This window comes from Massilia pinisoli (genome assembly GCF_024753285.1).
GTDB lineage: Bacteria > Pseudomonadota > Gammaproteobacteria > Burkholderiales > Burkholderiaceae_D > Telluria > Telluria pinisoli.
Map to the genome: position 1 here is coordinate 114,146 of NZ_JANUGW010000012.1, position 56,273 is coordinate 170,418.

Sequence of the window (56,273 nt, forward strand, 5' to 3'; positions counted from 1 at the left end):
GACGGCGGCGCTGTAGCGCTCGCGCGGCAGGTAGACGAGGACGTTCAGGTGGCGTTGATACACGTCGCGGCGGGCGAACACTTTCGCGCGCGGCTGCTTGTACAGCGAGACGACGGAGCTGCACACCTGGGCGAGCCATTCCGGATCGGCTTCCAGCGCTTCCGTGCGCGGCAGCGATTCCAGGATCTCGAGGAATTTCTCGGCGCGGAAGCCTTCCTGGCGCACGCCGGCGATGGACAGCACCTTCGCCACGCGGCCGCGCGCGAACGGCAGGCGCGCCAGCGGCGTCGACGTGGCGGCGCGGGTGAACAGGCCGACGAAGCAGTGCTCGCCGATCGTGTTGCCCTGCGTGTCGGTGTCGCGCACGCCGATGAAGTCCAGCGGCTGGTCGCGGTGCAGGGTGCCGGCCACGTCGGCCTTCACGATGGACAGGGTGTCGTCGCGCTTGGACAAGATTTCGAAATCGCCCGGGATGTTCTGCAGGCAGGTGCCGTACACGGGGTGCGCCGTGTCCTGCAGGACGCCGATGCGGCTCGGGATGTCGCGTTCGAGTTCGCGCACGCCCGGCTTCACGAAATAGTAGGCGTAGCCGAACGGCTCGAAGCCTTCGTTCTTGGCCCAGTCGAGGAACGCGGCGACTTCCTGGCCGGACGGCGTACCTTGTGCGGCTGCCGCGGCGGCAACAGCGGTCATGCGGTCGGCCATCGCGACGGCGTCGCGGTGCACGGTGGCGGCGTCGCGCGCGACCATCTGGATGCGGGCGATGAGTTCGGAGAGTTCATCCTGCGGCAGGTCTTCCGCCAGCAGGCACAGGACATACGATTCCAGCGGCGCGCCGGTCTCGCCGACGGCGACCACGCGGCCGGCTTCGTCGCGGCGCACGGGCAGCACGGCATTCATGACGCCCGACGCGACGACGCGCTGGCGGCGCAGCGCCATCACGAACGAGTCGACGAGGTAGGGCATGTCCTCGTTCAGGATCAGCAAGGCGGTCGACATGCCGCTGCGCCCGTCCGTGGAGCGCATCTGCGCGATCTGGCAGCCGTCCGTCGTGCGCTGCGCCACCTGGGCGAATGCGTCCCACAGGATGGCGGCGAGATTGCGCGGGTCGATGCCGGCCAGGTCGTCTTCGTCCAGGGCGCCGATCCAGGCGCCGATCAGCGCGCCCACTTGTTCGGGGGCGTTGGCCGGCTTGTTCTCGTTGACCAACGCAAGGGTCTGGGTGCGCAGATCGTGAGGCATGTCTTTGTTCATTTGCTTCTCCAAGCTGATAGTTGCGCCGGGTTCGTCACGGCTTGTGGCCACATGTTCCCGGCTTGTATGGACAGGGTTGTCCCGTCCAGATTCGTGCTTCCCTATTACCGGAAACTATCTTTTACCAATCACGCCAAATCATACAACCCCGGCAAGCCGAGGATGCGTTCGAGGTCCTCCAGTGCGGCCGCGCATTCGATCGCCAGTTGCGGGTCGGCCAGGTCCTTCGGCTCGACGCGGTCGCGGTAGTGGCGCTCGACCCATGGCACGAGGCGCGCATACAGGTCTTCCGTCATCAGCACGCCCTGGTGCATGGCGGCCGCTTCCTCGTCCGTGAGCACGACGCGCAGGCGCAGGCACGCGGGGCCGCCGCCGTTGCGCATGCTCTGGCGCAGGTCGAATTCGATCAACTCGTCGATGGCGCCGTCGCTCGCCACCAGTTGCTCCAGGTAGCGCGCGACGGTCGCCGTCTCGCGGCATTCGTGCGGCACGACGAGCGCCATGCGGCCGTCCGGCTTGGACAGCAGCTGGCTGTTGAACAGGTAGCTCGCCACCGCATCGGCGACGGGCACGACGCCCGTGTCCACGCGCACGGCGCGCAGGTCGGTGCCGGTGACGCCCAGTGCGCGGCGCAGCGCTTCCAAGGTGCCCGCTTCGTTGGCAAAGGCCTGCTCGTGGTAGAAGAGCACGTTGCCGTTGCCGACCGCGATCACGTCGTTGTGGAACACGCCCTGGTCGATCACGTCCGGATTCTGCGACGCGAACACGGTGCGCGCGGCATCCAGGCCGTGCAGGCGGGCGACGGCTTGCGACGCTTCCAAGGTCTGGCGTGCCGGGTACTTGGTCGGTGCGGGTGCGGACGGGTCGAACTCGACGCGGCCATAAACGAAAAACTCGACGCCGGCCGCGCCGTGGGCGCTGGCGAAGCGCGTGTGGTTGGCGGCACCCTCGTCGCCGAACGCGGGCGTCGATGGCAGCGGGTCGTGCACGACGAAGCGGTCCGGGTTCGCGAACAGCGCGCGCAGGGTGCGCGTCGCTTGCTCGTGCTCTTCCGCGCGGTGCAGCTTGTTGTTCAGGTTCGCCGCCGTGAAATGCACGCGGCCATCGCGGGTGTCTGCGGACGGGCTGACGGTGGCGGCGTTCGCCGTCCACATCGGCGACGCCGAGTACGCGCAGGCGAGGATCACCGGCGATTCGCGGTAGGCCTGTGCCAGGACGTCGGCGTCCGTGCCGGAAAAGCCGAGGCGGCGCAGCAGGCGGAAGTTCGGACGCGCCTGCGGCGGCAGCAAGCCTTGCGCGAAGCCGCGCGCGGCCAAATCCCGCATCTTGGCGAGGCCCTGCAGCGCGGCCTGGCGCGGGTTCGACGCGCTCCTCACATTGCTGAACGAGGCGACGTTGCCGAACGAGAGGCCGGCGTAGTTGTGCGACGGGCCCACGAGGCCGTCGAAGTTGAATTCGCGTGCGTTGCGCATGTTAGAAATTCAATCCCGGAGACAGTTTGGCCGGCATGTCCAGCTCGGACGTTTCGATCGAGGCGACGGGATACGCGCAGTAGTCGGCCGCATAGTAAGCGCTCGGACGGTGGTTGCCGGACTTGCCCACACCGCCGAACGGCGCCGAGCTGGCGGCGCCCGTCGTCGGACGGTTCCAGTTGACGACGCCGGCACGCGCCTTGATGGCGAAGCGCTTCCACAAGTCGTCCGACGGGGAGAGGAGCGCCGCGGCGAGGCCGAATGCCGTCGCGTTGGCAGCGGCGATGGCCTGGTCGAAATCGGCCACGCGGATCACCTGCAGCAAGGGGCCGAACCATTCCTCGTCCGGGATGCCTGTCGCATCCGTCACGTCGACGATGCCCGCCGTGACGAAGCCCGCGTTCGGATCGAGCTGGCGCATGCGCAGCAGCACCTTGCCGCCCTGCGCTTCCATCATGGCCTGCGCCTGCACGAGACGCTGCGCGACGGCGGCCGAGACGACGGGGCCCATGAACGGCTGCGGGTCCGCGTTCGACGGGCCCACCGCGAGCTTGCTTGCCACTTCCACGAGGCGGTCGATGAACGCCTTGCCTTGCGGCGTATCCTGCACGATCATGCGGCGCGCGCACGTGCAACGCTGGCCCGCCGAGATGAACGCGGACATCACCGCATGGTGCACGGCCGCGTCCCGCATTTTCTCATTCTCTTGCACGTCCCAGACGACGATTGGGTTATTGCCGCCCATTTCCAGCGCCAGCATCTTGCCCGGCTGGCCGCCGAACTGTTTATGCAGCGCGGCGCCCGTCTGGCTGCTACCGGTGAACAGGATGCCGTCGACGTCGGCCTGGCCCAGCGCGACACCGGTCGCGCGGCCGCCGTTCACGAGGTTCAGCACACCTTTCGGCAGGCCGGCCTGTTCCCACAGCTGCACCGTGCGCACGGCCGTGCGCGGCGCGTATTCGCTCGGCTTGAACACGAGCGTGTTCCCCGCGATCAGCGCCGGCACGATGTGGCCGTTCGGCAGGTGGCCGGGGAAGTTGTACGGGCCGAACACGCCGAACACGCCATGCGGACGGTGGCGCAGCACGGCGTTGCCGTCCGCGACCTTGTTACTGGTCTCGCCCGTGCGCGCGGCATGCGATTGCACGGAGATGTCGACCTTGTTCGCCATCGTCGTCACTTCGGTGCGGGCTTCCCACAGCGGCTTGCCCACTTCCTCGGCGATGATCGCGGCCAGTTCCTCATTGTGCTCCTTGAGCAGGTCGCGGAAACGCTGGCAGATGGCGATGCGCTGCTCGAGCGGCGTCAGGGCCCAGTCTTCGAACGCGGCGCGTGCGGCCTTCACGGCGCGGTCCACTTCTTCCGCCGTCGATTCGTTGCTGGTCCAGGTCTGGCGGCCCGTGGACGGGTCGATCGTCGCGAGCAGCGGACCGGAGCCGGCCAGCCATTCGCCGTCAATAAAATTGGAGACGTTAGCCATTGTTCTTCCTTACGTTGAGCGCCAGCGAGCGGATCGGATCGCCCGGCTGGCAATGCAGCAGTTGGAGTTCGCGCACGGATAGCGCGACCTTGCGGCCGCCGTCGCAGGCCTGGGTAAGGACCATGCGAAAATCGTCGAGCTTCGTGTTGGAGACGAGCGTGACTTCGCACTCGCCTTCCGGCTGGCCTTCCTCGGCCGTCGCCAGGATGCTGTCGCGCACGGCGCGCAGCTCGGCCACGCGGCCCTGCAGCACGGGGCCCGCGTCGAAGATGTCGACGTAGCCCTCGTAGTGCATGCCTTCCTGCTCCAGCAGTTTGCGGGCCGGGAGCGTGGAGCGGTGCACCTGGCCGATCACGGCCTGCGCGTCTTCCGGCAGGTACGCGACGTACAGCGGCTGGCGCGGCATCAGCTCCGCGATGAACGATTTTTTACCCAGCGCCGTGAGGCCGTCGACGTGGTTGAAATCCATCTTGAAGAAGTGGCGGCCCAGGCCTTCGTAGAACGGCGACGTGCCGTCTTCCGCCTGGTAGCCGCGCATCTCGGCGATGATCTTTTCCGTGAACAGGTGCTGGAACTGCGCCATGAACAGGAAGCGGCTCTTCGACAGCCACTTGCCGTTGTAGCCCGTGCGGTATTCCGGCATCAGGAACAGCGAACACAGTTCCGTCGATCCGGTCAGGTCGTTCGACAGGTACAGCGTGTCCATGCGGGTGAACACGTTCAGTTCGCGGCTGGAGTGCACCAGGGTGCCGATGCGGTAGTTATAAAACGGCTCCGTCAGGCCGACGGCGGCCTTGATGGCGCACACGCCGGCCAGGCGGCCATTCGACGTGTCTTCCATCACGAACATGTAGTCGCGTTCCTCGGGCGGGATCGTCTGCGCGAACGATGCCACCGCGGTCTCGACGCGCTCGCCCAGCATGGCGCGGTCCGGCTTCAGCGTGGTCATGCCGCTGCCGACCTGGCGCGCCATCTCGATCAGCGGATCGATGTCGTTCAGGGTGATTGCGCGGATTACGAGCATGGGTTCCTCATGATTGTCCTTCACGTCAGATGCGTACGCAGATGACGCTGTCGCCGGTCGCGACGCCCAGCGCCTCGCGTGCCGCGGGCGGCAGGCAGATGGCGTCCGAGCTCTCGGCCGGGTCGCACGGCAGCACGATCGCGCGGAACTTGCGCTCGCTGCTGGCCACCGCGTAATTCACCATCGCGGCCTTGCCGCCGCGCGTGGGCGGCTGCAGTTCCGCGTTCGCCACCTTCTTCACCATCGAGCCCGAGAACGAATGCAGCGCGTGCTTGTGCGCCTGCAGGATCGGGCCGCCGTCGAAGATGTCGATGTATTCGTCGGCCTCGAAGCCCTCTTCCGTCAGCAGGTCGAACGCGAGTTCGCCGCTCGGATGGATCTGGCCCATCACGGCCTGCGCGGGCCCTGGCAGCAGCGGCACGTACACGGGATAGTGCGGCATCAGCTCGACGATCAGCGTGCGGTTGCGGGCGCCGCCGATCGTGCGCTCCGCATCGAGGAAATCCATCTTGAAGAACTTGCGGCCCAGCGCATCCCAGAACGGCGACTGGCCGTGTTCGTCGGTGACGCCCGCCAGCGGCACGAAGAAGCGGTCGCCGAAGCGGTGCGGCGCCAGCACGGCATACAGCAGGCGGGCACGCGACAGCAGCGCCGCTTCGTGCCCCGCCGTGGCGCTGTGGCGGATATAAAAGCCGGACAGCTGCGAATACGCCGTCAGCTCCGAGCACAACGTCAGTGCGTGCACGCTGTGGCTGATGTTCAGGTCGCGCGAGACCTGCTGGATCACATCGTTACGGAACGCGAAATAGGTGCCGTTGGAGCCGGCCGACGCGTGGATCGCGGCGGTGCCGACCAGCTCGCGGGACTCGACGTCTTCGAGCACGAACAGGTAGGACTCTTCGCTGGGGATGTCGACGTGGGCGGCGAACGACGCCACCGAACGCTCCACGAACGCGGCGATCTTTTCGCGCGTGCGCGGCAGGGTGTGCACTCCCGGCGTGGACGCGGCAAGCAGCGTCTCGAGGGCGCCGACATCCGCTGGTTCTACCGGACGAACTACGTACATGGATTCTCCCGACAAAGGCATCGAACGGACGGAGCCGGCCGGGCTGGGGTTGCCCCCTTCCGGCCGGGAATGGCGGCTTAGCCGGCGAGGAACGCGTCGGCGGCCTGGCGCATCAGCCGGTCGGCTTCAGCGATCTGCTCGTCCGACACGATCAGCGCCGGTGCCAGGCGGACGACGTCCGGACCGGCGATCAGCAGCATCAGGCCCAGTTTTTCCGCGACCTTCGTGTAGTCCTTCGACTTGCCCTTGTAGCCGTCGGCCATCGGCAGGCCGATCAGCAGGCCTTTACCGCGCGGCTTGGCGAACAGTTGCGGGTAGTCGGCGACCAGCTTCTCCAGGTTCGCGAACACCTTCGCGCTCGCCTCGCGCACGCGCGCCAGGAACGCGGGCTGGTTGATCTGTTCGATCACGTTCAGCGCGACGGTCGTCGCCAGCGGATTGCCGCCGTACGTCGTGCCGTGCGTGCCCACGGTGAAGTGCTTGCCGACTTCGTTCGTCGTCAGCATCGCGCCGATCGGGTAGCCGTTACCGAGGGCCTTGGCCGACGTCAGGATGTCCGGCGTGACGCCCACGTTCATGTAGTCGTACAGCGCGCCCGTGCGGCCCACGCCCGACTGCACTTCGTCGAACACGAGCAGCGCGCCCGTCTTGTCGCACAGTTCGCGCAGCGTCTTCAGGAATTCGACGTCGCCCGGGATCACGCCGCCTTCGCCCTGGATCGGCTCGACGATCACGGCGGCCACGTCGTCGGTGATGGCGGCGCGTGCGGACTCGATGTCGTTGTAGTTGATGTGGTTGATTTCCGGCGGCAGCGGCTCGAAGCCTTCGGTGTATTTCGACTGGCCGCCGACCGACACGGTGAACAGCGTGCGGCCGTGGAACGAGGAATAGCACGACACGATGCGCGACTTGTGCGGGCCGAACTTGTCGTGCGCGTACTTGCGGGCCAGCTTCAGCGCGGCTTCGTTGGCTTCCGCGCCGGAGTTGCAGAAGAAGGCGCGGTCGGCGAACGTCGCTTCCGTCAGCGCGGCGCCCAGGCGCAGCACGGGCTCGTTCGTGTAGCCGTTACCGAGGTGCCACAGCGTGTTGATCTGGCGGGTCATCGCGTCGACCAGCACCGGGTTGCAGTGGCCCAGGCTCGAGACGGCGATGCCGGAGGTGAAGTCGAGGTAATGCTTGCCTTCCTGGTCCCACACGTCCAGGCCCGAAGCGCGCACCGGAACCATCGCGGCCGGCGCATAGGTCGGGACGAGCACCTCGTCGAAAGTCTGACGTGTGACAGGCCGCGTGGTGACACCCGATTCGAGCTTAGCATTCATGACGTTTTCCTCATCCAAATAAAAGATTGCGCGGACTCCAGCAGCCGCGCCGAGCGATCCATTATAGAGAAGCCAAACCTTGCCGTTCTTTCCAAACTGCGACAGGCATTTTCATTTTTGGACGAGCAACTTTTAAAGATGCTTGAAAAACAATGAAATTGTTATTGGCTGAGCTTGCGCTGACGCTCTTCGCGGGGCGTGTTGCCGAACAGGGCGCCGAAGGCCGTGGAGAAGTGGGAACCGGACGAGAAGCCGCACATCAGCCCCACCTGCACGATGGAGTGGTTGGTGTCGCGCAGCAGCTGGCGCGCCCGTTGCAGGCGCAGTTCGAGGTAGTAGCGCGACGGCAGGCTGCCCAGGTATTGCTTGAACAACCGCTCCAGCTGGCGGCGCGATACCCCGGCCAGTTGCGCGATGTCGTCGGTCGACAGCGGTTCCTCGATATTCGCTTCCATCAGCGTGACGGCTTCCGTCAGCTTCGGCTGCAGCACGCCGAAGCGGGCCTGCAACGCGACGCGCTGGCGCTCGTCCGGGCCGCGCACGCGGTCCACGCACAGGATTTCCTTCACCTGCGCCTGGACTGTCGCGCCGAACAGCAGGTCGACGAGCGTCAGCGCGAAGTCGATGCTCGCAGCGCCGCCGCAGCACGTGACGCGAGTGCCGTCGATCTCGTACAGGTGCGGGCTCAGCAGGGCCTGGTCGGCGCGCATGTCGACGTCGGGATACAGCGACCACGGCAGCGCCGCGCGCGCACCGTTCAGCGCGCCCGCCTCCGCCAGCCAGAGCACGCCGGCGCCGACGCCGCCCCAGCACGGCGCCGCGCGGCAGCGGGCGACGACGGTACGCAGGTTGGCGGGTCGCAATGCGACCTCGGCCTCGTCCGCGACGAGCAGCACGAGGTGCCACAGGCGCTGGTCGGCCGTGAACTTGTCGGGCGTGCGCACGTCCACGTGCAGGCGCTCCGGCCCCAGCAGCTTGGCCGCCAGCCGCAGCGGCTGCACGAGGCCGGACCACGTCAGCGCATCCGGTTCGCCCGCATGCACGAGCAACACGCGCAGCGGCGCCTCCTGCGCAAGGCGGGACAGTTCAAGCGGCTGCATCGATACGAACTGGGGTCATCACTCGGGGGCGAGCACGGCGGGCGGCCGGCTCTCGGCATTCCATTGGCTGACAATCATACCGGAGATCAACAATGCGGCGCCGACCCAGCCGCGGGCACCCATCGCCTCCCCGAGCCAGAAATACGCGAAGAACGCGGCGCCGCCGGGCTCGAACGCATAGATGACGGCCGCCTCGTTGGCGCTCGTGCGCGCCTGGCCCCAGGTCTGCATCGAGATGATGGCGGCCGTGCACAGCACGCCCAGGTAGGCGACGTTCAGGGCGTAATGTGCGAGCCCGTGGCCGATATGCGCCCAGTAATTCGCGGCCTCCTCGACGCCGTGAGGCACCTCGCGCGCGACCAGCCACAGCGCGGCGCACAGGGCGACTGTGCCGATCTGCGCGGCCGTCACGCTCATCAGCCGCACGGCGCGGCGCGTGTAGATTTCCATGACCTTGATGTACGCGCCGAACGTGAGCGCGGCCAGCAGCGCGAGGGTGTCGCCGCGGCCCCAGCCGCCACCGCCATCCCAGCATAGCGCGACGAGCCCCGCGATCGCGAGCAGCAGCGCGACGACGATGCGGCGCTCCGGCAGCCGGCCGCCCAGCAGACCCAGCAATGGCACGACGAGCACGTTCAGGCCGCAGATGAAGGCGTTGCGGTTCGACGTCGTCAGCGCGAGGCCTTCCACCTGGAACAGGTAGCAGAAGAACAACAGCAGGCCGAGCGTCGCACCCAGCATCAGGTCCGACCGGCGCGCGCGCCAGAGGAAGGGCGAGAGCAGGACGGTCGCGATGGCGAAGCGCGTCACGATGATCCAGACGGGCGAAAAATAAGCGGTCAATTCCTTCATCGCAGGAAACGTCGTCCCCCATACGAGGACGACGACGACGAGGGCGAGGATGCCGCGCAGATGCTGGGTCATGAAAGTGACACGAGTTCGGGAAGATTGCTATGGTAACGGACGCGGCGGCAACGATGAAGACTGGGGCCGGCGCGCGCTGGCGGCTATAATCGTTTCATGGGTGAACGATATCTGAAGAGTGTGCGCCTGCTGGCCGAATGCCTGCAAGGATTCGAGCGCTTCGTTGCCGAACCGGTGCGCAGGCACGGGCTGACGCATCCGCAATTCGACATCATCGCCACCCTCGGCAACACGCCGGGCATGACGTACAAGGAACTGGGCGAGCGCACCCTGATCACGAAGGGCACGCTGACCGGCGTCATCGACCGCCTCGAACAGAAGGGCCTGGTGGAACGCGTGCGCAAATGCGACGACAAGCGCTCGTTTCTCGTGCGTCTGACGGCGACCGGCGATACCCTGTTCCACACGGTCTTTCCGGCCGTGGTTGCGCACGGCAAGCTGCTGTTCGCCGATTATGGCGACGGCGATTTCGAACAACTGGACCACGCGCTGCACCGCCTGCGCACCCGGCTCGACGCGCCGGACCTGGCGACCGCGGTGCCTGGCGAACTCCGCGCGGGGCATGTCCCCGCCGACGAAAGATGACATGAAGACTGCCCTGATCGAAGGCAAAAAGCCTCCCCATTTCGACAAACACATCATCGGCAACCTGTTGCTCGACGTGGCCCCGCCCGCCGAAGTGCGCGACGAACCGATGGTGATCGGCGTGCGCAACGACGCCGGCGACATCTACCGCGTGATCGGTGCCGCCACGCTGAACAGCTTCATGAATGCCGTCGAGGAATTGTTCGACCTGGGCCTCAGCGACGAGCTGCAGGACAAGGAAGAGCAGAAGGACGGCTGCGACGCCATTTTCAGCGAACCCTGACGACCTGCCCGGGGGTATAATTTTTTCCCATGGACAGAATCGACGCCCTCAAGAGCATTGCCGCGCAAGCCGGGCGCGGCGACCTTCATTTTCCGACCCACGTCGACGCGACGCTGAAGCTGCAGCGCGCGCTCGCCGACCCCGACTGCCACATCGACGAAGCGGCGCGCCTCGTCCAGACGGAACCCCTGCTGGCCGCACGCACCGTCGCCATCGCCAACTCGGCCGCCTATAACCGCTTCGGCAACGACGTCACCAACGTCAAGGCGGCCGTCGCGCGCGTGGGCTTCCGCACCCTGGGTGCGCTCGCCGCCGCCGTCATCGTGCGCCAGCTCGCGGGCGAAATCCACGACCCCGAGCTGCGTGCGAAAGCCGACCAGTTGTGGCTGCACTCGACCCACGTGGCCGCGCTGTCCCAGGTGATCGCGCGGCGCGTGTCGTTCGTCGATCCGGAAACGGCGATGTTCGCCGGCATCGTGCACGAGGTCGGCGGCTTTTACCTGCTGTCGCGTGCGGTCGAATTCCCGGGCCTGCTGGACGGCGGTGCCGACGAGTGGATCGAACATGGCGAGACCGCGATCGGCCGCGGCGTCCTCCTCAAGCTGGGCGTGCCCGCCCCCGTCATGGGCGCCATCGAAGCGCTGTGGAACGGCATGCGCGCCCTGCCTCCGGAAACGCTGGGCGACACGCTGCTGCTGGCCAACGACTTGGCGCCCGTCGCCTCGCCGCTGCTCGAACGCGATCCGGGCGTGAGCGGCGTGCAAGTGGGCGCCACCATTGACTTCGCCGTCGGCGAAGGCACGCTCTCCTCGATCCTCGAAGAATCCGAGGACGAAGTCCACAGCCTCACGGCCGCCCTGGCCTGATCCCCTGCCCCTGCCTGGCATCGACCGCCCCATGCGGTCGGTGTGCTGCCGTACATATGTGACTTTTTAGTCATTTACTTTCATCTTGTTACATTCCTTACCGATTGAGAACTTCTCTTAGGGAAACATGGTGCTATCTTGGCCATATTGCGATTCACGACGAATCGCGAGCCCCGAGAACACTAAGGAGTGAACCATGAAAAAACTGCTGCTCGCACTGATCGCCACCTCCGCCGTCGCCGGCGCCGCCCAAGCCCAGACCAATGCACCGCGCGCCTACGTGGGCGTCGGCGCTGCCACGGCCAACAACCAGACCTCCGACAGCTACAAGACCGGCGGCAAGATCTACGGCGGTTACAACGTCGACCAGAATTGGGGCGTGGAAGCGGGTTACACGGACTTCGGCAAGGAAAACGTCGGCGCCGGTAACGTGAAGGGTTCCGGTACCTATGTCGCCGGCAAGTACAACGTCCCGCTGGGCGAGCGCTTCTCCGGTTACGGCAAGCTGGGCGTCGCTTACAACGAGCGCAAGTACGACAACGGCGCCGGTACGCACGTCAACAACTACGACACGGGCCTGTATGGCGGCGTGGGCGTCGAGTACAAGCTGAACGAGAACCTCGCCGTGAACGCCGAGTACGAGCGCTACGGCAAGGACAAGGCCTTCGGCGCCAAGGCCGACGTGTACACCGTGGGCCTGAAATACGGTTTCTAAGCTCCCTCCCCGGACCCGGCAACGGGTCTGCAGCACCGACGTCGTTCCTGCGCAGGCAGGGACGACGTTTTTTTTCGTCGTGCGTCCGGGTAGGCAAAAAAATGCCCGCTCCGAAGAGCGGGCCAAGTCCAAAACTAGGGATGTCCTGAAAGAGACGAGTTCATCTTAGTCCTCCGCTACCTTCGGCTCTGTGCGGTGATTCACATTTGTTAAATATTTTGACTAAAGGCGTGACAGGCCCGTTGCGCCACGAATCTCTGGTTCGTGCTTCGAGAAAACGCTGACGCAGGCGCCAGTCGTCACAACGATCCACTCCCGTTGCTGCTGGGTATAGCCCAAGCGTTTGTCTTCTTCCTTTGCCCAGCCACCATCGAGTACCTCAAGGACGGGATAGCCCGAAGGGAAGTCCTCGGCAATCCAATACTCGGCCAGCGAGACTTCGTCTAGAAGCCTGAAGCCGTCGACTTGGGAAAATATGATCTCGATCCCATCGTCATTGTTGCGGTTTCGAAGGACACGTATCGACAAGCGACCGTCGTAGACAACGGAGTGGATATCTGCGCCCCAGTCGAATTGCGCCTGGCAGCCAAAGGGTTTCGCTTTGATAGGCATGTAGGTCGTGTCTCGAAAGACTTGATGAGCGTGGCTAGACAGCGGTTACGGTAACGCGGGCGGTGCAGGCGTGTATGATCTCCTCGGGGTCGAGCCTTGTCTGCAAGTCCGGCATCTTGTCGAAACGGAAAAATCATGGACTGTCGCGACACGGGGTCACCAGCCGCCGTACACAAGTCTCAGACGCTATCAGTTGACTCTATAAATTACGTCATAAACATCGCGTATCGCTCCGGCAAGCACCACCATACTGAGGCCACTACGTTCCCAGAACATGAGAAAGAACGCCAGCCTATCGATTGGAGTTTGTTCGTCGATGCCGTGCAATTCACAGATTGTGGCTCTGATGCGTAGCACATCGGGCTCATCCGCTTGGTCTCGCCCTTCGATTTCACTCCAGAGTTTCACACGTGTGGTTGCAACGCTGCCTACCGTTGCTCTACCCGTAAGGCGGCTTTTGGCTACCGATACGGCAGCTTGAGCGCTGCTGGGTAGACATGCAGTAACTCGTTCCAGCGCGTCGAGCATGAAGCGTTGTGCATTCCCCCATTGTCCCGGATCGTCCAGGTTCACTGTGGCCGAAATTGCATCGAAAGGATCGCAACGGGACATTTTCAAATTCCTGAATAATCGAAGCATTCTACATTCTTGACCTTCCGCTTCTGGCCCAGGCTGTGTAAAAACGCGAAATCATGATGTTTTCAGGGGTCTCTTTACCATTCCCGACCTCGTGAAAACGCCGTAGCGAGCGTTTTGGAAGGCCGGGCGCCGCGGACGTCACGTCGGGCCTGCGTTTTTACACAGCCTGGGCCGTTAGCGGTCTCTGATGAATGCCCCCAACCGCCGCAAAACGGACGGCCGAAAACGTGCGTAGAGACCTACCCCACAATCAGTCAGAGTGCAGCGCTTGCCCAACCGTTTGAAGATCATGGATTAACCCAGTCGCATGCGGTCCCGCCAACGTCAGGCCACGCTCCACCAGGGCATGACTCATGGCGCTATGACCGAGGAAGGCGGCTGCCCTCGCTAGGTGTAACGCTGCTCTCGCAGGCAGCTTGCCAACGCTGTACTTTCGCAACAGCTCATCGACGGAGTCTTGAGCCATTGCCGTGCGGAGTTCGCGTACCGTTCCGAAGAATGCCTTCTGTTCCGCTTCAAGCTGACCTATCAATGCAAGACGCGCCTCGTCATTCAGATCCCAGTTCCATTCCTCGCCAACGCGTCTTCTCATAACGCATTCATATTCCTTCAGCGTGGACAACGCAGCGTCGCATTCGGCCGGGATGAACGTTGGCTGCGCGCCAAGGTTCACGTAAAAAACGTCACCTGAGCGACTTGCCTGAACGTTGATAACGAAGACGTAATCATCTTCAACCTTTCGGAAAGTCTGCCCTGACCCCTTGAAGCCAAGCGTCCGAATATGGGCGCCTAAGTATTGAAGAATTTCTTTCAATCCAGTTCCTAAAAGAGAAGGGAGGATTCCTTTACCAATGGCTCCTGGCCAACAGCGGGCGCCAACAAGATCCAGTGTACGAGGTTGTTGCTTGCAGAGCAACGGAAGGATGAGGACGCAATCCCATTCATGCGCCATCGCACCGCGCGCCGACCAACAAAAAAAGCGCCACCCGCAGGTGGCGCCAAGGGCTACCTCACCATGAAGTTCGCCCAACCAGACTGCTGTCGCGCTGCGCCGATCACTTCGGCATCAGTACCGTATCGATGGCGTGGATGACACCGTTATCTGCAGGAACGTCTGCCTGGATCACGGTGGCTTTATCCACGTGAACCTTGCCATTTTTTACGCTGAAGGTGAGCGGCGCGCCCTCGACCGATTTCACCATGCCCGGCTTGACGTCGGCCGCCATGACTTTTCCCGGTACCACGTGGTAGGTCAACACCTTGGCCAGCGCGGCCTTGTCCTTCAGCAGCGCATCGAGTTTCGCCTTCGGCACTTTCGCGAACGCCTCATCGGTGGGCGCGAACACCGTGAACGGTCCCGGCCCTTGCAACGTACCGGCGAGCCCGGCCGCTTCGACGGCCTTGACGAGCGTCGTGAAATTGCCTGCGGCCTGGGCGGTGCCGACGATATCGGCCGCGTGGGCGGCGGTGCAGGACAGGAAAAACGCGGAAACCAGCCAGAACTTTTTCATTGCTCACTCCTCCGTCGGATATGTGGGATGACAGTGCGGGAATGGATTTGACCCGCAACAGTTAACAATGTAGATGTGGCTTGGCGAGACGTCCACGATTTGAACCGATATAATCAACATATTCCAGTTCAATTCCGGTTCATCATGAGCGCCCAAGACGAAAAACAAGACGAGCACCCGGACGACATCACCTACCGCAGCGGCGTCGCGGCACGCCTGGCGGGCCTGTCCGTGGAAACGCTGCGGGTCTGGGAGCGCCGCTACGACCTGTCCGGGAGCCGGCGCTCCGCGCACGGCCAGCGCCTGTATTCGGCGGCCCAGGTGCAACGTCTCGGCGTGCTGAAGCAGTTGGTCGACCGGGGCCACCCGATCGGGCAACTGGCCCATTTGTCGATGGACGAGTTACGCACCTTGGGCGGCGGCGTGTCGCGCGACGGCATGCCGGCCAGGCCGATCGACGTCGTCGTCGTCGGCCTGGGCCTCGCGCGCCGGATCGCCGCCAGTCCGCGCGATACCGTGCCGTTGAACGTCCTGGCGAGCTGTTCGCGCTTCGAGCCGGCCGATTGCGCGCGGCCCGAACTGCGCGCCGACGTCCTGCTCGTCGAACTGGCCGAGCTGGACGAGCGGGCCATCCCGATGATCGAAGCGGCCAGCGCCGCCTTGCATGCAGTGGCCGTCGTCGTGCTGTACCGCTTCAGCTCGAGCGCCACGATCCGGGCGTTGCGGGAAGAAGGCTGGCTCGTCGCGCGCGTGCCGTCCGAGATGGGCGAACTGGTGCCGCTGTGCCGGCAAGCGCTGGAAGGACAACACTTGCCGCCGCGCACGGCAGACATGGTGCCGGCCGGCCCGCGCTTCGACGACGAGATGCTCGCCAACCTCACGGCAGCGAGCAGCAAGCTTGCGTGCGAGTGCCCGCGGCATATGGCGGAACTGCTGATGATGGTGGGAAGTTTCGAGCGCTACAGCGCGAAGTGCGCGTCGCGGAACAATGCGGACGCGCAAGTGCACGAGGACCTCAACCGCGCGGCCGGCCAAGCCCGCATGATCCTGGAAGCGGCGCTGGAGCGGCTCGCGCGCGCGGAAGGCATTCCGCTGCCGCCACCGCCGGAACCGCCTTCCCGACAGGCATAAAAAAACCCGCTCCTTGCGGGAGCGGGTGAAGTCCAAAACTAGGGATGTCCTGAAAGAGACGAGTCCATAGTACGGCAGCCTTGAGCGGGCACTCTGTGCGCTGCTTCACACAAAGAAAAATCTTCTATATCAAGGCGATCATCCTTTGACCGGCGCCACAAAAACAAAAGCCGCCGCGGCCAGGCCGGGCGGCTTTGTCGGGGCGGGCCGGCTTACACGACGGCGCCGTCCGTTTCATCCTTCGGCTTGACCGGCTTGATCAGATCTTCGCGCTTGACGCCCAGCCACATGGCGATGGCGGCCGCAACGAACACGGACGAGTAAATACCGAACAGGATACCGATGGTCAGCGCGACGGCGAAGTAGTGCAGCGTCTGGCCGCCGAAGAACAGCATCGACAGGACCATCATCTCGGTACAGCCGTGGGTGATGATCGTACGCGAGATCGTGCTCGTGATCGCGTGGTCGATGACCTGGGTCACGGACAGCTTGCGCTCCTTGCGGAACGTCTCGCGGATCCGGTCGAAGATCACGACCGATTCGTTGACGGAGTAGCCCAGCACCGCAAGCACGGCGGCCAGCACGGTCAGCGAGAATTCCCACTGGAAGAAGGCGAAGAAGCCCAGGATGATGACGACGTCGTGCAGGTTCGCGACGATCGCGGCGACGGCGAACTTCCATTCGAAGCGCACGGCCAGGTAGACCATCACGCCGATGACGACCATGATCAGCGCGTTCAAGCCGTTCTGCGCCAGCTCGTCGCCGACCTGCGGGCCGACGAATTCGACGCGCTGCAGGCTCACGACTTCCGCCCCGGCCGCGTTGACGCAGCTGGTGCGGGTGACGCTCTCGCCCTTGTCCGTGGTCTGCTGAACCTGTTTCGGCGAACCGGATTCCGCCGCGCACAGTGCGTTGAACACGGTGGCCGACGTCCCGGAACCGGCGACGTCCTTGCGGACCGGCAGGCGCAGCATGATGTCCTGCGCGGTGCCGAACGGGACCACTTCCGGCTGCTCATAGCCCAGCTTTTCCAGGCTGCGGCGGATCTTCTCCTGGTCGGCCGCGTGCGGGTAGCGCAGTTCCATCACCGTACCGCCCGTGAATTCGACCGAGAAATGCAGGCCTTTGGTCACCAGGAAGAACACCGCGGCGACGAAGGTCAGCGCCGAGATCACGTTGAAGATCAACGCGTGGCGCATGAACGGGATGTCCCGTTTAATCTTGAAAAATTCCATGTTCTACCCCGATTAACCTTTCTTGACGGCCGTCCCGGCCCCTGCGGCACCCGCATTCCACACGGTGCCGATGGCAATCTTGCCCAGTTTCTTCTTGCGGCCGTACCACAGGTTCACGACGCCGCGCGACAGGAACACGGCCGAGAACATCGAGGTCAGGATGCCGAGGCAGTGCACGACGGCGAAACCGCGCACGGCGCCCGAACCGAACACCAGCAGTGCCAGGCCGACGATGAGCGTGGTGACGTTCGAGTCGAGAATCGTGGCCCAGGCATGGCTGAAGCCGGCCGAGATCGCGGCCTGCGGCGTGTTACCCGCGCGCAGTTCCTCACGGATCCGTTCGTTGATCAGCACGTTGGCGTCGATCGCCATACCGAGCGCCAGCGCGATTGCCGCGATACCCGGCAGGGTCAAGGTCGCGCCCAGCATCGACAGCAGGGCCAGCAGGAACAGCAGGTTGCAGGCCAGCGCGATGACGCTGAAGAAGCCGAACAGCTGGTAGTAGATGATCATGAAGATCGCGATCGCCACGAAGCCCCACAACGTGGAATGCAGGCCCTTGGCGATGTTCTCGGCGCCCAGCTGCGGGCCGACGACGCGTTCCTCGACGAATTCCATCGGCGCGGACAGCGCGCCGGCGCGCAGCAGCAGCGCCAGCTCGGCGGCGGCCTGCGGGCTGGCCATGCCGGTCGTCTGGAAGTTCGAACCGAATTCGCTCTGGATGGTCGCAACCTGCAGCACGGAGTACTTGCCTTTTTCCTTCAGCAGCGTGGCCATGCGCTTGCCGACGCGCTCGCGGGTCATGGCGCGCATCTTGCGGCCACCCTCGCTGTTCAGCTCGATGCTCACGGCCGGACGCTGGTTCTGGTCGAAGCTGGCGACGGCGTTGATGACCGAGTCGCCGGTCGCGACGACGTCCTTCGACACGACGACCGCGCCGCCCGGGCCTTCGGTGAACAGTTCCGAATTCAGCGGGATCGCGGCGGACAGCTCGGTGCCCGGGGTGACGGTATCGTCGGTCACGCGGAATTCCAGCGTGGCGGTACGGCCGATGATGTCCTTCGCGTGGGCGACGTCCTGCACGCCCGGCAGCTGGACGACGATGCGGTCGCGGCCCTGTTGCTGGATCACGGGCTCGCTGACGCCCAGTTCATTGATACGTTTTCCCAGTGCCGCGATGTTCTGCTTGACGCCCTCTTCCACCACGCGCTGCAGCGCAGCCGGCTTCAGGGTGACGATCAGCTTCAGGTCGTTGCCGTCGGCGGCATCGGCGAATGCCAGGTCGGCATTCTGGCCGGCCAGCACGTTGTGCGCCTGCGTACGGGTGGCCTCATCGCGGAAATTGACCACGACGTTGTTGCCGACGCGGTCGATGCCGGCGTGGCGAATGTTCTTCTCGCGCAGCTCGCTGCGGACGCTGGACAGGACGCTCTTGATGCGGGTCTCCTGCACGGCCTTGGCATCCACCTGCAGCAGGAAGTGCACGCCGCCGCGCAGGTCGAGGCCCAGATTCAACGGCTTGGCGTGCAGCGCCTGCATCCACGCGGGCGTATTCTTGACCAGGTTGACGGTGACGATGTAGTCGGGGTCCGTCGGGTCGCGGTTCAGGTCGCGCTCGAGCGCCGCCTTCGCCTTGAACTGGGCGTCCGGCGTCGCGAAGCGCGCACGCACGGACGCGCTGTCGCCCGAACCGTCCAGACTCACGGCGTCGGCGGGGATGCCTTCGCGCTTGAGCGCATCTGCGACCTTGCCGGCCGTGTCGCTGGTGACCTTGACCGTCGCCTTGGACGTCGTCACCTGCAACGCCGGCGAATCGCCGAAATAGTTCGGCGCCGTGTACAGCAGGCCGACCAGTACTGCGACAAGGATCAGTATGTATTTCCAGAGGGGGTAACGATTCATGATGCTCCAGCGTTCAGGATCGGGCGGAGCGCGGCGCGGGCCGCGCGGCCGGCATTACAAGGACTTGAGCGTGCCCTTCGGCAGCAGCGCGGTCACGGCGTTCTTCTGCACGACCACTTCGGTACCGGCAGCCACTTCGATGTTGACATAGGTGTCGGTGACCTTGGTCACGCGGCCCAGCATGCCGCCGACCGTGATCACTTCGTCGCCCTTGGCCAGCGTATCCATCATCGATTTCAGCTCTTTCTGGCGCTTTTGCTGCGGACGGATCATGAGGAAATACATGACCACGAACATCAGGACCAGCGGGGCGAACGTGGTGAGGTTGCCCATCAGACCCGGATCGGCGGCACCGGCGGTTTGCGCGTACGCGTTGGAAATGAACACAAGGACTCCGATTGTATAAGTGAAAAAACAAGCGCTGTATTCTAGCACCGGCAAAGTGTCAACAGCCAGTTTCCCGCCATGTGGGAACGGCAATGCACGAATGCAAGAGTTATCGGAAAATTAATTTGGTGTGCATACGGCGGTTGGACGCGTGGACGGGAGACCCGGCTGCGCGCCCCGGTCCACCCTACCGTAGGGTGGACGGCTTTGCCGTCCACGCGTCCAACCAGCGGTCGATCAGACGCCGCGGGCGCGGTCCGCATTGAACTGGACGCGGAACTCATTGAACCGGTCCGCATCGATCGCGTCGCGGATCTCCTGCATGAGGTTCAGGTAGTAATGCAGGTTATGGATGGTATTCAGCCGCGCCCCGAGGATTTCCTTCGACCGGTGCAGGTGGTGCAGATAAGCGCGCGAGAAATTCTTGCAGCAGTAGCACGAGCACGACTCGTCCAGCGGCGCCTGGTCGTCCTTGTAGCGGGCGTTCTTGATCTTGAGGTCGCCGAAGCGGGTGAACAGCCAGCCGTTGCGCGCGTTCCGGGTCGGCATCACGCAATCGAACATGTCGACACCGTTCGCCACGCCCTCCACGAGGTCTTCCGGCGTGCCCACGCCCATCAGGTAGTGCGGCTTGTTCTCCGGCAGGCGCGGGCCAACGTGCTGCAGCACGCGCATCATGTCTTCCTTCGGCTCGCCCACCGACAGGCCGCCGATGGCCAGGCCCGGGAAGTCGATCTCTTCCAGGCCGGCCAGCGACTCGTCGCGCAGGCGCTCGTACATGCCGCCCTGGACGATGCCGAACAGCGCGTTCGGGTTCTCGCCCTTGTTAAATTCGTTCATCGAGCGCTGGGCCCAGCGCAGCGACATGCGCATCGACTTCGCCGCTTCCTCGGCCGTCGCGGGACGGCCGTCGATCTCGTACGGCGTGCACTCGTCGAACTGCATGACGATGTCGGAGTTCAGCGAGCGCTGGATCTGCATCGAGATCTCCGGCGACAGGAACAGCCGGGAGCCGTCGATCGGCGACGCGAACTTCACGCCCTCTTCCGTGATCTTGCGCATCGCGCCCAGCGAGAACACCTGGAAGCCGCCGGAGTCCGTGAGGATCGGCTTGTCCCAGCCCATGAAGCCGTGCAGGCCGCCGAACTTGTCCATGACGTTCGTGCCCGGGCGCAGCCATAGGTGGAACGTGTTGCCGAGGATGATCTGCGAACCGACTTCCTTCAGCTCGTTCGGCGCCATCGCCTTGACGGAGCCATAGGTCCCGACGGGCATGAAGATGGGCGTCTCGATGGTGCCGTGGTTCAGTTTCAGACGGCCGCGCCGCGCGTGCGACAGGCCGCTCGTGTCTTTCTTGAGGAGGGTGAATTCGAGCATGGGTTCAATTCTTGGTTGCGCGTGAGTGCGTCGTCAGCAGCATCGCGTCGCCGTAGCTGAAGAAGCGGTATTCGCTGGCGATCGCGTGCGCGTAGGCCTTGCGGATCTCGTCGTAGCCGGCGAAGGCCGAGACGAGCATCATCAGCGTCGACTTGGGCAGGTGGAAGTTCGTGATCAGGCGCGTGACCGTCTTGAAGGCGTAGCCCGGCGTGATGAACAGATTCGTGTCGCCGCTGCCGGCCACGAGTTCGCCCGACTGCGATGCCGATTCCAGCGCGCGCAGCGACGTCGTGCCGACGGCGACCACGTCGCGGCCGGCCTGCTGCGCGGCGCGCACGGCGTCGACGGTCTCTTGCGGGATCGTGTACCACTCGCTGTGCATCTTGTGCTCGGCGAGGTTTTCCACGCGCACGGGCTGGAACGTGCCGGCGCCCACGTGCAGGGTGACGTACGCGATGCGCACGCCTTTCGCCGCGACCTTCGCGAGCAGCGCCTCGTCGAAGTGCAGGCCCGCGGTCGGCGCGGCGACGGCGCCCGGTTCTTTCGAATAGACGGTCTGGTAACGCTGCTCGTCGAAGTCGTCGGCATCGTGCTCGATGTACGGCGGCAGCGGCAGGCGGCCGTGCGCTTCGATCAGCTCGAACACGTCGCCGTCGAAATGCAAGGTGAAGAATTCGCCGGCGCGTTCGCCGACGCCCACGTCGAATGCGTCCGCCAGGCGGATGCGCGAGCCGGCCTTCGGCGACTTCGACGCGCGCACCTGCGCGAGCACCGTGCGCGGGTCGAGCACGCGCTCGACGAGCACCTCGACCTGGCCCCCCGTATCCTTCTGGCCGAAGAAGCGCGCCTTCAGCACCCTCGTGTTGTTCATCACGAGCGTGTCGCCGGCGGCAAGCCGGTCGACGATGTCGGAGAAATGACGGTCGGTGATGCGGTCGCCGTCCAGTTGCAGCAGGCGCGACGCGCTGCGGTCGGGCAGCGGCACCTGGGCGATGCGCTCGGGCGGCAGGTCGAAGTCGAAGTCGGAGAGGGAGTACGTTTTGCTCATCTTGGCTGGGAAAAACTGGTGCCGGCGCCTTACAATACGGGCTACAGCGTGCGGCGAACCCATTATTTTACACCCGGATTTCAGCCGGCGGGCGCAGGCCATACCCGTTATGCGCAAATACTGATAAGCCGACAACACGCCCCAACGAACCGTCATGCCAGCCACGAATGCCAAACCGGCGGCCAACGCCGCCGCCAAGCCAGCACCGAAAAGCATCGAGAGCAAGCTCGCCAAGCTGGGCCTGCGCACGGACATGGATCTCGTGCTGCACCTGCCGATGCGCTACGAGGACGAGACGCAGATCGTGCCCATCCGCGAAGCCTGCCTGCGCGGCGGCCACGTGTCGCAGGTCGAAGGCGTCGTCACGAAGAACGAGATCGCCTACAAGCCGCGACGCCAGCTGCTGGTGACCATCGCCGACGAGACGTCCGATATCCAGCTGCGCTTCATGAATTTCTACGGCAGCCAGGTCAAGCAACTGGCCGAGGGCACGCGCGTGCGTGCGCGCAGCGAGGTACGGCACGGCTTCTTCGGCGCCGAGATGGTCCACCCGGTCTACAAGATCGTCAACGAGGGGGCGCCGCTGCCCAACTCGCTCACGCCCGTGTATCCATCCGGCGAAGGCTTGTCGCAGACCGTGCTGCGGCGCGCGATCGCGGACGCGATGAAGCGCGTGGACTGGACCGACACCGTGCCGCGCGCCGTGCGCGAGAAGCTGAACCTGGCCGAGTTCCAGCCGGCCGTCCGGCTGCTGCACTACCCGCCGCCGGACGTCGACGAGCATGCGCTGACGGAACGCAGCCACCCCGCGTGGACGCGTGTGAAGTTCGACGAACTGCTCGCGCAGCAGTTGTCGCTGAAGCGCGCGCAGCAGGCGCGCCGCGAAAAAGGGGCGCCGGTGCTGGGTGCGGTCGGCACATTGTCGTCGTCGTTTTTGGAAGCCTTGCCGTTCAAGCTGACCAACGCGCAGCAGCGCGTCGTCGAAGAAATCCGCCGCGACCTGCGCGAGGACTATCCGATGCAGCGCCTGCTGCAGGGCGACGTCGGCAGCGGCAAGACGGTCGTCGCCGCGCTCGCGGCCGCCCAGGCCATCGACAGCGGCTACCAGGCCGCGCTGATGGCGCCGACGGAGATCCTGGCCGAGCAGCACTTCCGCAAGATCGCCGCGTGGATGGAACCGCTGGGCGTGAAGGTCGCGTGGCTGACGGGCAGCCTGAAAAAGAAGGAAAAAACGGCGGCCAGCGAGATGGCGGAATCGGGCGAAGCGCAGCTCGTGATCGGCACGCACGCCCTCATCCAGGACTCCGTGCAGTTCGCGAAGCTGGGCCTCGTGCTCGTCGACGAACAGCACCGCTTCGGCGTCGGCCAGCGCCTCACCTTGCGCAACAAGGGCAGCGATGGGTTGGTGCCGCACCAGCTGATGATGTCGGCGACGCCGATCCCGCGCACGCTGGCGATGACGTATTACGCCGACCTGGAAGTGTCCGTCATCGACGAGCTGCCGCCGGGCCGCACGCCCATCGTCACGCGCGCCATCGACCAGAACCGGCGCGACGAAGTGATCGAGCGCGTGCACGCGGCCGCGCAGGAAGGCCGGCAGGCGTACTGGGTCTGCCCGCTGATCGAGGAATCGGAAGCGCTGCAGCTGCAGACGGCCACCGAGACGTACGAGACCTTGGCCGCCGCCCTGCCCGACCTCGTCGTGGGCCTCGTGCACGGCCGCATGAAGCCGGCGGAGAAGCAGGTGATCATGGACGCGTTTTCCGCGGGCGACGTGCACGTGCTCGTGGCGACGACCGTGATCGAGGTGGGCGTGGACGTGCCGAATGCATCGCTGATGGTGATCGAGCACGCGGAGCGCTTCGGCCTGTCGCAGCTGCACCAGCTGCGCGGCCGCGTGGGCCGGGGCTCCGCCGCCAGCGTGTGCCTGCTGCTGTATCAGAGCCCGCTGGGCCCCGTCGCCAAGCAACGCCTGATGACGATGCGCGAAACGACGGACGGCTTCGAGATCGCGCGGCGCGACCTGGAGATCCGCGGTCCCGGCGAATTCCTCGGCGCGCGCCAATCGGGCCAGGCCATGCTGCGCTTCGCGAACCTGGAGACAGACCAGTGGATCGTCGAGCAGGCGCGCGACGTGGCGGCGTGGCTGCTGGACTCCGACCGGCCCGAAGCCGAGGCGATTGTCGATGCGCACCTGCAGCGGTGGCTGGGTGGACGTGAGGAATTCCTCAAGGTTTGACGCGTACAAACGCACAGCGCATTGGAGCTCGTAGGGTCTGAAAAAAAATGGCCCGAGAACAGGCCATTTTTCATGGTGCCGGTACGCGGCTTACTTGGTCGGTGCCGGCGCCGTCGTGTCGGCCGCCGCATCCTTCTTCGCATCCTTCTGCTCCGTCGTGGCAACGGCCTTCTTGTGGCGCTTGACGACGCCCACGTGCTTCTTGCCTGCTTTCGGATCCTGCTTGTCGTGCGCGGCTTCGGCCTTCGCGACGGCCGGCGGCGTGGCCGAATCGGGCGCGGTCGGCGCCGCCGGGGCCGGAGTCTGGGCGAATGCGGCGGTGGCGAACAGGCCGGCGATCAGGGTGACGATGATGCGTTTCATGATGTTGGCTCCTGCGTGATATGGGTCGGAATTACTTGGCCGGCGCCGGGGTCACGGCGGCGACAGTGGTGTCCTTGGCGGCTTCGGTCTTGGCGGCCGCGGATTTCGCGGCGTGCTTCGTCTTGGCCTTCGCATGCTTGGCGGCGACCTTGGCGTCCTTGGCGTCCTTCGCATCGACCTTCGCTTCGGCCTTCGCTTCCTTGGCATCCGCTTTCGCTTCGACTTTCGCAGCCGTCTTGTCCTGCTTTGCCTCGGCCTTCACCGCGGCCGGGGCGGCAGCCTTCGGTGCCGGTGCCGGGGCGGGGGTCTGGGCAAAAGCGGCGGTGGCGAACAGACCGGCGATCAGGGCGGCGATGGTGTTTTTCATGATGAAGGGTCCTCGTAGTTTTGGGTTTGCGTGACCACGTTCGCGTGTCACTTGTACCTGAAAACGGCCCGCCCTGCCGGACTGTTGACGCGATTTACAAATGCTTACCAGCCTGACAAACGCTTACAGCTCGACCGTATTCGCCAGCACCGCCTCCACGCGCGCCAGCCGCGGCGCCACCATCGCGCGGTAGCGTGCCACCAGCTCGGGTCCCGCACCCTCGGGCGATCCGGCCGCGAACGGCGGTTGCGGGTTGTATTCGAGCGCCAGCTGGATCGTGCGCGCGACATCCTCGCCGGCCAGCTCGGCCGCCAGCGCAAGGCCGAAGTCGATGCCTGCCGTCACGCCGCCGCCGGAGATGCGATTGCGGTCGCGCACGATGCGCTCGGCCACCGGCACGGCGCCGAAGCGCGCGAGGAACGGGAGCCACATCCAGTGGCACGCGGACCGGTAGCCGTCGAGCAGCCCGGCGGCGCCCAGCACGAGCGACCCGTTGCACACGGACGTGACGTAGCGTGCCTGCCCGCCCTGGCGGCGCAGGAACGCCTGCGTCTCGGCGTCGCCGAACAGCTGCTCGATGCCGAAGCCGCCCGGCACGCACAGCACATCCAGCGGCGGGCAGTCGGCGAACGTCGTCGTCGGATTGATCGTGAAGCCGACGTCCGTCGGCACCGGGTCGCGGGTCTTCCACACGAGGTGCATCTGCGCGCCGGGGACGCGGCTCAGGATCTGGGCGGGACCGGTGAGGTCGAGCTGGGTCACGTGCGGGAACAGCAGGAATCCGATGTGCAAGGCAGTGGGCATGGCAGGCTCCGTCGATGAAAGATGACGCCATTCTAGGAAGCGGCTAGCATTGGCAGCAATGTCAATCTTTTGTCGAATCCTGCCAATGCCATCCAGACTCCGCCTGGTCGCCCTGCTCGCCTTCGAGGGCGTGCAGGTGCTCGACGTCACGGGACCGGCCGCCGTCTTCGGCGCCGCCAACGATGCTGCCGTCCACCTCACCGGCCGCCCGTTCTACCGCCTCCACATCCTGTCGCCGCAGGGCGGTCACGTGACGAGCAACTGCGGCCTCGCGCTCGTGACGGCGCCGGTGGCCAACGTGCGGCCGGGCGCGCTGGACACGGTGCTCGTCGCGGGCGGCAGCAAGCGCGGCCTGCAGGCGTTGGCGCAGGACGCGGCTACGCAGGAATGGCTGCGGCGCGCGTGCGCGCGTGCGCGGCGCTACGGGTCCGTGTGCACGGGCGCGTTCGCGCTGGCGGCATGCGGCCTGCTGGACGGCAAGCGCGTCGCCACGCATTGGGAAGCGACCGATATCCTCGGCCGCACCTATCCCGACGTCGAGGTCGACGCCAACGCGCTGTACGTCGAAGATGGCCGCGCGTGGACGTCGGCCGGCGTCACCACCGGCATCGACATGTGCCTGGCGCTCGTCGCGCGCGACCTGGGCGACGCGGTGGCCAACGCGATCGCGCGGCGCCTCGTGCTGTACGCGCGGCGGCCCGGCTATCAATCACAGTTCAGCACCGTGCTGGCGGCGCAGGAAAAGGCGGACGCGCCGTTCGCCGGCCTCGTCGACTGGATCCGCACGCACCTGGACGACGCGCTGGACGTGGCCAGCCTGGCGGCCCGCGCGGGGATGTCGCCGCGCACGTTCCACCGCCGCTTCACGGACGCGCTGGGCGAGACGCCGGCGCGCTTCGTCGACACGCTGCGCCTCGACCACGCGCGCCGCCTGTTGCAGACGACGGTGGCGCTGAAGACGGTCGCCGCGCAGTCGGGTTACGCGACGCCGGCCCAGTTGTCGAAAGCCTTCGCGCGCCGTTTCGGTATGAGCCCAGGCCTGTTCCGCGCGATGCACCGCGAGGGGCCGCAGGCGCAATAAAAAAGCCCGCATGGCGCGGGCTTTTCGGAGGGGCTGCGGGATTACTTGGCAACCGGTGCCGTCGTGTCGGCGGCGACGGTCGTGTCCTTCGCGGCTTCCTTCTTCACGGCGTGGTGCTTGGCCTTGTGCTTGTGGTGCATCGCGTGCTTGGCGCTGGCCTTGGCTTCCTTCGCATCGGCCTTGGCGGCCTGCGCGTCGGCTTTCGCTGCCTTCACGTCGGCGTTGGCTTCGGTCTTCGCGGCGGAGGGCGTCGCGACAGTCGTCGTCGTGGCGGCAGGTGCCGGCGTCTGGGCGAAAGCTGCGGTGGCGAACAGGCCGGCGATCAGGGTGGCGATGGTCTTTTTCATGATGATGAGTCCTCAGAGTTTGTTGGGGCTGGTGCACGTCGTTTGCGTGTCACTTGATCCTGAAAACGCGGACGGCTGCAGGCTTGTTGACGGGCTTTACAAACGCTTACAACCGGCCGCGCGGGCTTAGTTACTGGGTGACCGGAGCGGCAGGTGCCGGCGCCGGAGCTGCTTCCGGTGCAGGGGTCGTTGCCGGTGCGGGCGCCGGCGTGGCGTCAGCAGCAGGCGCCGGGGTCGGCGTCGCTTCAGGTGCCGGTGCCGGCTTCTCGGTCGGTGCCGGCGTGGCCGCGGAGGTGTCGCTGGTGTCCTTCATGGTGTCGGTCTTGGCCGCATGCTTGACCTTGTGCGTCGCGTGCTTCGCGTGCTTGGCGCTGGCCTTCGCTGCCTTGGCATCGGTCTTGGCTGCCGTCGCATCGGCTTGCGCGGCCTTCATGTCGGCGGATACCGCTTTCGTGTCGGCAGGCATTGCCTTGGTCGTGGTCGTGGTCTTCGATGCCTTCACGTCGGCATTGTTGACCAGCACGGCTTGCTTCGAGGCAGGCGCTGCGGGCTTCGTGGCCGGGGCGGGCGTCTGGGCGAAAGCTGCGGTGGCGAACAGGCCGGCGATCAGGGTAGCGATGGTTTTTTTCATGATGAAGGGTCCTCGAAGTTGATCGGTCATTGTGCACATCATTTGTGTGTCACTTATGCCTTCAACGGCTGCGCCTGTCCGTTTGTTGACGCACTTTACAAACGGTTACGCCGCTGACGGTTGCTTACAGGAACTGCAACAGTCTTGGTGATCGGGAACGATAGCTACCAAAGAAAAAAGCCCGCATCGCGCGGGCTTTCGGTGACACTTGAGCAGATCACTTGGTCGGTGCCGGGGTCGCTGCGGCAACGGTCGTTGCCTTGTGCTCGGCCTTCTTCTCGGCCTTGGCATGCTTGGCATCCGCCTTCGCTTCCTTCACCTCTGCCTTGGCTTCCTTCTTGGTTTCTTTCGCGTCGGCCTTGGCTTCCTTGACGTCCGCCTTGGCGTCAACCTTGGCTTCCTTCACGTCGGCTTTCGCGGTCTGCTTGGCTTCCTTGACGTCGGCCTTGGCGGCGGCTTTCGTTTCCTTCACTTCCGCCTTGGCAGCCTGTTTTTCCTGCTTGGCTTCGACCTTGGCCGCGGCCGCGGTGTTAGCCGGCTTAGCGGCAGGTGCGGGCGCCTGGGCGAAGGCAGCGGTTGCGAACAGGCCGGCGATCAGGGTAGCGATGGTCTTTTTCATGATGAAGGGTCCTCAGAGTGTTTGGGGTTGGTGCACGTCGTTTTGCGTTGCACTTGATCCTGAAACGCGGCCGCAAACCCGGCTGTTGACGGGCTTTACAATCGCTTACTCTGCTGACAGATGCTTACAACTCAGCCGTTTTAGCGCAGGTCAGAACGAGTAGCCGTGCCACGCGTCCTTGAAGTCCAGCGCGCGCGCATCGACCACTTCCGGCCGCGCGCGCAGCCACGCGATCACGGCCTCGCGGTCTGCCTCGCTGGGCGAGCCGCGCTCGATGCGGGCGACCACGCCCTCCGTCTCGCTGAACGGCTCGAGGCCGCCGAAGCCGCCGCCGAGCAGGCCCCGCTCTTCCAGCGCGCCGAAGAAATCGTGGATGAAGTCGTGATACGGCTCGCCACGCATCGGGCTGTGGAACACGAGTTCGACGTCGAAGCAGTGCTCCTGGAATTCGCCGACGCGCAGCTTCTTGCGCTGGCGGGCATTCAGGCGCCGCATGCGGCTGGTCGAACGGGGATCACGTTTCATGGGTTCTCCTTGGTTGTCATCGATTGGTCGGCCGCGTACGTCAGCCCGATCTGGCGCCGGATCTCGTCCATCAGGCCCATCAGCGCCAGCGTGTCGGCATGGGTCATGCGCGGGCTTTCCACGAGGCCCGCGCGCCAGCAGCGCTGCGCCTCGACCGCCTCGTGCACATAGCCGTTGCCGAGGTAAGGCGTGGGCACGGTGCGGGAGATGCCGTCGGCGCGGACGACCGTCACCGTCTGGGTGCGGTAGAACATCGTGTTCATGCGTACGTGGCCCCGCTCGCCTGCGATCGTCAACTCGCTCGACAGGCGCGCGCGCAACGAGCAGCTGCAGACGGACATGCCGCCGCCGCGGTGGCGCAGCAGGATGCCCGTCTGTTCGTCGACGCCCGTCGGGCCGAAGTCGGCCTGGGCCAGCACGGAATCGACGGGGCCCAGCAGCGCCATGGCGATCGACAGCACATAGACGCCCATGTCGAGCAGCGCGCCGCCGCCCAGCTCGGGATTCAGAAGGCGGTGCTCCGGCCCCACGTCGGCCTTGAAGCCGAGGTCCGCGTGCAACTGACGCACGGTGCCGATCTCGCCCGAGTCGACGATGCGGCGCACCTCGGCCAGCGCGGGCAGGAAGCGCGTCCACATCGCCTCCATCAGGAACAGGTTGTTTGCGCGCGCGAGCGTCACCAGTTCTTCTGCCTGGCGGCGGTTGACGGTAAACGCTTTTTCGCACAGCACGCCCTTGCCCGCCTCGAGCGCCAGGCGCACGTTCTCGTAATGCACGGGAAGCGGCGTGGCGACGTAGACGAGGTCCACGTCGGCGGCCTGCACGAGGTCCGCGTACGAGCCGTACGCCGTCCCGCCGAATTCGCGCGTGAAGTGTTCGGCACTCGCGAGGTTGCGCGAGCCGACGCCGGCCAGTTGGCCGTCCGGCGTGTCCTTGAGTGCGGTGGCGAATGCCTTGGCAATCTTGCCCGTGCCAAGGATGCCCCAACGTACCTTATCGGTCATGGTGTCCTCCTTCGGTATGACTGGCCGGCCGCCTGGGCCGGAACACGGTGTGGTCGAGATAAAACGCTTCATTCTGGTCCGGCCACCAGCCGGGCACGCCCAATACGGGCAGCGGCGTGAAGCCGGCCGTGGACAAGCCCTCGGCCGCTATCGCGTTGGACACCGCGGCATCGATCCAGTCGCGGCGCCCGGCGCGGTCGAGCGCAAAAAAATCGTCGCCGGCGACCACGACGCGCACATGGGCCGTGATCGCCTTGCGCGGCGCGACGAGCTTTTCCATCAGCGCGTGCCCGAACAGCCACAGCTCGGCGTCACGCCCGAACAGCGCGCGCCGGTCGTACAGCGCTTCGCGCCAGCGGTGCGCGCGCAGGTCGTCGACGAGCGCGCGCCCGGCAGCGCCATCGCGCACGATGAGCAGGGCCGCGTTCTCGTCGAAGATGGTGGCCGCGTCGCGCGCCGGCCCGCGCGATTTGCCGACGCCGGCCTGCGCGATCTGGGCGGCCTGGAGCGCGTTCAATTCACGCTTGATGCGGGGGAAGGTCTGCCACACGAGGCCGTTGAAGAAATCGTGCAGGTTCTCGCGCGTGGGCACGCAGCCCGTCGCCCCGATGAACGCTTCGTACGCCGTGCCCTCCGGCAGCGCGGCCTGGGGCACGAAGCGGATGGGCTGGCCCTGCTCGTTGACGAGCCCGAGCCGCGCCGCATTCGCATTGAAGGCCTCGATGAACGGACCGTCGGTGAGGCCTTCGACAGCGGGACGGACCGCGTCGTACCACGGCCGCATCCAGTCGATCTCCGGGAACATCCGTTCCGGGAACATCCGTTCCGGGAACATCCGTTACAGCATCTTCCAGCCGATCTGTTCGCCCGCGTTCAGCGGCACGAGGTCGTGCTCGCCCATCGGCACCGTCGGCGGCAGGCTCCATGTCTCGCGCGCCAGCGTGATCGTGCCTTCGTTGACGGGCAGGCCGTAGAACGCCGGGCCGTTCAGGCTCGCGAACGCTTCCAGCTTATCCAGTGCGCCGGCCTGTTCGAAGGCGGTGGTGTACAGCTCCATCGCGTGCAGTGCCGTGTAGCAGCCGGCGCAGCCGCAGCTCGATTCCTTCGTGTGCACGGCGTGCGGCGCGGAGTCGGTGCCGAGGAAGAAGCGCTCGTCGCCGCTCGTCGCCGCCGTCACCAGCGCCAGGCGGTGTTCCTCGCGCTTCAGCACCGGCAGGCAGTAGTAGTGCGGGCGGATGCCGCCGCGGAAGATCTCGTTGCGGTTGTACAGCAGGTGGTGCGCCGTGATCGTCGCGGCGATCGGGCCCTCGGCCTCCGCCACGTATTCGGCCGCGTCCTTCGTCGTGATGTGCTCGAAGACGATCGGCAGTTCCGGGAAGTCGCGGCGCAGCGGACGCATCACGCGCTCGATGAACACGGCTTCGCGGTCGAACAGGTCGATGTGCTGGTCCGTCACTTCGCCGTGCGTCAGCAGCGGCATGTCCAGTTCCTGCATCACTTCCAGCGTCTTGTAGCACTTCTTCAGGTCGGTGACGCCCGCGGCGGAATTCGTCGTCGCGCCGGCCGGGTACAGTTTCACGCCGTGGATGAAACCCGTGTCGCGGGCGCGGCGGATTTCGTCGGGTTCCGTGTTGTCAGTCAGATACAACGTCATCAGCGGCTCGAACGACATACTAGCAGGCAGCGCGGCCAGGATGCGGGCGCGGTATTCGGCGGCCAGCGCGGCCGTCGTGACGGGCGGCTTCAGGTTCGGCATGACGATGGCGCGGGCGAACTGGCGCGCGGTGTGCGGCAGCACGCTGGCCATCGCGGCGCCGTCGCGCAGGTGCAGGTGCCAGTCGTCGGGACGGGTGATGGTGATGGAGGCGGGGGATTCGATGGTGGACATGGCAGCTCTCGGATTGCGAACCCCGACATTTTACCTGCACGCCCCGCGTCCGGCATGCTTTCCAGGTGCGCACGATACATTGCAATACAGAACGAAAATATCCAATAAGGCTAGAATCGTCGTATCGTCAACCCGCCCGCGCAAACATGACGTTCGACATGCTCACGCTCGCCCAGCTGGCACTCATCATCGTGTTCGGCTACACGGTGCTCGGCCTCACGGGCTTCGGCTCGTCCGTAACGGCGATGCCGCTGCTCGTGCTGTTCATTCCGCTGCGCACGGCGGTGCCGCTGATGCTCGTGTTCGACCTCGTCTCGAACGTGCTGCTGGGCCTGAAGAACCGGCGCTTCATCGAAAAGCGCGAGGCGCTGCGCCTGATTCCGTTCATGGTGGCCGGCATGGCCGTCGGCGTGCTCGCGCTCGTGCACGCGCCGGAGCGCACGTTGCTCGTCGTGCTGGGCCTCTTCATCCTGACCTATTCGGCGTGGAGCCTGCTCGTGCACCGCAAGCCGCGGACGCTCGCGCCCGCGTGGGCCGGGCCGTTCGGCGTCGTCGGCGGCCTGTTCACGGCGCTGTTCGGCACGGGCGGGCCGTTCTACACGATCTTCCTCACGGGCCGCCTGGACGACAAGACCGTCCTGCGCGCCACGCTCAGCGGCGTGCTGTTCTTCAGCGCCGTCTCCCGCCTCGTGCTGTTCACGGGCGCGGGCCTGTACAGCCAGCCGGCGCTGCCGTTGCTGGTCGGCGTGCTGCTGCCGTTCGCGCTGGGCGGACTGTACGTCGGCAACCGGCTGCACCAGTGGCTGCCGGCGGAGCGCATCAAGCAGGTCGTGTGGCTCGTGCTGATCGCGGGCGGGACGAGCCTGGTGTTGCGCAATATGTGATCAATGGAGGATCCGGGCCAGGAATTCGCGCGCACGGTCGGATGCCGGCGCCGCGAAGAACGCATCCGCGGCGCCCTCCTCGACGATGCTGCCCTCGTCCATGAACACGACGCGGTCCGCCACGCGGCGCGCGAAACCCATCTCGTGCGTCACGACCATCATCGTCATGCCGTCCTGCGCGAGGCCCGTCATCACGTCGAGCACCTCGCCCACCATCTCGGGGTCGAGCGCGGACGTGGGCTCGTCGAACAGCATCGCGACGGGGTCCATCGCCAGCGCCCGCGCGATCGCCACGCGCTGCTGCTGGCCGCCCGACAGCTGGGCAGGGAACTTGTCCTGGTGCGCAAGCAGGCCCACGCGGTCGAGGTATTTCAGGCCGTTCGCCGTCGCCTCGTCGCGCGAGCGTTTCAAGACCTTGACCTGCGCGAGCGTCAGGTTGTCGCGCACGGACAGGTGCGGGAACAGCTCGAAATTCTGGAACACCATGCCGATGCGCGCGCGCAGCGCCGGCAGGTGCGTGGCCGGATCGCCGACGGACGTGCCGTCCACGTGGATCGTCCCCTGCTGGAACGGCTCGAGCCCGTTGACGGCCTTGATGAGCGTCGACTTGCCGGAGCCGGACGGTCCGCACACGACCACCACCTCGCCGCGCGCCACGCGTGTGGTGCAATCGCGCAACACTTGAAAGGGCCCGTACCACTTACTGACATTGTCGATGACGATCATTGAACGTGCTTTCCAAAAATTCAGATTATTTATCGAGCATTTTTCCAAGAATCCGTGTTGCTTATTTGCCCGCCTGCGGGCGTGCTTGACAGCACCATGATCGGCAACGATACTGCCGGGACTTGTCAATATCATCAGCACAAGATACCCGGCAACTCCCTGATCTTGCACGAGATTGTGCCATGGCATCGGAACAGGACGGATGATCTCCCCTGCGCCGCCACCCCAGAGGAAATTTATGAACAAAAGAAACCGCCTCACCACCTGGATCCTCGTGGGCCTGGTCCTCGGCATCGCCACCGGCTACGTGGCGAACACGAGTCTCGCCGACCCGAAGGGCTTCGCCGACATCATGTCGCTGGTCACGACTCTGTTCCTCCGCCTGATCAAGATGATCATCGCGCCGCTCGTGTTCTCCACGCTCGTCGTCGGCATCGCCAAGATGGGCAATGCGGCTGAAGTCGGCCGCATCGGCGTCAAGGCGCTGGGCTGGTTCATCGTCGCTTCCGTCCTCTCGCTCACGCTGGGCCTGATCCTCGTGAACCTGTTCCGCCCGGGTGACGCGATGGCGCTGTCCGGCACGCTGCCTGCAACGAGCGCATCGTCGGGCATCACCGCGTCCGGCCTGACGCTGAAAGACTTCATCACCCACCTCGTGCCGACGTCGATCGCCGACGGCATGGCCAAGAACGAGATCCTGCAGATCGTGATCTTCTCGATCTTCTTCGGCACCGGCGCCGCCGCCGTGGGCGCGCGCGCCACGCCGCTGATCGACGCCATCGACGGCGCCGCCCACATCATGCTGAAAGTGACGGGCTACGTGATGAACTTCGCGCCGTTCGCCGTGTTCGCGGCCGTCGCGGGTGTCGTCGCCACGAGTGGTCTGGGCGTGCTCGCCACCTACGGCAAATTCATGGGCGAGTTCTACCTCGGCATCGTGCTGCTGTGGGCCCTCCTGATCACGATCGGCGTCCTGTTCGTCGGCCCGCGCTTGTTCAAGCTCCTGGGCCTGCTGCGCGAACCCACGATCCTCGCGTTCACCTGCGCATCGTCGGAAGCCGCGTATCCGAAGACGCTGGAAGGCCTGGAGCGCTTCGGCGTCAAGAACCGCCTGGCCGCGTTCGTGCTGCCGATCGGTTATTCGTTCAACCTGGACGGCTCGATGATGTACTGCACGTTCGCATCCGTCTTCATCGCCCAGGCATATGGCATGGAACTGGCGCTGTCCACGCAGATCACAATGATGCTCGTGCTGATGCTGACGTCGAAGGGCATGGCCGGCGTGCCGCGCGCCTCACTCGTCGTCATTGCCGCCACGCTGAACCAGTTCCACATCCCCGAAGCCGGCCTGCTCCTGCTGCTCGGCATCGACCACTTCCTCGACATGGGCCGCTCGGCCACGAACGTGATCGGCAACGGCATCGCCACCGCCGTCGTTGCGAAGTGGGAGGGCGATCTCACCGATCCCGCCCTTGTGGACAAGGACGTCGCCACAGCGCCCTTGCGCTGACAAGCACCCCGAACCCAGGCTCCTCCCAAGGAGCCTTTTTTTTGCCTTCCAAAAATTGTTAAAAAAGGAGATAAAATGTTTTTGAAATCCATACGCACCTGGTTCGCACTGGTTCTCTTCATGCTGTGCGCAGCGACCGCGCATGCCGCTGGACGCATGCCGAACGTGGTGATCCTCGCCACCGGCGGCACCATCGCCGGCACCGGCGCCACGAGCACGACGACGGTCGGCTACACGGCCGCCAAGGTCGGCGTCGATGACTTGATCAAGGCCGTGCCGGAACTGAAGCAGGTCGCGCACGTGACGGGCGAGCAGGTCTTCCAGATCGCCAGCGAGAACATGAGCAACGAGCACTGGCTCACCTTGGCCAAGCGCGTCAACACGCTGCTGGCCAAGCCGGACGTGGACGGCATCGTGATCACGCACGGCACCGACACGATCGAGGAAACGGCGTACTTCCTCGACCTCGTCGTCAAGAGCAAGAAGCCGGTGGTGGTGGTGGGCGCGATGCGTCCGTCGACCGCGATCTCGGCCGACGGCCCGATCAACCTGTACAACGCCGTCCTCGTCGCCGGCAGCCAGGACGCCATCGGCAAGGGCGTGCTCGTCGTGATGAACGACCAGATCAACGCCGCGCGCGACGTCAGCAAGACCAACACGACGACGACGGACACGTTCAAGTCCACGGAACTGGGCCTGCTGGGCTACGTGGTGGGCAACCAGCCGCACTTCTACCGCGTCTCGACCCGCAAGCACACGGTCGACACGGAATTCGACGTGAGCAACCTGAACGCGCTGCCGCAGGTCGACATCGCCTACACGTACGCGAACGTGGGCCCGACCGCGGTCAACGCGCTGGTCGCCGCCGGCGCCAAGGGCCTGATCCACGCTGGCGTGGGTGACGGCAGCCTGCCGAACAAGGTGCGCCCGGCCCTGTCGGCCGCGCGTGAAAAAGGCGTGGTCATCGTGCGCGCGAGCCGCGTGGGCCAGGGCATCGTGGCGCGCAACGGCGAAGCCAACGACGACCAGCTGGACTTCGTCGTGGCCGACACGCTGAATCCGCAGAAGGCACGCATCCTGTTGATGCTGGCGCTGACCAGGACGAACGACACCAAAGAGATTCAGCGGATGTTCTACACGTACTGATCGTCGTTCCAACGACAAAACGGCCGCATCGCGCGGCCGTTTTTTTTGTCAGAACAGGTGCATCACGCCCACCGACGTGCCGCGCTGGAACGTCTGCTTCGTCGAGGGAATCAGCGCGCCGTCGTAGCGGTTGACGTCGAACTCCGCATACAGGTTGGTGCGCTTGGAGAAGGCATACGTCGCGCCCGCCAGGAACAGGTCGCGCCGGCCCGTGCCGGCCCTGCTGTCGTAATCCGACCGGTAGACGGCCGCCGTGACTTCGATCGGACGGTTGATCCGATAACTGATGCCGCCAAAGCGCGTCCCGTTCTGGTAGGTGCCCGCGGTGGCGGTGTCCTGGCGCTCGCGCGACAAGCCACCCTTGACCGTCATGGCGCCCAGCTTGAACCCGCCACCGGCCACGAACATGTTATTGGTGAAGCCGGTCGGCGTCTGCTTGCGAATGTAGGCACCGGCGGCCAGCAATGTGTGGCCCGTGTAGCTGAACGCGGCGCCCCGGGCGGTGCGCTTGCCCGCATCGCCCGCGACTTCGCCCGGTGCGTACTCGGCGCGCACCGTCAGGCCGCCGAACGTGCCTGTGTACTGGACGTCGTTGTTGAAGCGCGTTCCCGAGTTCGACGATGCGGAGAGGCCTGCCGTCTTCGCCGCGGCCGGCAGGCTCGTGCCCGCGCCCGACGACAGCGGCGTGATCGAGGTGTAGTTGTGGTTGAAGGGATCGAGGAATTTCTCGGCCCGGAACGCGACCGTGTACTGCCGGCCGAGATCGATCGAGCCCCAGGCGCCGCCCAGGCCGACCGCCGCGGTACGGTTGAACAGCACGTTGTTCGTGTTGTCCAGCGCGCCGGTCTTGTCGTTGAAGCCGCTCTCGAGCTGAAAGTGCGCGTTCAAGCCGTTGCCGAGGTCCTCCTTGCCGCGGAAGCCCAACCGGTTCGGGTAATAGTTGCCGGACGTCGTCGACAACAGGCCATTGCCCGCCGCGTCGACGTTGGTCTGGTAGCGTAACCCGCCATCGATCGATCCGTAGACCTGGACCGCCGATTGCGCATGGGCGGCGGCCGGAATCACGGCCGCCAGGGCCAGCATCAGAATGGATTTCGTCATCACTGTCTCGTTTATGGTTATGAATGCGATTTGGCGGCGCGGGGACGCAAGCCGTCCTCCGCGGACCGCCGGTGAAAACAAAGGGTGTGGAACGGAAGGCTAGACGGCGGCCTTGGCGGCGGCGTTGCGTGCAGCTTGCCGGGAGCTACTGCTCAGCACGAGCAAGGTGGCGATGCTGGCCACCGACAGCACGGCGATCGGCAGCAGCGCCAGCGCATAGCTGCCGGTGCCCTCCTTGATCCAGCCGTAGGCATTGACCATCAGCCCGCCGCCGATCAGGTTCGCGATCGCGTTGATCAAGGCCAGGCCACCGGCCGTCCACGTGGGCGGCAGCCAGGTGGAGCTCAGTGCCCAGAACGGGCCCTTGAATGCATAGGCGCCGATCAGGATGCACGACAGCAGCACGATCGTCGGTGCCAGCGCGGTGATGAACAAGGTGCTCAGCATGCCGCCGGCGATCAGGGCGAGCGGAATGGCCGTATGCCAGCGGCGTTCACCCTTGCGGTCCGAGCGGCGGCCCCACCACACCATCAGCACCGCGGCGACGATGTAGGGCACGGAATTCAGCAGGCCGGTTTGCATGATGGTCAGGCCGAACGATTTGATCAGCTGCGGCTGCCATACGCCCAGCACCGTGCCCGCCGACGACGCGGTGGCGCAGACGAGCGCCATGCCCAGCACTTCCTTGCTGAGGAACATCTTCGACAGTGGCGCATGGGCGACCGCCGCCTTCTTTTCCTTCTCGAGCCGCTCCTTCTCCAGGCGCGCGGTCAGCCACTGGCGCTGCGCTGGGCTCAGCCAGGTCGCCTGTTCCGGCCGGTCGGTCAGGAAGAACAGGCAGACGACGCCCAGCACGATCGTGGGAAGGCCTTCCAGGATGAACAGCCAGTGCCAGCCACGCAGGCCGAGCAGGCCGTCGGCCTGCAGCAGCAGCGCGGAGATCGGCGAACCGATGAAGCTCGCCATCGGGATCGCGACCATGAAGATCGCGATGATGCGGGCGCGGTAGGCCGCGGGCAGCCAGTACGTCAGGTACAGCACGACGCCGGGGAAGAAACCCGCTTCGGCCGCGCCTAGGAGGAAGCGCATGACGAACAGCGAGTTCTGTCCCTGCACCAGCGCCATGCATGCCGACACCGTGCCCCACGTGATCATGATCCGGGCGATCCACTTGCGGGCGCCGAACTTCTGCAGCGCCAGGTTGCTGGGCACTTCGAACAGGAAATACGAAAAGAAGAACAGGCTGCCGGCAAAACCGAAGACCTTCGGCGTGAGGCCGAGGTCGTGGTTCATCTGCAGCGATGCCATGCCGATGTTGCCGCGGTCGATGAAGGCCAGCAGGTAGCAGACCATCAAAAAGGGGATGAGACGCCAGATCACCTTGTGCATGGTGGCCGCTTCGAGGCCGGCGTCGTGGTTGAGATCGCTCATATGTCTCCTGCACTGTAATGGTTATACGCGTCTTCGTGCGCGCTTGGGGTCGATTTGGTACGGTCAGGCGTCTTGTTGCAGCACCGCCAGCACGTTGCGCGCCGCGGCCGTGCCCATGCCGACGTAGGCATCGCTCGTCACGCCGCCGATGTGCGGCGACAGGATCACGTTGGGAATACCGGTGAAGGGATGGCCGGCCGCGAACGGCTCGACCTGGAAACTGTCCAGGCCCGCCGCACGCAGGGCGCCGCTCGTCAGCGCAGCGGCCAGCGCCGCCTCGTCGATCAGGCCGCCGCGCGCCGTGTTCACGACGATGGCGCCGGGACGCATCGTCGCGAGACTGGCCGCGTTCAGCATGTTGGCGTTGTCCTGCGTGAGCGGGCAGTGCAGCGACAGCACGTCGGCCTGCGCGATGACGTCGGCCAGCGGCAGCAGCTCGACGCCGTCGGGCGCGGCTGTTGCGAACGGATCGTTGGCGATCACGCGCATGTCCATCGCACGGCCGACCGCGGCCACGCGCGCACCGATCGCGCCCAGGCCAACGAGGCCCAAGGTGCGGCCGCGCAGTTCCAGGCTTTTGTGCGTCGCCTTGTCCCAGTGGCCGTCGTGCATGCGGCGGTCGAGCGTCGGCACGTCCTTGGCGCACGCGAGGATCAGCGCCCACGTGTGCTCGGCCACCGCGGGCGCGTTGGCGCCGACGGCCGCCTTGACGGCGATGCCGCGCGCGGCGGCGGCGTCCTTGTCGATGGTGTCGATGCCGGTGCCGTGCTTCGAGATCACGCGCAGGCGCGGGCTCGCATCGATCACGCGCGCCGTGATGCGGCCGTAGCGCACGATGATCGCGACCGGTTCGTGCTGGCGGCACAGGTCGACGAGGCAGTCCTCGTCGGGCGTCTTGCCGGCATAGACGATGTCGAAGCCGGACAGCAGCGCGACGGCCTGCTCGGCCAGGTCGGAACCCGTGACGAGCACGACGTCGCGCCGGGTTTGCGGGGCGAGGATGGCGCTCACAGCGTCTCCCCTTCGGCCAGCACCCCGGCCTTGCGCAGCGCAGTGTCGAGCCACGTCGGGCGCAGCTGCTTGCCGCTGCGGATGCCGTCGATGCGCGCCGTCTCGTCGGCGAGCTTCTTCTCGGCCAGTTGCAGCACGGCCGGCACCTTGGCCGGTTCGACGACGACGACGCCGTCGGCATCGGCCACCACCAGGTCGCCCGGGTTCACCGTGACGCCGCCCACCGACACCGGCCAGTTGACGCGGCCCGGCACCAGCTTGGTGGGGCCGTTCGGGTTGGCGCCGATCGCGTACATCGGAAAACCCAGTGCGCGGATGGCTTCCGTGTCGCGCACGGCGCCGTACACGACGATGCCGGCGATGCCGATCGCCATGCATTGCGACACCATGATCTCGCCCATCAGCGCGCAGGATTCGTCACCCTTGCCGTCGATGACGAGGACGTCGCCGGGCTTGGCCAGCGCCATCGCGGCGTGGATCATCAGGTTGTCGCCGGGGCGGACGTCGATCGTCAGCGCCGGTCCCGCGAGGCGCATCGTGGGCGACAACGGCGCGATGCGGCTGGACAGCGCGCCGCGGCGGCCTGCGACGTCAGCCAGGATGGACGAGGGATAGTGGGCGGCACGTGCGACCAGGTCGGGGGCGATCCGCTCGATGTCGCGGATCACGTCGGGGGGAGTGGAATGGCTCATGAAATCCTCGCGGTGATGAATGAGCCGAGTATAGGAAGCGTGATTCATAATGTATATTCACTTAATTTTCTAATTCTTAAACTTTCGGGAATATGTCATGGACTTCCGCGACTTGAAGTATTTCGAAGTCATCGCCACCGAAGGCAACCTGGCGCGCGCCGCCGAGCGCGTACACCGCACGCAGCCCGCGCTGACGAAATGCATCGACCGCCTGGAGGAATCGCTGGGTGCGCGGCTGTTCGAAAAGGATGGACGCGGCATGCGCCTGACGGCCGCCGGCCAGGTCCTGCTGAAGCGCACGCGCCAGATGACGCTGATGGTGGAAGAGACGACGCGTGAAATGCAGGATCACGCGGACGGGCTGCGGGGCGAGGTCCGCATCGGTTGCCTGCCCACGCTGGCCGAACACCTGATGCCGCGCGTATTCGGGCAGTTGCTGTCCGAAGCGCCGGCGATCTCGGTCACCTTGACCGTGGCCATGAACGACAACCTGTTGGCGGCGCTGGCGGACGGCGAGGTCGACCTCGCGGTGGGACCGATGGTGGATGGCGACGCGGAGATCGCCTGCGAACAGATCGCGGAAGACACGGTGGTCGTGATGGCGAGCGAACACCATCCCGTGTTCGACGGGCCCTGCACGCTCGCCGGCCTGCTGGATTATCAATGGATGCTGCCGGCACGGACGGTCGCGTCGCGCCAATGGCTGGACCAGACCTTCGAGCGGCACGGCCTGGCGCGGCCGCAAGTGCAGATCGAACCGAACGTGCTCAACGCGATCCTGCCCGTGCTGGAGAAGACGTCGCTGCTGGGTTTCGTCACGCGCTACAACCTCGTGGCCGGCCGCGCGCGCGTGCGCGAGGTGGTGCTCCCCGAAACGCAGATGAAGCGGCGCCTTGGGCTCGCGTATCGCAAGAATGGCTATCTGTCGCCGGTGGCGGCGCGGGTGGCGGAGATTTTAAGGGTGCGGGGGAAGGAGTTGCTGCTCATCTAATGCTATCTCATCGGATGTTACTGAACGCCCTTGACATCATTTTCGGGATCGGTGACCATATCTGAACCACTCCTCCCTTGCGGTGTCATTCAGTTGGCTCTCGTTTGGGACGAAACAGCCGCTCCTCGGGGCGGCTTTTTCACATCTGAAGGTTTGCGACGTGACGTCGAACTCAACCTCTTCTAGAAATACCGCAGTCTATGTCGACGGCTACAACCTCTACTACGGCAGGTTGCGCGGTATGGCTTTCAAATGGCTGGACCTGGTCAAACTGTTCGATGACCTGCTCATCCAGCGCGATCAAAACGAGAAACTGGCCAAGGTCTATCTGTTCATGGCGCCGGCCTTGGCCACCTTCGCCAGCCACGGCAACGCATCGGTCGAAGCACAGGCTGCCTATCACCGCGCATTGAAATCACGATACGATGACCGGTTCGAAACGATCTATGGCACGCACTCGTTCGACAGAAGCGGCACACTGCTGCCGGTCTACGTACCCGGCCAGCCTTGCGACCGGACATTGCGTACGCGGGTCTGGAAACTCGAAGAAAAGAAGACGGACGTGAACCTCGCCCTGCACATGTATCGCGATGCATGCCGAGGGTTATACGACCGGGTGGTCCTGGTATCGAACGACAGCGATGCCGAGCCGGCGCTCGAAGCGCTGCGATCCGATTTCCCGCATATCATGCGTGGCGTCGTGATGCCGATTCGTCCCGTCATTTCGGGTATCACGACACATCGCCGGCCCAGTGGATCGCTGGCCAAGCAGGCCGACTGGACGCTCGCTCATCTCGGCGACGATGTTCTCGCTGCGGCGCAGCTACCAGACATCATCCCGACCAGGAAGAAACCGATCCGCAAGCCTGCTCACTGGTAGCCCCCGACTTCACACCAGCGCATGCCCCTGCATCCTGGTCAGAATCGCCAGCGGACTCGCATCCTTGTCGTACTGGTGCATGGGCGACAGCTGCAACGTGTGCTCCATCATGTACTGCCCCGCCATCACGGCGTGCGACGTCTGGTCGGAGAAGCACACCCACGCGCAGCCCGGCGGGAAGTTGAACGTCACCTGCGGCGCGTTCTTCTGGTAGTCGAGGTCCGACTTCATCGCGTCGTGCAGCTGCAGCATGATGTGGTCGTATTCGCTGCGCAGCGACTTCGTCACGTGCAGCGCATTCAGCACCTTCGCCTGCCACGCGGAGTAGGGCTTCACCTTCGGCAGGAAACGGCGTGCCACGTCCTCGAACGGTTCGCCCACGCGCCACACGCGCGGCTCGCCTTCGAGGTTCACGTTCGTGAAGACGCGCAGCAGGCGCTCGCCGTAGTTCGGGCGCGACGGGAACGCGTCCACGTGCATGCGGCGGTCGTCCGCGCGCCACGACTGCGCGCGGTTCTGCACGACGGCCGGCCGGAAGCTCGTCGCGCCGCGACGCAGATGCTCGCCGTAGCGCGGCACGAGGTTCGCGAGCAGGCCTTCCGCCTCGGCGCGAAAGCGCCCGATCATCCCCGCCATCAGCGCCTTCGTCGCGTCGTCGCCGACGACGCCTTTCAGGTCGCCGCTGGCGGAGAGGCTGATGTTGCGGGTCTTGGGGTCGCGGATGTCTTCGCGGAACAGCGCCAGTTCTTCCTTCTGCGGCGCGAAGCCGTGCTGCCCGAAATTCGGGAAGTACAGCACCTTGCCCGCTTCCAGCGCGCCGATCCAGGCCTGGTTGCCGTGGCCTACGTCCGCCATGTCGATCTCGACGATCTGTTTTTCCATTCTCTTCAATCCTAGTCTTGTACCACTTCGACGGGCGGTGACGCCAGGTCTTCGTCCTGCCTTGCCTGCTGGCGGTCCCACATCTGCCGGTACAGGCCATCCGCCGCGATCAATGACGCGTGCGTGCCCCGCTCGACGATGCGGCCGTGGTCGAGCACGAGGATCTGGTGGGCGTCGGCGATCGTCGACAGGCGGTGCGCGATGACGAGCGTCGTTCTCTGCTTCGCGATTTCCTTCAGCTGCGCCTGGATCGCCTGCTCCGACTTCGAATCGAGCGCCGACGTGGCTTCGTCGAAGATCAGGATCGCGGGGTTCTTCAGCAAGGTGCGCGCGATGGCGACCCGCTGCTTCTCGCCGCCGGACAATTTCAGGCCGCGTTCACCCACCATTGTCGCATAGCCGTCGGGCAGGGTTTCGATGAAGTCGTGGATCGACGCGGCGCGCGCGGCCGCCACGATGTCGGCGCGGCTCGCGCCCGGGCGGCCGTACGCGATGTTGTATTCGATGGTGTCGTTGAACAGCACCGTGTCCTGCGGGACGATGCCGATCGCGTGGCGCAGCGAATCCTGCGTGACGTTCCGCACGTCCTGGCCGTCGATGCGGATCGCGCCGCCCTGCACGTCGTAGAAGCGGTACAGCAGGCGCGACAAGGTCGACTTGCCCGAGCCGCTGTGGCCCACGACGGCCGTCGTCGTGCCGGCCGGGATCGTGAAGTCGACGTCGAACAGGATCTGGCGTTTGGGGTCGTAGTTGAAGTCGACGTGCGAGAACTCGACCTTCGCGCCGTGCGTCACCAGGGGCTTCGCATCGGGCGAATCGGCCACTTCGCGGTTCTGTTCGAGAAGGCCGAACAGGCGCTCCATGTCGGCGAGGCTCTGCTTGATCTCGCGGTAGATCACGCCGAGGAAGTTCAGGGGGATGTACAGCTGGATCATGAAGGAGTTCACGAGCACGAGGTCGCCCAGGGTCATCGTCTTGTCGATCACGCCCTGCGTCGCGCGCCACAGGATCGCGGTGACCGCGGCCGCGATGATCAGCGACTGGCCACTGTTCAGGAACGACAGCGACGTCTGCGAGCGCACGGCAGCCTGCTCGTACTTCTGCAAGCCCTCGTCGTAGCGCTGCGCCTCGTAGTCCTCGTTGCCGAAGTACTTCACCGTCTCGTAGTTGATCAGCGAGTCGATCGCCTTCGTGTTCGCCTTCGAATCGAGGTCGTTCATCGTGCGGCGGAAGTGCGTGCGCCATTCCGTGACGGTGACGGTGAACGTGATGTAGGTGACGAGCGCGATGGCGGTGATCCCGGCGAACCAGGCATCGTAATGCGTGCCGAGGTAGCCCAGCACCAGCGTGATCTCGACGAGCGTCGGCAGGATCGAGAACAGCGAATACGACACGAGCGAGCTGACGCCGCGCGTGCCGCGCTCGATGTCGCGCGTCATGCCGCCCGTCTGGCGGTTCAGGTGGAAGCGCAGCGACAGCGCGTGCAGGTGGCGGAACACTTTCAGCGCGATCGTGCGCACGGCGCGCTGCGTCACGCGCGCGAACAGGAATTCGCGCAGCTCCGTGAACAGCGTCGTCGAAAAGCGCAGCGCGCCGTACGCGACGAGCGCGCCGAGGGGCAGCACGAGCAGCGCGTGCGGATTGGAAGGGCTGATCGTCAGGGCGTCGATGAGCTTTTTCAGCACGAGCGGCACGCCCACGTTGGCCATCTTGGCGCCGACGAGGCAGATCAGCGCGGCCAGTACGCGCCACTTGTACACCCACAGATAGGGCATCAGGGTGGCGATGGTGGCCCAGTCGTTCCGTTTCGCGTTCGGGTCGACGGCGGGCGGTGGGGTGTTCGAAGAAGAGCGTCGCATGGCAGGGCTCGGAAATTTATGGTTCAATCGGAGACGATTGTAGCCTTTACCGAGATTCTAAGATGACCGAGCCAGTAAACCCGACCCCGTCCATCACCCGCCTGCCTGAAGGAAAGATGCCCGTGTTGCGGATGATGCCCGCCCCGTCCGATGCGAATGTCTACGGGGACGTGTTCGGCGGCTGGATCATGGCGCAGGTCGACGTCGCCGGCTCGCTGCCGGCCGTGCGCCGCGCCAACGGCCGCGTCGCCACCATCGCGGTGAATTCCTTCCTGTTCAAGAATCCCGTGTTCGTCGGCGACCTGCTGTCGTTCTACGCCGACGTCGTCAAGGTCGGCAATACGTCGATCACCGTCTACGTCGAGGTGTACGCGGAGCGCAACCGCCTGCAGACGGACGTCGTCAAGGTGACGGAAGCCACGCTGACCTATGTCGCCACCGGCCCGGACCGCAAGCCGCGCCAGCTGCCGCCTCTCGAATCGCTGATCTCGCACTAAACGCATTGTCCCGATGACCTGGCCGCGCCGCCTGTTCCTGTTGAACGCCGCGCGGCTGGCGGCTGCTTCCACGGCGGCGTCGCCGTCGCTGCTGCTCGCCAGGCCGTCGAACGGGGCCGGCTATCCGTTCAGCCTCGGCGTCGCGTCCGGGTCGCCGCTGCCGGATGCCGTCGTCCTGTGGACGCGCGTCGCATACGATCCGCTCGATGCGACAAAGACGCCTCCGCTCGCCCTCACCTTGCGCTGGGAAGCGGCGCACGACGGGGCGTTCCGCAACATCGTCGCGCAGGGCAGCGCCGTCGCGACACCGGCACTGGCGCACAGCGTGCGCGTCGACGTGCGGGGCCTGCAGCCGGCCCGGTGGTACTGGTACCGCTTCATGCTGGGCGATGCCGTCAGCCCCGTCGGCCGCACGCGGACGGCGCCCGCGCCGGACAGCATGCCAGAGTCGCTCAAGCTGGCCGTCGCGTCGTGCCAGCACTGGGAATTCGGCAGCTATGCGGCGCACCGCTACATCGAACAGGCGAATCCGGACCTCGTCGCCTTCCTCGGCGACTACATCTACGAATGGGGCGCATACCGGCTGCACCATCCGGCACCGGGGGTGCGCATCGTGCGCCAGGACGAGTCCTTCCTGCTTGCCGACTACCGCCGCCGCTACGCGCAATACAAGACGGACCCCGACCTGCAGTCCGCCCACCTGGCCGCGCCGTGGATCGTCACGTGGGACGACCATGAAGTCGCGAACGATTACGCGGCCGACCGCGACGAGCGCCTCGCGCCCGATTTCTGGCAGCGGCGCGCGGCCGCCTACCAGGCCTTCTATGAGCACATGCCGCTGCGCCTGCCGCCACCGGCAAGCTTCGCGAACGTCCGGATGTTCCAGCGCTACGACTGGGGGCGTCTCGCGCGCTTCCACGTGCTGGACGACCGCCAGTACCGCGCGTACGAGGCGTGCCCGCATCCGGGGCACGGCGGCTCGAATTCCGTGACGCCGCGCGCCTGCCCCGACCTGCTCGACCCGCGCCGCACGATGCTGGGGCTTGAACAGGAAGCGTGGCTGAAGGCCGGGCTGGGGTCGTCGCGGGCGCGCTGGAACATCCTCGCGCAGCAGACCTTGATGGCGCAGTCGTCGCAGATTCCGGTCACGCCAACGGAGGCCGGCCGCTTCTGGACGGACGGCTGGGACGGTTATCCGGCCGCGCGCCGGCGCCTGCTCGACACGCTCGTGGACACGCGTGCCGCGAACCCGCTCGTGCTGGGCGGGGACGTGCACACGTTCTACGCGACGGAGCTGCGGCGCGATTTCGACCGGCCCGTGTCGACCTCGAACCCCGTCGTCGCGACGGAATTCGTCGGCACGTCCATCACGTCGAATTCGCGTCCACAGCAGCGCACGTCGCAATACGTGGCGATGAACCCGCACATCAAGTACGGACGCAGCGACAAGCGGGGTTACATGCTGATGGAGATCACGCCACGCGAGACGCGCACGCGCTTCCTGGGACTGGATGAGGTGCGCGACCCGAAGACCGCACAGCGCGAGCTTGCGGCCTTCCGGGTCGCGGATGGGAAGCCTGGGGTGGAAATTACCGCGGTCTAATCAGGCCGGCTGCTTCTCGTCGCGCAACTCGCGCCGCAGGATCTTGCCGACGTTCGTCTTCGGCAGGCTGTCGCGGAACTCGATGTACCGCGGGCGCTTGTAGCCGGTCAGCTGTTCCTTGCAATAATCCATGACCTCGTCCTTGGTCAGGCCCTTGTCCTTCTTGACGATGTACAGCTTGACGGCCTCGCCCGAATGCTGGTCCGGCACACCCACGCACGCCACCTCGAGCACGCCGGGATGCGAGGCGACGACGTCCTCCACTTCGTTCGGATACACGTTGAAGCCGGAGACGAGGATCATGTCCTTCTTGCGGTCGACGATTTTGACGGCGCCGGACTCGTTCATCACGCCGATGTCGCCCGTCTTGAAGAAGCCGTCGCGCGTCATGACTTTCGCCGTCTCGTCGGGACGCTGCCAGTAGCCGGCCATCACCTGCGGGCCGCGCACGGCGATCTCGCCGGCCGTGCCGAACGGGACTTCGTTGTCCGCCTCGTCGATGATGCGCAGCTCCGTCGACGGCAGCGCATAGCCGATCGTGCCAGTGAATTCCTTGATGTCGCAGCGGTTCGCGGCAACCACCGGCGACGTCTCCGACAGGCCGTAGCCTTCGACGATCGGCGCGCCCGTCACCGCGAGCCATTTGTCGGCCACGACCTTCTGCACGGCCATGCCGCCGCCCGGGCACACGAGCAGCCCGGAGAAATCGACGCTCGCAAAATCGGGATGGTTCAGCAGGCCGTTGTACAGCGTGTTCACGGCCGGGAAGACGTTGACGCGGTAGCCCTTCAGCTCCTTGATGAAGCCGCCGATGTCGCGCGGGTTCGGGATCAGGATGTTGGTGCCGCCCGCGCGCAGGCCCATCAGCGCGCACACGGTGAGCGCATAGATGTGGTACAGCGGCAGCGCGCACACGAATTGCGGCGTATCGCCGGCCGGGATCTTCGCGAGCGTGGGCGCGAACCACGCTTCGTTCTGCAGCACGTTGGCGATCACGTTCTTGTGCTTCAGCACCGCGCCCTTCGACACGCCCGTCGTACCGCCCGTGTACTGCAGGAAGGCGATGTCGTCGTGGCCGCACTCGACGGGTTTGCGCGACAGGCGCGCCCCCTCGGCCAGCATGCGCTTGAACGGCACGGCGGACGGCAGCGACCACGCCGGCACCATCTTTTTCACGGTGCGCACGACGAAGTTGACGAGCATGCCTTTCGCGCCCAGCAGGTCGCCCATGCTGCCCACGATGACGTGCTTGAGCTTCGTGTGCGGTGCCACTTCGGCGACGGTGTGCGCGAAGTTTTCCAGCACGACGATGGCTTCCGCGCCGGAGTCGTTCAGCTGGTGCTGCAGCTCGCGGGCCGTGTACAGCGGGTTGACGTTGACGATCGTGTAGCCGGCACGCAGGATGGCGGCCATCGCCACCGGATACTGCAGCACGTTCGGCAGCATGATCGCCACGCGCGCACCGCGCTCGAGGCCGCGCTGCTGCAGCCAGGCGGCCATCGCGCCGGACAGCTTGTCCAGCTCCGCGAACGTCATGGACTTGCCCATGCACGCAAAAGCCTTGCGGTTGGCGTACTTGCGGAAGGAGTCCTCCAGCAGGTGCGTGAGGGAGCGGTACTGCGTCCAGTCGATCTCCGCCGGGACGCCCGCCTCGTACGACTTCAGCCAGAATTTGTCCATGTCATTGCCTCGCTAGTTCTCAATCATTCAATTCGTATGCGCAAAAAAACCGCCCGGCAAACGGGCGGTTCGCGCGCACTGCCACTGCCGTTACGCCGCCTGCTTTTCCTCGCGCAGTGCGCGGCGCAGGATCTTGCCGACGTTCGTCTTCGGCAGCTCGTCGCGGAATTCGATGTACTTGGGCTTCTTGTAGCCGGTGAACTCGCGCTTGCAGTAGTCCATCAGCTGGTCGGCCGTCAGGTTCGGGTCGCGGCGCACGACGAACACTTTCACCGCTTCGCCGGAATGCTCGTCCGGCACGCCGACCACCGCGCATTCCAGCACGCCCGGATGCGCCGCGATCACGGCTTCCAGTTCGTTCGGATACACGTTGAAACCCGACACGAGGATCATGTCCTTCTTGCGGTCGACGATCTTCACGTACCCGTTCTCGTCCATGATGCCGACGTCGCCCGACTTGAAGAAACCGTCCGCCGTCATGACCTTCGCCGTCTCGTCCGGACGGTTCCAGTAGCCCGCCATCACCTGCGGGCCGCGGATCGCGATCTCGCCCACGCTGCCCACCGGCAGCGGCTTGCCGTCGTCGTCGACGATGGCGATGTCCGTCGACGGCACCGGCAGGCCGATCGTGCCCGTGAAGGCGGCGATGTCGCAGCGGTTGCACGTGGCGACGGGCGACGTCTCCGACAGGCCGTAGCCTTCGATGATGTTGGTACCGGTGATCGCTTTCCACTTGTCGTTGACGGCCTGCTGCACGGCCATGCCGCCGCCGTTCGACACCTTCAGCGCGCTGAAGTCGACACTCTTGAAATCGGGGTGGTTGACGAGTGCGTTGTACAGCGTGTTCACCGCGGGCAGCATGTTGATGCGGTACTTCCTGAGCTCCTTGATGAACCCCGGGATGTCGCGCGGGTTCGGGATCAGGATGTTCAGCGCGCCCACGCGCATGCCCCACAGCGCGCACGCCGTCAGCGCAAAGATGTGGTACAGCGGCAGCGCACACACGATGGTCTGGAATTCGACGACGGGCGGCTGGTTCAACGCCGGCTGCGACCACGCTTCCATCTGCAGGACATTGGCGATGACGTTCCGGTGCGTGAGCGTCGCACCCTTCGACACGCCCGTCGTGCCGCCCGTGTACTGCAGGAACGCGACGTCGCTGCCCGTGCTCTGCGCCGGCTGGAACGGCATCTTCGCGCCCTGCGCCAGCGCGTCCTTGAACGGCACCATGTGCGGGATCGAGAAGTCCGGCACCATCTTCTTGATGTTGCGGACGACGAAATTGACAAGCATGCCCTTGGCGCCGCCCAGCAATTCGCCCATGCTGGCCACGACGACGTGACGCACGGCCGTCTTGCCCAGCACCTGCTCGACCGTATGCGCGAAGTTCTCGAGCACGATGATCGCTTCGGCGCCCGAGTCCTTCAGCTGGTGTTCCAGTTCGCGCGGCGTGTACAGCGGGTTCACGTTGACGACGGCATAGCCGGCGCGCAGGATCGCTGCCAGCGCCACCGGGTATTGCAGCACGTTCGGCATCATGACGGCCACGCGCGCGCCTGGCTTCATCCCGCGGCTCTGCAGCCACGCCGCGAGGCGCTTCGACATGCCGTCCAGTTCACCGTACGTGAGGAATTTGTCCATGCAGACGAACGCGTTGTTCGTCGCATACTTGCGGAACGATTCCTCCAGCAGCTGCACCAACGAGCCATACTGGTCGGGATCGATTTCCGCCGGCACGCCGGGCGGATAAGCCTTGAGCCAAATCTTGTCCATCGGTGCCTCTGTCTCCAGTGTCGTTATCGTTCTGAGCCCCGCCAAATCGCTTGCTTATCGCACGACCGAAAAAATCGCACGGTCGTGCTGATATTACTAAACAAGATGCTATCGGGCAGCGCGCCCAGACGCAAGCACTTTTGCGGTTTTCGAACAACGACTCTACCGATGTTTGATCTAAATAGCTACGGACGCATTTCGCTACGCTGCACCATCAAGGGTGCGGCCACGAGCGGCGGCACCATCGCGTTCAAGATCCGGTGGCGGTCCGAGCGGTCCATCTCGGCCAGGCGTTTGACGGCGCCATAAAACTTCGGGAAGCTGCCTTCGCGTTGTAATAACGCACGGAATGCGGGCACGAAGTCTTCGTAGGTCGCGATCGACGCGAGGTGGGCATTCGAGAGCGGCTGGTCGAAGAAGCGATCATAACCCGCATAACCGCCCCAGTTGCCCTTCAGGATCTGGTACTCGTCCTTCAGTTCCTGGAACAAACGCGCCTTGACGACCCGCTTTTCGGAATCGCTGCGGTCGACGACCGCGTAGTTCTGCTCGAGCGCCTTGCGGTACTTCATCAACAGGCCGAGGAAATCCTTCTTGCGGCTGCGGTAGCGCGCATAGGCGTCGCGCATCTGCTGGTTGCCGAAACGGTCCATCCAGCGCTCGACACCCACCTCTTCCACCGTCGACGCGAACGATTCGTTGAACTGCGAATCGCCCTGCGCGTACGCGATCTGGTGCGCCAGTTCGTGGAAGATCATGCGGGCCAGTTCGCCGTCCGGGTAATTGATGAACGTGGAGATCAAGGGGTCGCTGAACCAGCCCAACGTGGAATACGCGGCCACGCCGCCGACCTCGACGTCGTCACCCGCGGCGCGCAACTCCTTCGCATACGAGTCCGCCGCCTCCTTGCTGTAGTAGCCGCGGTAGTTCACGCAGCCGGCCACGGGGAAGCACCATTGCAGCGGATGCAGCGACAGCTCGGGCGTGGCGACGACGTTCCACAGCACATATTGCCGCTTCAGCGCAGCGTAGTTTTTATAGCTGTTGTTGTCGGGTAAAGCCATTTCGGCAACTGCGAAGCGGCGGATCTGGCGCGCCGTCTCGAGGCGATGGCGCAGTTTGGTACTGGTGCCGGGGTCGGCGATCCAGTCGTCGATCGGACGGGCGTCCGACAGGAGTTCAAGCTGGCCCTGGGCCGCCTGGGTGTAGTAGTTCAGCGTCGAGCAGCTGGCCAGCAGCCCCGCTGCCGTGCCTGCGATCAGCACGGAGCGGAACCACGGGGTGATTCGATTGAGTTTCATAGGTCCAGATCATGGTGCGGCGCTTTCCGATACTTTAGCAACCTGCACCAGCGTGTCGTAAAAGGTGGGCGCCCTGCCCATATCGGTCAGGCGCTGGCTGGTGACTTCGTTGGCGTTCTTGCCGTCGCTGGCGAGCTTCTTCCACCAGATCGACAGGCCGACCACGAGGCCGGCCCGCGCGCGGGCGGTGACCCGGGCGCGCGCGACGAACGCGCCCCGGTCGTTGAAGATGCGCACCATCTCGCCGTCTGCGATGCCCCGGGAGGCCGCATCGACGGGATGGATGTCCAGGTGAGGTTCACCTTCCGTTGCGCGGAGGCTCTGGACATTGACAAAGGTTGAGTTGAGGAAGTTCCTGGCCGGCGGAGAAATCATCGCCAACGGATATTTCTCAGCCAGTTCGGGGTTGGATGCGACCGACTCATAGTTCGGAATATGAGTCGGCAGCGGATCGAGGCCGTCGGCCTGCATGGCCGCGGAATAAAACTCGCACTTGCCGGACGGCGTGGAAAAGCCGCCTTCGGCGAACGGCGCGGCGGGCATGTTCAGCTTTTGCCAGCCCGTGCGCTTCAGCGACGACCAGTCGAAGTGCACGGCGCGCTCGTGTTTTTTGTCGAATGCCTTCGCGGCCAGTTCGTCGTCCGTCTCGTCGAAGACCGGGTCGTTCATGCCCATGCGCTTCGCGATCAGGCGAAAGATTTCCGTATTCGGTTTCGCTTCGCCCAGCGGCGCAATCGCCGCGTTATTGGCCATCATGTACAGGTGGCCATACGCGAGGTGCGCGTCGACGTGTTCCAGCTGCGTGGTGGCCGGGAGCAGGATGTCCGCGTAGTCGGCGGTGTCGGTCTGGAAGTGTTCCAGCACCACGGTAAATAAATCTTCACGTTCGAAGCCGCGCTGCACCTGCGCCGAATCGGGCGCGATCGCGAGCGGGTTCGAGTTGTAGACGATGACGGCGTCGATCTTCGGACCGAACGCCGGCGACGCCTCTTTCTGCAGGTCGGCGCCGATCGTGTTCATGTTGATCGTGCGCGGGAGCTTGCCGCGCAACAGGTCCGGGCGTTGCAGCGCGACTTTATCGGCCGGGAACGTGCCCGACGTCGACAGCTGCACGCCGCCTGCGGCATGCCGCCACGCGCCCACGAGCGCGGGCAGGCACGCGATGGTGCGCACGGCCATGCCACCGCCACGCACGCGCTGCATGCCGTAATTCATGCGGATCGCGACCGGCTCGCCCGCGCGCGCCGTGCGGCCGTACTCGCGCGCGAGATCGACGACTTCATCGACCGTGATGCCGCACGTTTGCGCGGTCCGCTCCGGCGTCCATTCGGCCACGCGATCCTTCAGTTGCGCAAAGCCGAACGTGTATTTCTCGATGTAGTCGTGGTCGAGGAGGTCCTCTTTCACGAGCACGTGCATCATGCCCAGCGCCAGCGCGGCGTCCGTGCCCGGCATCACCGCAATGTGCTGGTGACATTTTTCCGCCGTCAGCGAGCGATACGGATCGATGGCGATCAGCTTCGCGCCGCGGCGCTTCGCTTCCTGCAGGCGCGTCCACAGGTGCAGGTTCGACGCGATCGGATTACCGCCCCAGATCAAGACGAGCTTCGCATCCTGGAACTGTTCCGTGTCCGTGCCGATCGAACCGCCGATCGTGTATTTGTAGCCCGTGGCGCCCGCGTTCGCGCATACGGTGCGGTCGAGCAGCGACGCGCCCAGCGTGTGGAAGAAGCGCATGGCCATCGCCTCGCCCTGCACGAGGCCCATCGTGCCGGCATAGCTGTACGGCAGGATCGCTTGCGGGTCGCGCGCGGCGATGGGTTGCAGGCGGTTCGCGATCTCGTCGAGCGCCTGCTCCCACGTGATGCGTTCGAACTTGCCCTCGCCCTTCTTGCCGACGCGGCGCATCGGGTACAGCAGGCGGTCGGGGTGGTACGTGCGTTCGAGGTAGCGCGAGACCTTCGTGCACAACACGCCACCCGTCGTCGGATGATCCGGATCGCCCTTGACCTCCGTGGCCACGCCGTCCTCCACGGTCACGAGGAGCGCGCAGGTGTCGGGGCAGTCATGCGGGCAGGCGCCGCGGACGATGGTCTTGGTCATCGGATTCATCCTGAAAAACGTCGATAAACCAGCACTTTATACGATTCCGGCGGCAGCCGTGGCGACCCTGGCGTTGCACATGATGGAAGGGCTACAATAGTTCAATAGATGCATGCCTACGAGGCATCACAGCATATGGAGAGCACAGAATGAGACTCGTCGAACCGATCCTCGCTTACCAAGCCGAGCTCGAAACGATCCGGCGCGACATCCACGCCCATCCGGAACTCTGCTACGAAGAACAACGCACGGCCGACGTGGTGGCCGCGCGCCTCACCGATTGGGGCATCCCCGTCGTCCGCGGTCTTGGCGTGACGGGCGTCGTCGGCATCATCAAGAACGGCACCTCCGACCGCGCCATCGGCCTGCGCGCCGACATGGACGCCCTGCCGATGCAGGAACTCAACACATTTGAGCACGCGTCGCGGCATGCCGGCAAGATGCATGCTTGTGGTCATGACGGGCACACAACGATGCTGTTGGGTGCAGCCCACTATTTGTCTCAGAACCGCAACTTCGACGGTACCGTCTACCTGATTTTCCAACCGGCCGAAGAAGGCGGCGCCGGCGCGCGCCGCATGATCGACGACGGTTTGTTCGAGCGCTTCCCGATGGAAGCCGTGTACGGCATGCACAACTGGCCGGGCATCAAGGCGGGCAGCTTCGGCGTCGTCGCGGGGCCGATGATGGCATCCAGTAACGAGTTCCGCGTCGTCGTGAAGGGCAAGGGCGCGCACGCCGCGCAGCCGCACCGCGGCATCGACCCGGTGATGGTCGCCGTGCAGATCGCGCAAGGTTGGCAGACCATCATCTCGCGCGAAAAGAACCCGCTCGACACGGCCGTGTTGTCGATCACGCAGATCCATGCGGGCAGCGCCACGAACGTCATCCCCGACGAAGCCGTCATGATCGGCACCGTGCGCACGTTTGCAACGAGCGTACTGGACCTGATCGAACGGCGCATGAACGAGATCGCGCAGGGCCTCGCGGCGGGCTTTAACGCCACCATCGATTTCTCCTTCAAGCGCAATTACCCGCCGTTGATCAACCACCCGGAACAGACGGCGTTCGCCATCGAGGCGATGCGCGCGGTGGTGGGCAGCGACAACGTCGACACGAACGTCGAACCGACGATGGGCGCCGAGGACTTCGCGTTCATGCTGCAGGAAAAGCCGGGCTGCTACGTCTTCATCGGCAACGGCGACGGCGACCATCGGCACCGCGGCCACGGCCTCGGACCGTGCCAGCTGCACAACGGCAGCTACGACTTCAACGACCACCTGCTGCCGATCGGCGCCAGCTACTGGGCGCGATTGGTCGAGATGAGCCTGCCGTTGAGATCGGCCTGATTACGGCAGCTTGTCCTCGGCCGTGCCGAGGCGTTTGCCCGGGTTCATCCGCTCCAGCGCGATGAGGCCCGCGGCGTGGTCGGCCGACGGGATGTCGCCTTCGATGGTTTCGTACTGCCGCGTCACCAATTCCGTCACGGGCAAGGTGACGCCGGCGGCGCTGGCGGCGGCGAGGATGTTGCGCTGGTCCTTCAGCTGCGTCTTGACCTGGCCGCCCGGCATGAAATTCCGCTCGAGCATGCGCTGGCCGTGCACGTCCAGCACGCGGCTGCTCGCAAAGCCGCCGCGGATCGCTTCGCGCACGGCGGCCGGATCGGCACCGGCCGCTTCCGCCAGCAGCAGCGCCTCCGCGACGACGTTGATGGTGGCCCCGACGATCAATTGATTGCACAACTTGGCCACCTGGCCGCTGCCGACGGGGCCGACGGCTTTCGGCGTCCCCAGCGCGCGCAGCACGGGTTCGGCCTGCATATAGTCGGCCGCATCGGCACCTGCCATGATCGCGAGTTGGCCCGCTTCCGCGCCGCCCACGCCGCCCGATACGGGCGCGTCGACGAAGCGGCAGCCGGCATCGTGCAAACGCGCGGCGAACGCCAGCGCTTCGTCCTGGCGCGTGGAACTCATGTCGATCCACAGCGTGCCTTTGTCGAGTGCCGGCAGCGCATCGTCGATGACCTGGCCGACGACGGGGCCCGCTTCCAGGATCGAGATCACGATGGCGGCACCGCGCACGGCATCCGCCAGCTCGGCATGCGGTTCGGCCCCGGTCGCGCGCAAGGCCTCGGCCCTGGCGGCCGTGCGATTCCACACGCGCAGGGGATAGTTGGCCTCAGCCAGCCGGGTCGCCATCGGCTTGCCCATCAGGCCGATGCCGAGAAATGCCACGGTCGGTAACGTCATTGCTTCCTCACGAGTATCCATTGCCCATATTGTAACAATTGACAGGCTCACCACGCCCTTGCAACGACCTCGCTACAATAGCGGTCTTGCCGTGACCTTTCGCTTGCACGGCTCCCTTTTACAGCAAAGGCAATGTCCATGAAAAAAATGATGCGT

The 56,273-nt window shown here is 65.2% G+C and carries 55 protein-coding genes (2 of these 55 running past the window's edge); 16 read left to right on the top strand and 39 right to left on the bottom strand.

The window, feature by feature from the left end; genetic code table 11:
- The 8 genes from NX784_RS17095 to NX784_RS17130 all read right to left on the bottom strand — a co-directional run.
- On the bottom strand, positions 1 to 1,254 hold the beginning of the coding sequence (locus NX784_RS17095) for an NAD-glutamate dehydrogenase domain-containing protein (protein WP_258817894.1). The gene continues 3,492 nt to the left of window position 1, outside the view; 1,254 of the gene's 4,746 nt are visible here — the first part of the coding sequence; it begins with the start codon at positions 1,252 to 1,254; its stop codon lies off the left edge, out of view.
- Between the two features lie 128 nt (positions 1,255 to 1,382).
- The gene (gene astB, locus NX784_RS17100; RefSeq protein WP_258817895.1) at positions 1,383 to 2,726 is read right to left on the bottom strand and encodes an N-succinylarginine dihydrolase; all 1,344 of its coding nucleotides are present in this window, start codon (positions 2,724 to 2,726) and stop codon (positions 1,383 to 1,385) included.
- A 1-nt stretch (position 2,727) separates the two neighbouring features.
- A complete protein-coding gene (gene astD / locus NX784_RS17105) occupies positions 2,728 to 4,206 on the bottom strand; it encodes a succinylglutamate-semialdehyde dehydrogenase (RefSeq protein ID WP_258817896.1) in 1,479 nt (492 codons plus the stop codon).
- Positions 4,199 to 5,230, bottom strand: a complete 1,032-nt coding sequence (gene astA, locus NX784_RS17110) for an arginine N-succinyltransferase (RefSeq protein WP_258817897.1) — start codon at positions 5,228 to 5,230, stop codon at positions 4,199 to 4,201. Before astA ends, astD begins: the two co-directional genes overlap by 8 nt.
- Positions 5,231 to 5,255: 25 nt before the next feature.
- A complete protein-coding gene (locus NX784_RS17115; RefSeq protein ID WP_258817898.1) occupies positions 5,256 to 6,296 on the bottom strand; it encodes an arginine N-succinyltransferase in 1,041 nt (346 codons plus the stop codon).
- 77 nt (positions 6,297 to 6,373) lie between these two features.
- Positions 6,374 to 7,615: an acetylornithine/succinyldiaminopimelate transaminase gene (locus tag NX784_RS17120; RefSeq protein WP_258817899.1), complete on the bottom strand. Its 1,242-nt coding sequence runs from the start codon at positions 7,613 to 7,615 to the stop codon at positions 6,374 to 6,376.
- A gap of 161 nt (positions 7,616 to 7,776) precedes the next feature.
- Positions 7,777 to 8,715, bottom strand: a complete 939-nt coding sequence (locus NX784_RS17125) for a GlxA family transcriptional regulator (RefSeq protein WP_258817900.1) — start codon at positions 8,713 to 8,715, stop codon at positions 7,777 to 7,779.
- Between the two features lie 18 nt (positions 8,716 to 8,733).
- Positions 8,734 to 9,639, bottom strand: coding sequence for a DMT family transporter (locus NX784_RS17130; RefSeq protein WP_258817901.1), 906 nt, complete (start codon positions 9,637 to 9,639; stop codon positions 8,734 to 8,736).
- A gap of 96 nt (positions 9,640 to 9,735) precedes the next feature.
- Between NX784_RS17130 and NX784_RS17135 the strand changes: the two genes are divergently transcribed.
- The 4 genes from NX784_RS17135 to NX784_RS17150 all read left to right on the top strand — a co-directional run bounded on the left by NX784_RS17135 (position 9,736) and on the right by NX784_RS17150 (position 12,088).
- Entirely contained in the window at positions 9,736 to 10,224 is a 489-nt protein-coding gene (locus NX784_RS17135) for a MarR family winged helix-turn-helix transcriptional regulator (protein WP_258817902.1), read from the top strand.
- A 1-nt stretch (position 10,225) separates the two neighbouring features.
- A complete protein-coding gene (locus NX784_RS17140; protein ID WP_258817903.1) occupies positions 10,226 to 10,507 on the top strand; it encodes a hypothetical protein in 282 nt (93 codons plus the stop codon).
- Between the two features lie 29 nt (positions 10,508 to 10,536).
- A complete protein-coding gene (locus NX784_RS17145) occupies positions 10,537 to 11,373 on the top strand; it encodes an HDOD domain-containing protein (RefSeq protein ID WP_258817904.1) in 837 nt (278 codons plus the stop codon).
- A gap of 196 nt (positions 11,374 to 11,569) precedes the next feature.
- On the top strand, positions 11,570 to 12,088 hold the full coding sequence (locus NX784_RS17150; protein WP_258817905.1) for a porin family protein: 519 nt from the start codon (positions 11,570 to 11,572) through the stop codon (positions 12,086 to 12,088).
- A gap of 222 nt (positions 12,089 to 12,310) precedes the next feature.
- On the opposite strand, the gene NX784_RS17155 is transcribed toward NX784_RS17150, so the two are convergent.
- The 4 genes from NX784_RS17155 to NX784_RS17170 all read right to left on the bottom strand — a co-directional run bounded on the left by NX784_RS17155 (position 12,311) and on the right by NX784_RS17170 (position 14,850).
- Entirely contained in the window at positions 12,311 to 12,700 is a 390-nt protein-coding gene (locus NX784_RS17155) for a hypothetical protein (RefSeq protein WP_258817906.1), read from the bottom strand.
- A 189-nt stretch (positions 12,701 to 12,889) separates the two neighbouring features.
- Positions 12,890 to 13,339: a hypothetical protein gene (locus NX784_RS17160; RefSeq protein ID WP_258817907.1), complete on the bottom strand. Its 450-nt coding sequence runs from the start codon at positions 13,337 to 13,339 to the stop codon at positions 12,890 to 12,892.
- Positions 13,340 to 13,589: 250 nt separating this feature from the next.
- Positions 13,590 to 14,153 carry a DUF4304 domain-containing protein gene (locus NX784_RS17165; protein ID WP_258817908.1) on the bottom strand — a complete coding sequence of 188 codons (564 nt, stop codon included), beginning with the start codon at positions 14,151 to 14,153 and terminating at the stop codon, positions 13,590 to 13,592.
- A gap of 241 nt (positions 14,154 to 14,394) precedes the next feature.
- Positions 14,395 to 14,850: a fasciclin domain-containing protein gene (locus NX784_RS17170; protein ID WP_258817909.1), complete on the bottom strand. Its 456-nt coding sequence runs from the start codon at positions 14,848 to 14,850 to the stop codon at positions 14,395 to 14,397.
- Positions 14,851 to 14,994: 144 nt separating this feature from the next.
- On the opposite strand from NX784_RS17170, the gene NX784_RS17175 reads away from it, so the two are divergent.
- Positions 14,995 to 15,981, top strand: a complete 987-nt coding sequence (locus tag NX784_RS17175; RefSeq protein ID WP_258817910.1) for a MerR family transcriptional regulator — start codon at positions 14,995 to 14,997, stop codon at positions 15,979 to 15,981.
- A gap of 212 nt (positions 15,982 to 16,193) precedes the next feature.
- Here the strand turns inward: NX784_RS17175 and secF are convergent, their stop codons facing one another.
- The 5 genes from secF to queA form a co-directional block, all read right to left on the bottom strand.
- A complete protein-coding gene (gene secF / locus NX784_RS17180; protein WP_258817911.1) occupies positions 16,194 to 17,216 on the bottom strand; it encodes a protein translocase subunit SecF in 1,023 nt (340 codons plus the stop codon).
- A gap of 12 nt (positions 17,217 to 17,228) precedes the next feature.
- A complete protein-coding gene (secD, locus tag NX784_RS17185) occupies positions 17,229 to 19,118 on the bottom strand; it encodes a protein translocase subunit SecD (RefSeq protein WP_258817912.1) in 1,890 nt (629 codons plus the stop codon).
- 54 nt (positions 19,119 to 19,172) lie between these two features.
- A complete protein-coding gene (yajC, locus tag NX784_RS17190) occupies positions 19,173 to 19,505 on the bottom strand; it encodes a preprotein translocase subunit YajC (protein WP_258817913.1) in 333 nt (110 codons plus the stop codon).
- Between the two features lie 237 nt (positions 19,506 to 19,742).
- Positions 19,743 to 20,882 (bottom strand): tRNA guanosine(34) transglycosylase Tgt, encoded by a 1,140-nt coding sequence (tgt, locus tag NX784_RS17195; protein WP_258817914.1) that lies wholly within the window; start codon positions 20,880 to 20,882, stop codon positions 19,743 to 19,745.
- Between the two features lie 4 nt (positions 20,883 to 20,886).
- Positions 20,887 to 21,930: a tRNA preQ1(34) S-adenosylmethionine ribosyltransferase-isomerase QueA gene (gene queA, locus NX784_RS17200; RefSeq protein ID WP_258817915.1), complete on the bottom strand. Its 1,044-nt coding sequence runs from the start codon at positions 21,928 to 21,930 to the stop codon at positions 20,887 to 20,889.
- 154 nt (positions 21,931 to 22,084) lie between these two features.
- On the opposite strand from queA, the gene recG reads away from it, so the two are divergent.
- Positions 22,085 to 24,169 (top strand): ATP-dependent DNA helicase RecG, encoded by a 2,085-nt coding sequence (gene recG / locus NX784_RS17205; RefSeq protein WP_258817916.1) that lies wholly within the window; start codon positions 22,085 to 22,087, stop codon positions 24,167 to 24,169.
- A gap of 90 nt (positions 24,170 to 24,259) precedes the next feature.
- Here recG and NX784_RS17210 read toward each other — a convergent pair whose 3' ends face one another.
- From NX784_RS17210 to NX784_RS17220, 3 genes are all read right to left on the bottom strand, one after another.
- The gene (locus NX784_RS17210) at positions 24,260 to 24,532 is read right to left on the bottom strand and encodes a hypothetical protein (protein WP_258817917.1); all 273 of its coding nucleotides are present in this window, start codon (positions 24,530 to 24,532) and stop codon (positions 24,260 to 24,262) included.
- Positions 24,533 to 24,563: 31 nt separating this feature from the next.
- The gene (locus NX784_RS17215) at positions 24,564 to 24,899 is read right to left on the bottom strand and encodes a hypothetical protein (protein ID WP_258817918.1); all 336 of its coding nucleotides are present in this window, start codon (positions 24,897 to 24,899) and stop codon (positions 24,564 to 24,566) included.
- Positions 24,900 to 25,022: 123 nt separating this feature from the next.
- Entirely contained in the window at positions 25,023 to 25,703 is a 681-nt protein-coding gene (locus NX784_RS17220) for a DJ-1/PfpI family protein (RefSeq protein ID WP_258817919.1), read from the bottom strand.
- An 85-nt stretch (positions 25,704 to 25,788) separates the two neighbouring features.
- On the opposite strand from NX784_RS17220, the gene NX784_RS17225 reads away from it, so the two are divergent.
- Positions 25,789 to 26,784: a GlxA family transcriptional regulator gene (locus tag NX784_RS17225; RefSeq protein WP_258817920.1), complete on the top strand. Its 996-nt coding sequence runs from the start codon at positions 25,789 to 25,791 to the stop codon at positions 26,782 to 26,784.
- Positions 26,785 to 26,825: 41 nt separating this feature from the next.
- Here the strand turns inward: NX784_RS17225 and NX784_RS17230 are convergent, their stop codons facing one another.
- The 7 genes from NX784_RS17230 to pyrC form a co-directional block, all read right to left on the bottom strand.
- The gene (locus NX784_RS17230) at positions 26,826 to 27,131 is read right to left on the bottom strand and encodes a hypothetical protein (RefSeq protein ID WP_258817921.1); all 306 of its coding nucleotides are present in this window, start codon (positions 27,129 to 27,131) and stop codon (positions 26,826 to 26,828) included.
- Positions 27,132 to 27,261: 130 nt separating this feature from the next.
- Positions 27,262 to 27,762: a hypothetical protein gene (locus tag NX784_RS17235; protein ID WP_258817922.1), complete on the bottom strand. Its 501-nt coding sequence runs from the start codon at positions 27,760 to 27,762 to the stop codon at positions 27,262 to 27,264.
- A gap of 217 nt (positions 27,763 to 27,979) precedes the next feature.
- Positions 27,980 to 28,381 (bottom strand): hypothetical protein, encoded by a 402-nt coding sequence (locus NX784_RS17240; protein ID WP_258817923.1) that lies wholly within the window; start codon positions 28,379 to 28,381, stop codon positions 27,980 to 27,982.
- 150 nt (positions 28,382 to 28,531) lie between these two features.
- Positions 28,532 to 28,906: a 50S ribosome-binding protein YggL gene (locus tag NX784_RS17245; protein ID WP_258817924.1), complete on the bottom strand. Its 375-nt coding sequence runs from the start codon at positions 28,904 to 28,906 to the stop codon at positions 28,532 to 28,534.
- Complete coding sequence (locus NX784_RS17250; RefSeq protein ID WP_258817925.1) at positions 28,903 to 29,910, bottom strand: Gfo/Idh/MocA family protein; 1,008 nt, start codon at positions 29,908 to 29,910, stop codon at positions 28,903 to 28,905. The genes NX784_RS17245 and NX784_RS17250 overlap by 4 nt, the downstream gene beginning before the upstream one ends.
- Positions 29,900 to 30,715 (bottom strand): DUF3025 domain-containing protein, encoded by an 816-nt coding sequence (locus NX784_RS17255; RefSeq protein ID WP_258817955.1) that lies wholly within the window; start codon positions 30,713 to 30,715, stop codon positions 29,900 to 29,902. Before NX784_RS17255 ends, NX784_RS17250 begins: the two co-directional genes overlap by 11 nt.
- A 33-nt stretch (positions 30,716 to 30,748) precedes the next feature.
- Entirely contained in the window at positions 30,749 to 31,798 is a 1,050-nt protein-coding gene (gene pyrC, locus NX784_RS17260) for a dihydroorotase (protein ID WP_258817926.1), read from the bottom strand.
- A 146-nt stretch (positions 31,799 to 31,944) separates the two neighbouring features.
- Between pyrC and NX784_RS17265 the strand changes: the two genes are divergently transcribed.
- Positions 31,945 to 32,682, top strand: coding sequence for a sulfite exporter TauE/SafE family protein (locus NX784_RS17265; protein ID WP_258817927.1), 738 nt, complete (start codon positions 31,945 to 31,947; stop codon positions 32,680 to 32,682).
- On the opposite strand, the gene NX784_RS17270 is transcribed toward NX784_RS17265, so the two are convergent.
- The gene (locus NX784_RS17270; protein ID WP_258817928.1) at positions 32,683 to 33,408 is read right to left on the bottom strand and encodes an amino acid ABC transporter ATP-binding protein; all 726 of its coding nucleotides are present in this window, start codon (positions 33,406 to 33,408) and stop codon (positions 32,683 to 32,685) included. It lies immediately after the preceding gene.
- 238 nt (positions 33,409 to 33,646) lie between these two features.
- Here NX784_RS17270 and NX784_RS17275 point away from each other — a divergent pair, with 238 nt between their 5' ends.
- Both NX784_RS17275 and NX784_RS17280 read left to right on the top strand, forming a co-directional pair.
- On the top strand, positions 33,647 to 34,918 hold the full coding sequence (locus NX784_RS17275) for a dicarboxylate/amino acid:cation symporter (RefSeq protein WP_258817929.1): 1,272 nt from the start codon (positions 33,647 to 33,649) through the stop codon (positions 34,916 to 34,918).
- A gap of 120 nt (positions 34,919 to 35,038) precedes the next feature.
- The gene (locus NX784_RS17280; RefSeq protein WP_258817956.1) at positions 35,039 to 36,064 is read left to right on the top strand and encodes a type II asparaginase; all 1,026 of its coding nucleotides are present in this window, start codon (positions 35,039 to 35,041) and stop codon (positions 36,062 to 36,064) included.
- Positions 36,065 to 36,112: 48 nt separating this feature from the next.
- Here the strand turns inward: NX784_RS17280 and NX784_RS17285 are convergent, their stop codons facing one another.
- From NX784_RS17285 to NX784_RS17300, 4 genes are all read right to left on the bottom strand, one after another.
- Positions 36,113 to 37,165 (bottom strand): porin, encoded by a 1,053-nt coding sequence (locus tag NX784_RS17285; protein WP_258817930.1) that lies wholly within the window; start codon positions 37,163 to 37,165, stop codon positions 36,113 to 36,115.
- 99 nt (positions 37,166 to 37,264) lie between these two features.
- The gene (locus NX784_RS17290; RefSeq protein WP_258817931.1) at positions 37,265 to 38,596 is read right to left on the bottom strand and encodes an MFS transporter; all 1,332 of its coding nucleotides are present in this window, start codon (positions 38,594 to 38,596) and stop codon (positions 37,265 to 37,267) included.
- Positions 38,597 to 38,659: 63 nt separating this feature from the next.
- Positions 38,660 to 39,607, bottom strand: a complete 948-nt coding sequence (locus tag NX784_RS17295) for a hydroxyacid dehydrogenase (RefSeq protein WP_258817932.1) — start codon at positions 39,605 to 39,607, stop codon at positions 38,660 to 38,662.
- Complete coding sequence (locus tag NX784_RS17300; RefSeq protein WP_258817933.1) at positions 39,604 to 40,299, bottom strand: RraA family protein; 696 nt, start codon at positions 40,297 to 40,299, stop codon at positions 39,604 to 39,606. Before NX784_RS17300 ends, NX784_RS17295 begins: the two co-directional genes overlap by 4 nt.
- Positions 40,300 to 40,396: 97 nt before the next feature.
- Between NX784_RS17300 and NX784_RS17305 the strand changes: the two genes are divergently transcribed.
- Both NX784_RS17305 and NX784_RS17310 read left to right on the top strand, forming a co-directional pair.
- Positions 40,397 to 41,290, top strand: coding sequence for a LysR family transcriptional regulator (locus NX784_RS17305; protein WP_258817934.1), 894 nt, complete (start codon positions 40,397 to 40,399; stop codon positions 41,288 to 41,290).
- Between the two features lie 160 nt (positions 41,291 to 41,450).
- Complete coding sequence (locus NX784_RS17310; protein WP_258817935.1) at positions 41,451 to 42,170, top strand: NYN domain-containing protein; 720 nt, start codon at positions 41,451 to 41,453, stop codon at positions 42,168 to 42,170.
- A gap of 9 nt (positions 42,171 to 42,179) precedes the next feature.
- Here NX784_RS17310 and kdoO read toward each other — a convergent pair whose 3' ends face one another.
- Together kdoO and NX784_RS17320 are read right to left on the bottom strand one after the other, a co-directional pair.
- Positions 42,180 to 43,052, bottom strand: a complete 873-nt coding sequence (gene kdoO, locus NX784_RS17315) for a Kdo hydroxylase KdoO (RefSeq protein WP_258817936.1) — start codon at positions 43,050 to 43,052, stop codon at positions 42,180 to 42,182.
- 11 nt (positions 43,053 to 43,063) lie between these two features.
- Positions 43,064 to 44,911: an ABCB family ABC transporter ATP-binding protein/permease gene (locus tag NX784_RS17320; RefSeq protein WP_258817937.1), complete on the bottom strand. Its 1,848-nt coding sequence runs from the start codon at positions 44,909 to 44,911 to the stop codon at positions 43,064 to 43,066.
- Positions 44,912 to 44,973: 62 nt separating this feature from the next.
- Between NX784_RS17320 and NX784_RS17325 the strand changes: the two genes are divergently transcribed.
- Positions 44,974 to 45,408 carry an acyl-CoA thioesterase gene (locus NX784_RS17325; protein ID WP_258817938.1) on the top strand — a complete coding sequence of 145 codons (435 nt, stop codon included), beginning with the start codon at positions 44,974 to 44,976 and terminating at the stop codon, positions 45,406 to 45,408.
- 13 nt (positions 45,409 to 45,421) lie between these two features.
- Entirely contained in the window at positions 45,422 to 47,011 is a 1,590-nt protein-coding gene (locus NX784_RS17330; RefSeq protein ID WP_258817939.1) for an alkaline phosphatase D family protein, read from the top strand.
- Here the strand turns inward: NX784_RS17330 and NX784_RS17335 are convergent, their stop codons facing one another.
- The 4 genes from NX784_RS17335 to NX784_RS17350 form a co-directional block, all read right to left on the bottom strand.
- The gene (locus NX784_RS17335) at positions 47,012 to 48,691 is read right to left on the bottom strand and encodes a long-chain-fatty-acid--CoA ligase (protein ID WP_258817940.1); all 1,680 of its coding nucleotides are present in this window, start codon (positions 48,689 to 48,691) and stop codon (positions 47,012 to 47,014) included.
- A 90-nt stretch (positions 48,692 to 48,781) separates the two neighbouring features.
- Entirely contained in the window at positions 48,782 to 50,464 is a 1,683-nt protein-coding gene (locus tag NX784_RS17340; RefSeq protein WP_258817941.1) for a long-chain-fatty-acid--CoA ligase, read from the bottom strand.
- A gap of 185 nt (positions 50,465 to 50,649) precedes the next feature.
- The gene (locus NX784_RS17345) at positions 50,650 to 51,765 is read right to left on the bottom strand and encodes an aminopeptidase (protein ID WP_258817942.1); all 1,116 of its coding nucleotides are present in this window, start codon (positions 51,763 to 51,765) and stop codon (positions 50,650 to 50,652) included.
- A gap of 9 nt (positions 51,766 to 51,774) precedes the next feature.
- Positions 51,775 to 53,868 (bottom strand): molybdopterin-containing oxidoreductase family protein, encoded by a 2,094-nt coding sequence (locus NX784_RS17350; protein ID WP_258817943.1) that lies wholly within the window; start codon positions 53,866 to 53,868, stop codon positions 51,775 to 51,777.
- 149 nt (positions 53,869 to 54,017) lie between these two features.
- On the opposite strand from NX784_RS17350, the gene NX784_RS17355 reads away from it, so the two are divergent.
- A complete protein-coding gene (locus NX784_RS17355; protein WP_258817944.1) occupies positions 54,018 to 55,217 on the top strand; it encodes a M20 aminoacylase family protein in 1,200 nt (399 codons plus the stop codon).
- Here NX784_RS17355 and NX784_RS17360 read toward each other — a convergent pair whose 3' ends face one another.
- Complete coding sequence (locus NX784_RS17360) at positions 55,218 to 56,117, bottom strand: NAD(P)-dependent oxidoreductase (RefSeq protein WP_258817945.1); 900 nt, start codon at positions 56,115 to 56,117, stop codon at positions 55,218 to 55,220.
- Between the two features lie 138 nt (positions 56,118 to 56,255).
- On the opposite strand from NX784_RS17360, the gene NX784_RS17365 reads away from it, so the two are divergent.
- On the top strand, positions 56,256 to 56,273 hold the start of the coding sequence (locus tag NX784_RS17365) for an acyloxyacyl hydrolase (protein ID WP_258817946.1). It continues 531 nt past the right edge of the window; 18 of the gene's 549 nt are visible here — the first part of the coding sequence; the start codon lies at positions 56,256 to 56,258; the stop codon falls past the right edge of the window.

Coding starts and splice junctions, on each gene's coding strand:
- astB (WP_258817895.1), bottom strand. CDS start 2,726: ATGCGCAACGCACGCGAATTCAACTTCGACGGCCTCGTGGGCCCGTCG.
- astD (WP_258817896.1), bottom strand. CDS start 4,206: ATGGCTAACGTCTCCAATTTTATTGACGGCGAATGGCTGGCCGGCTCC.
- astA (WP_258817897.1), bottom strand. CDS start 5,230: ATGCTCGTAATCCGCGCAATCACCCTGAACGACATCGATCCGCTGATC.
- NX784_RS17115 (WP_258817898.1), bottom strand. CDS start 6,296: ATGTACGTAGTTCGTCCGGTAGAACCAGCGGATGTCGGCGCCCTCGAG.
- NX784_RS17120 (WP_258817899.1), bottom strand. CDS start 7,615: ATGAATGCTAAGCTCGAATCGGGTGTCACCACGCGGCCTGTCACACGT.
- NX784_RS17125 (WP_258817900.1), bottom strand. CDS start 8,715: ATGCAGCCGCTTGAACTGTCCCGCCTTGCGCAGGAGGCGCCGCTGCGC.
- NX784_RS17130 (WP_258817901.1), bottom strand. CDS start 9,639: ATGACCCAGCATCTGCGCGGCATCCTCGCCCTCGTCGTCGTCGTCCTC.
- NX784_RS17135 (WP_258817902.1), top strand. CDS start 9,736: ATGGGTGAACGATATCTGAAGAGTGTGCGCCTGCTGGCCGAATGCCTG.
- NX784_RS17140 (WP_258817903.1), top strand. CDS start 10,226: ATGAAGACTGCCCTGATCGAAGGCAAAAAGCCTCCCCATTTCGACAAA.
- NX784_RS17145 (WP_258817904.1), top strand. CDS start 10,537: ATGGACAGAATCGACGCCCTCAAGAGCATTGCCGCGCAAGCCGGGCGC.
- NX784_RS17150 (WP_258817905.1), top strand. CDS start 11,570: ATGAAAAAACTGCTGCTCGCACTGATCGCCACCTCCGCCGTCGCCGGC.
- NX784_RS17155 (WP_258817906.1), bottom strand. CDS start 12,700: ATGCCTATCAAAGCGAAACCCTTTGGCTGCCAGGCGCAATTCGACTGG.
- NX784_RS17160 (WP_258817907.1), bottom strand. CDS start 13,339: ATGCTTCGATTATTCAGGAATTTGAAAATGTCCCGTTGCGATCCTTTC.
- NX784_RS17170 (WP_258817909.1), bottom strand. CDS start 14,850: ATGAAAAAGTTCTGGCTGGTTTCCGCGTTTTTCCTGTCCTGCACCGCC.
- NX784_RS17175 (WP_258817910.1), top strand. CDS start 14,995: ATGAGCGCCCAAGACGAAAAACAAGACGAGCACCCGGACGACATCACC.
- secF (WP_258817911.1), bottom strand. CDS start 17,216: ATGGAATTTTTCAAGATTAAACGGGACATCCCGTTCATGCGCCACGCG.
- secD (WP_258817912.1), bottom strand. CDS start 19,118: ATGAATCGTTACCCCCTCTGGAAATACATACTGATCCTTGTCGCAGTA.
- tgt (WP_258817914.1), bottom strand. CDS start 20,882: ATGCTCGAATTCACCCTCCTCAAGAAAGACACGAGCGGCCTGTCGCAC.
- queA (WP_258817915.1), bottom strand. CDS start 21,930: ATGAGCAAAACGTACTCCCTCTCCGACTTCGACTTCGACCTGCCGCCC.
- recG (WP_258817916.1), top strand. CDS start 22,085: ATGCCAGCCACGAATGCCAAACCGGCGGCCAACGCCGCCGCCAAGCCA.
- NX784_RS17210 (WP_258817917.1), bottom strand. CDS start 24,532: ATGAAACGCATCATCGTCACCCTGATCGCCGGCCTGTTCGCCACCGCC.
- NX784_RS17215 (WP_258817918.1), bottom strand. CDS start 24,899: ATGAAAAACACCATCGCCGCCCTGATCGCCGGTCTGTTCGCCACCGCC.
- NX784_RS17220 (WP_258817919.1), bottom strand. CDS start 25,703: ATGCCCACTGCCTTGCACATCGGATTCCTGCTGTTCCCGCACGTGACC.
- NX784_RS17225 (WP_258817920.1), top strand. CDS start 25,789: ATGCCATCCAGACTCCGCCTGGTCGCCCTGCTCGCCTTCGAGGGCGTG.
- NX784_RS17230 (WP_258817921.1), bottom strand. CDS start 27,131: ATGAAAAAGACCATCGCCACCCTGATCGCCGGCCTGTTCGCCACCGCA.
- NX784_RS17235 (WP_258817922.1), bottom strand. CDS start 27,762: ATGAAAAAAACCATCGCTACCCTGATCGCCGGCCTGTTCGCCACCGCA.
- NX784_RS17240 (WP_258817923.1), bottom strand. CDS start 28,381: ATGAAAAAGACCATCGCTACCCTGATCGCCGGCCTGTTCGCAACCGCT.
- NX784_RS17245 (WP_258817924.1), bottom strand. CDS start 28,906: ATGAAACGTGATCCCCGTTCGACCAGCCGCATGCGGCGCCTGAATGCC.
- NX784_RS17250 (WP_258817925.1), bottom strand. CDS start 29,910: ATGACCGATAAGGTACGTTGGGGCATCCTTGGCACGGGCAAGATTGCC.
- NX784_RS17255 (WP_258817955.1), bottom strand. CDS start 30,715: ATGTTCCCGGAGATCGACTGGATGCGGCCGTGGTACGACGCGGTCCGT.
- pyrC (WP_258817926.1), bottom strand. CDS start 31,798: ATGTCCACCATCGAATCCCCCGCCTCCATCACCATCACCCGTCCCGAC.
- NX784_RS17265 (WP_258817927.1), top strand. CDS start 31,945: ATGACGTTCGACATGCTCACGCTCGCCCAGCTGGCACTCATCATCGTG.
- NX784_RS17270 (WP_258817928.1), bottom strand. CDS start 33,408: ATGATCGTCATCGACAATGTCAGTAAGTGGTACGGGCCCTTTCAAGTG.
- NX784_RS17275 (WP_258817929.1), top strand. CDS start 33,647: ATGAACAAAAGAAACCGCCTCACCACCTGGATCCTCGTGGGCCTGGTC.
- NX784_RS17280 (WP_258817956.1), top strand. CDS start 35,039: ATGCTGTGCGCAGCGACCGCGCATGCCGCTGGACGCATGCCGAACGTG.
- NX784_RS17285 (WP_258817930.1), bottom strand. CDS start 37,165: ATGACGAAATCCATTCTGATGCTGGCCCTGGCGGCCGTGATTCCGGCC.
- NX784_RS17290 (WP_258817931.1), bottom strand. CDS start 38,596: ATGAGCGATCTCAACCACGACGCCGGCCTCGAAGCGGCCACCATGCAC.
- NX784_RS17300 (WP_258817933.1), bottom strand. CDS start 40,299: ATGAGCCATTCCACTCCCCCCGACGTGATCCGCGACATCGAGCGGATC.
- NX784_RS17305 (WP_258817934.1), top strand. CDS start 40,397: ATGGACTTCCGCGACTTGAAGTATTTCGAAGTCATCGCCACCGAAGGC.
- kdoO (WP_258817936.1), bottom strand. CDS start 43,052: ATGGAAAAACAGATCGTCGAGATCGACATGGCGGACGTAGGCCACGGC.
- NX784_RS17320 (WP_258817937.1), bottom strand. CDS start 44,911: ATGCGACGCTCTTCTTCGAACACCCCACCGCCCGCCGTCGACCCGAAC.
- NX784_RS17325 (WP_258817938.1), top strand. CDS start 44,974: ATGACCGAGCCAGTAAACCCGACCCCGTCCATCACCCGCCTGCCTGAA.
- NX784_RS17330 (WP_258817939.1), top strand. CDS start 45,422: ATGACCTGGCCGCGCCGCCTGTTCCTGTTGAACGCCGCGCGGCTGGCG.
- NX784_RS17335 (WP_258817940.1), bottom strand. CDS start 48,691: ATGGACAAATTCTGGCTGAAGTCGTACGAGGCGGGCGTCCCGGCGGAG.
- NX784_RS17340 (WP_258817941.1), bottom strand. CDS start 50,464: ATGGACAAGATTTGGCTCAAGGCTTATCCGCCCGGCGTGCCGGCGGAA.
- NX784_RS17345 (WP_258817942.1), bottom strand. CDS start 51,765: ATGAAACTCAATCGAATCACCCCGTGGTTCCGCTCCGTGCTGATCGCA.
- NX784_RS17350 (WP_258817943.1), bottom strand. CDS start 53,868: ATGACCAAGACCATCGTCCGCGGCGCCTGCCCGCATGACTGCCCCGAC.
- NX784_RS17355 (WP_258817944.1), top strand. CDS start 54,018: ATGAGACTCGTCGAACCGATCCTCGCTTACCAAGCCGAGCTCGAAACG.
- NX784_RS17360 (WP_258817945.1), bottom strand. CDS start 56,117: ATGACGTTACCGACCGTGGCATTTCTCGGCATCGGCCTGATGGGCAAG.